The sequence below is a fragment of the Arthrobacter sp. B1I2 genome (assembly GCF_030816485.1).
Lineage (GTDB): Bacteria > Actinomycetota > Actinomycetes > Actinomycetales > Micrococcaceae > Arthrobacter.
This window is the reverse complement of record NZ_JAUSYC010000004.1, coordinates 1-55001: the sequence shown is the minus strand read 5'-3', so window position 1 is coordinate 55001 and position 55001 is coordinate 1. Positions and strand designations below refer to the sequence as shown.

General features: G+C 60.8%; 52 protein-coding genes. 26 read left to right on the top strand and 26 right to left on the bottom strand.

Annotation, left to right across the window (positions count from 1 at the left end; all coding sequences use genetic code 11):
* From QFZ57_RS21580 to QFZ57_RS21570, 3 genes are all read right to left on the bottom strand, one after another.
* On the bottom strand, window positions 1-298 hold a 298-nt coding region (locus tag QFZ57_RS21580), incomplete at its 3' end, for a hypothetical protein (protein ID WP_306901989.1).
* 517 nt (window positions 299-815) lie between these two features.
* On the bottom strand, window positions 816-965 hold the full coding sequence (locus QFZ57_RS21575; protein ID WP_306901988.1) for a hypothetical protein: 150 nt from the start codon (window positions 963-965) through the stop codon (window positions 816-818).
* A 181-nt stretch (window positions 966-1146) separates the two neighbouring features.
* Entirely contained in the window at window positions 1147-2082 is a 936-nt protein-coding gene (locus tag QFZ57_RS21570) for a DUF4192 family protein (RefSeq protein ID WP_373461336.1), read from the bottom strand.
* Between the two features lie 1667 nt (window positions 2083-3749).
* On the opposite strand from QFZ57_RS21570, the gene QFZ57_RS21565 reads away from it, so the two are divergent.
* The 6 genes from QFZ57_RS21565 to QFZ57_RS21540 all read left to right on the top strand — a co-directional run bounded on the left by QFZ57_RS21565 (window position 3750) and on the right by QFZ57_RS21540 (window position 10529).
* Entirely contained in the window at window positions 3750-4082 is a 333-nt protein-coding gene (locus tag QFZ57_RS21565) for a hypothetical protein (protein ID WP_306901986.1), read from the top strand.
* A 1-nt stretch (window position 4083) separates the two neighbouring features.
* On the top strand, window positions 4084-4389 hold the full coding sequence (locus QFZ57_RS21560) for a hypothetical protein (RefSeq protein WP_306901990.1): 306 nt from the start codon (window positions 4084-4086) through the stop codon (window positions 4387-4389).
* Between the two features lie 265 nt (window positions 4390-4654).
* Window positions 4655-5902 carry a DNA (cytosine-5-)-methyltransferase gene (gene dcm / locus QFZ57_RS21555; protein ID WP_306901984.1) on the top strand — a complete coding sequence of 416 codons (1248 nt, stop codon included), beginning with the start codon at window positions 4655-4657 and terminating at the stop codon, window positions 5900-5902.
* Between the two features lie 100 nt (window positions 5903-6002).
* On the top strand, window positions 6003-7253 hold the full coding sequence (locus tag QFZ57_RS21550; RefSeq protein ID WP_306901982.1) for a type II restriction endonuclease: 1251 nt from the start codon (window positions 6003-6005) through the stop codon (window positions 7251-7253).
* 209 nt (window positions 7254-7462) lie between these two features.
* Window positions 7463-9166, top strand: a complete 1704-nt coding sequence (locus QFZ57_RS21545) for an ATP-dependent nuclease (protein ID WP_306901981.1) — start codon at window positions 7463-7465, stop codon at window positions 9164-9166.
* A complete protein-coding gene (locus QFZ57_RS21540; protein ID WP_306901980.1) occupies window positions 9159-10529 on the top strand; it encodes a UvrD-helicase domain-containing protein in 1371 nt (456 codons plus the stop codon). Before QFZ57_RS21545 ends, QFZ57_RS21540 begins: the two co-directional genes overlap by 8 nt.
* A gap of 195 nt (window positions 10530-10724) precedes the next feature.
* Here QFZ57_RS21540 and QFZ57_RS21535 read toward each other — a convergent pair whose 3' ends face one another.
* A complete protein-coding gene (locus tag QFZ57_RS21535; protein ID WP_306901978.1) occupies window positions 10725-11072 on the bottom strand; it encodes a hypothetical protein in 348 nt (115 codons plus the stop codon).
* A 605-nt stretch (window positions 11073-11677) separates the two neighbouring features.
* Window positions 11678-12886, bottom strand: coding sequence for an IS30 family transposase (locus tag QFZ57_RS21530; protein WP_306901976.1), 1209 nt, complete (start codon window positions 12884-12886; stop codon window positions 11678-11680).
* A 379-nt stretch (window positions 12887-13265) separates the two neighbouring features.
* On the opposite strand from QFZ57_RS21530, the gene QFZ57_RS21525 reads away from it, so the two are divergent.
* From QFZ57_RS21525 to QFZ57_RS21515, 3 genes are all read left to right on the top strand, one after another.
* Entirely contained in the window at window positions 13266-13889 is a 624-nt protein-coding gene (locus QFZ57_RS21525) for a hypothetical protein (protein ID WP_306901975.1), read from the top strand.
* A gap of 56 nt (window positions 13890-13945) precedes the next feature.
* Window positions 13946-14476, top strand: a complete 531-nt coding sequence (locus QFZ57_RS21520) for a hypothetical protein (RefSeq protein ID WP_306901974.1) — start codon at window positions 13946-13948, stop codon at window positions 14474-14476.
* Between the two features lie 419 nt (window positions 14477-14895).
* Complete coding sequence (locus QFZ57_RS21515; protein WP_306901972.1) at window positions 14896-15747, top strand: hypothetical protein; 852 nt, start codon at window positions 14896-14898, stop codon at window positions 15745-15747.
* Window positions 15748-15755: 8 nt separating this feature from the next.
* Here QFZ57_RS21515 and QFZ57_RS21510 read toward each other — a convergent pair whose 3' ends face one another.
* The 10 genes from QFZ57_RS21510 to QFZ57_RS21465 form a co-directional block, all read right to left on the bottom strand.
* Window positions 15756-16532, bottom strand: coding sequence for a hypothetical protein (locus QFZ57_RS21510; protein ID WP_306901971.1), 777 nt, complete (start codon window positions 16530-16532; stop codon window positions 15756-15758).
* 113 nt (window positions 16533-16645) lie between these two features.
* On the bottom strand, window positions 16646-17263 hold the full coding sequence (locus QFZ57_RS21505) for a hypothetical protein (RefSeq protein ID WP_306901969.1): 618 nt from the start codon (window positions 17261-17263) through the stop codon (window positions 16646-16648).
* Window positions 17264-17356: 93 nt separating this feature from the next.
* Window positions 17357-17614: a DUF2188 domain-containing protein gene (locus tag QFZ57_RS21500; RefSeq protein WP_306901967.1), complete on the bottom strand. Its 258-nt coding sequence runs from the start codon at window positions 17612-17614 to the stop codon at window positions 17357-17359.
* Between the two features lie 135 nt (window positions 17615-17749).
* The gene (locus QFZ57_RS21495) at window positions 17750-18574 is read right to left on the bottom strand and encodes a hypothetical protein (RefSeq protein ID WP_306901966.1); all 825 of its coding nucleotides are present in this window, start codon (window positions 18572-18574) and stop codon (window positions 17750-17752) included.
* A gap of 490 nt (window positions 18575-19064) precedes the next feature.
* A complete protein-coding gene (locus QFZ57_RS21490; RefSeq protein WP_306901965.1) occupies window positions 19065-19646 on the bottom strand; it encodes a recombinase family protein in 582 nt (193 codons plus the stop codon).
* A 375-nt stretch (window positions 19647-20021) separates the two neighbouring features.
* Window positions 20022-20390: a ParB family protein gene (locus QFZ57_RS21485; RefSeq protein WP_306901964.1), complete on the bottom strand. Its 369-nt coding sequence runs from the start codon at window positions 20388-20390 to the stop codon at window positions 20022-20024.
* Window positions 20387-21301 carry a ParA family protein gene (locus QFZ57_RS21480; protein WP_306901963.1) on the bottom strand — a complete coding sequence of 305 codons (915 nt, stop codon included), beginning with the start codon at window positions 21299-21301 and terminating at the stop codon, window positions 20387-20389. The genes QFZ57_RS21485 and QFZ57_RS21480 overlap by 4 nt, the downstream gene beginning before the upstream one ends.
* A 311-nt stretch (window positions 21302-21612) precedes the next feature.
* Window positions 21613-23112 (bottom strand): hypothetical protein, encoded by a 1500-nt coding sequence (locus QFZ57_RS21475; RefSeq protein ID WP_306901962.1) that lies wholly within the window; start codon window positions 23110-23112, stop codon window positions 21613-21615.
* 479 nt (window positions 23113-23591) lie between these two features.
* The gene (locus QFZ57_RS21470; protein ID WP_306901961.1) at window positions 23592-23798 is read right to left on the bottom strand and encodes a hypothetical protein; all 207 of its coding nucleotides are present in this window, start codon (window positions 23796-23798) and stop codon (window positions 23592-23594) included.
* Window positions 23799-23904: 106 nt separating this feature from the next.
* A complete protein-coding gene (locus QFZ57_RS21465) occupies window positions 23905-24177 on the bottom strand; it encodes a helix-turn-helix domain-containing protein (RefSeq protein WP_306901959.1) in 273 nt (90 codons plus the stop codon).
* 361 nt (window positions 24178-24538) lie between these two features.
* Here QFZ57_RS21465 and QFZ57_RS21460 point away from each other — a divergent pair, with 361 nt between their 5' ends.
* From QFZ57_RS21460 to QFZ57_RS21410, 11 genes are read left to right on the top strand one after another with little or no spacing between them, the layout of a single operon-like run.
* Entirely contained in the window at window positions 24539-25624 is a 1086-nt protein-coding gene (locus tag QFZ57_RS21460; protein WP_306901958.1) for a M23 family metallopeptidase, read from the top strand.
* Window positions 25624-26115, top strand: a complete 492-nt coding sequence (locus tag QFZ57_RS21455) for a hypothetical protein (RefSeq protein ID WP_306901957.1) — start codon at window positions 25624-25626, stop codon at window positions 26113-26115. Before QFZ57_RS21460 ends, QFZ57_RS21455 begins: the two co-directional genes overlap by 1 nt.
* 36 nt (window positions 26116-26151) lie before the next feature.
* Window positions 26152-27486, top strand: coding sequence for a MinD/ParA family ATP-binding protein (locus QFZ57_RS21450; RefSeq protein ID WP_306901956.1), 1335 nt, complete (start codon window positions 26152-26154; stop codon window positions 27484-27486).
* 2 nt (window positions 27487-27488) lie between these two features.
* Window positions 27489-28007, top strand: coding sequence for a hypothetical protein (locus QFZ57_RS21445; RefSeq protein ID WP_306901955.1), 519 nt, complete (start codon window positions 27489-27491; stop codon window positions 28005-28007).
* The gene (locus QFZ57_RS21440; protein ID WP_306901954.1) at window positions 28004-28285 is read left to right on the top strand and encodes a hypothetical protein; all 282 of its coding nucleotides are present in this window, start codon (window positions 28004-28006) and stop codon (window positions 28283-28285) included. The genes QFZ57_RS21445 and QFZ57_RS21440 overlap by 4 nt, the downstream gene beginning before the upstream one ends.
* A 10-nt stretch (window positions 28286-28295) precedes the next feature.
* Window positions 28296-28991, top strand: coding sequence for a hypothetical protein (locus tag QFZ57_RS21435; RefSeq protein WP_306901953.1), 696 nt, complete (start codon window positions 28296-28298; stop codon window positions 28989-28991).
* Window positions 28984-30324: a hypothetical protein gene (locus tag QFZ57_RS21430; protein WP_306901952.1), complete on the top strand. Its 1341-nt coding sequence runs from the start codon at window positions 28984-28986 to the stop codon at window positions 30322-30324. The genes QFZ57_RS21435 and QFZ57_RS21430 overlap by 8 nt, the downstream gene beginning before the upstream one ends.
* Window positions 30321-31826 carry an SCO6880 family protein gene (locus tag QFZ57_RS21425; RefSeq protein WP_306901951.1) on the top strand — a complete coding sequence of 502 codons (1506 nt, stop codon included), beginning with the start codon at window positions 30321-30323 and terminating at the stop codon, window positions 31824-31826. Before QFZ57_RS21430 ends, QFZ57_RS21425 begins: the two co-directional genes overlap by 4 nt.
* Window positions 31827-33368 carry an ATP-binding protein gene (locus QFZ57_RS21420; RefSeq protein ID WP_306901950.1) on the top strand — a complete coding sequence of 514 codons (1542 nt, stop codon included), beginning with the start codon at window positions 31827-31829 and terminating at the stop codon, window positions 33366-33368.
* Window positions 33369-35165, top strand: a complete 1797-nt coding sequence (locus QFZ57_RS21415; RefSeq protein ID WP_306901949.1) for a type IV secretory system conjugative DNA transfer family protein — start codon at window positions 33369-33371, stop codon at window positions 35163-35165.
* Window positions 35158-35598: a DUF4913 domain-containing protein gene (locus QFZ57_RS21410; RefSeq protein ID WP_306901948.1), complete on the top strand. Its 441-nt coding sequence runs from the start codon at window positions 35158-35160 to the stop codon at window positions 35596-35598. The genes QFZ57_RS21415 and QFZ57_RS21410 overlap by 8 nt, the downstream gene beginning before the upstream one ends.
* Window positions 35599-35804: 206 nt before the next feature.
* Here QFZ57_RS21410 and QFZ57_RS21405 read toward each other — a convergent pair whose 3' ends face one another.
* Genes QFZ57_RS21405 through QFZ57_RS21380 form a run of 6 tightly spaced genes read right to left on the bottom strand, consistent with a single transcriptional unit; the run spans window position 35805 to window position 42042 of the window.
* On the bottom strand, window positions 35805-36926 hold the full coding sequence (locus QFZ57_RS21405) for an aminotransferase class I/II-fold pyridoxal phosphate-dependent enzyme (RefSeq protein ID WP_306901947.1): 1122 nt from the start codon (window positions 36924-36926) through the stop codon (window positions 35805-35807).
* The gene (locus QFZ57_RS21400) at window positions 36859-38589 is read right to left on the bottom strand and encodes an ATP-binding protein (protein WP_306901946.1); all 1731 of its coding nucleotides are present in this window, start codon (window positions 38587-38589) and stop codon (window positions 36859-36861) included. Before QFZ57_RS21400 ends, QFZ57_RS21405 begins: the two co-directional genes overlap by 68 nt.
* Window positions 38586-39338 (bottom strand): hypothetical protein, encoded by a 753-nt coding sequence (locus QFZ57_RS21395; protein WP_306901945.1) that lies wholly within the window; start codon window positions 39336-39338, stop codon window positions 38586-38588. The genes QFZ57_RS21400 and QFZ57_RS21395 overlap by 4 nt, the downstream gene beginning before the upstream one ends.
* 23 nt (window positions 39339-39361) lie before the next feature.
* Window positions 39362-40624: a hypothetical protein gene (locus QFZ57_RS21390; RefSeq protein ID WP_306901944.1), complete on the bottom strand. Its 1263-nt coding sequence runs from the start codon at window positions 40622-40624 to the stop codon at window positions 39362-39364.
* A 2-nt stretch (window positions 40625-40626) separates the two neighbouring features.
* Complete coding sequence (locus QFZ57_RS21385) at window positions 40627-41487, bottom strand: hypothetical protein (protein WP_306901942.1); 861 nt, start codon at window positions 41485-41487, stop codon at window positions 40627-40629.
* Between the two features lie 18 nt (window positions 41488-41505).
* Window positions 41506-42042 (bottom strand): NYN domain-containing protein, encoded by a 537-nt coding sequence (locus QFZ57_RS21380; protein ID WP_306901941.1) that lies wholly within the window; start codon window positions 42040-42042, stop codon window positions 41506-41508.
* 834 nt (window positions 42043-42876) lie between these two features.
* Here QFZ57_RS21380 and QFZ57_RS21375 point away from each other — a divergent pair.
* From QFZ57_RS21375 to QFZ57_RS21360, 4 genes are read left to right on the top strand one after another with little or no spacing between them, the layout of a single operon-like run.
* Window positions 42877-43824 carry a helix-turn-helix domain-containing protein gene (locus tag QFZ57_RS21375; RefSeq protein ID WP_306901940.1) on the top strand — a complete coding sequence of 316 codons (948 nt, stop codon included), beginning with the start codon at window positions 42877-42879 and terminating at the stop codon, window positions 43822-43824.
* Window positions 43821-44441 (top strand): hypothetical protein, encoded by a 621-nt coding sequence (locus QFZ57_RS21370; protein WP_306901939.1) that lies wholly within the window; start codon window positions 43821-43823, stop codon window positions 44439-44441. Before QFZ57_RS21375 ends, QFZ57_RS21370 begins: the two co-directional genes overlap by 4 nt.
* A complete protein-coding gene (locus tag QFZ57_RS21365) occupies window positions 44441-45373 on the top strand; it encodes an NAD(P)-dependent oxidoreductase (protein WP_306901938.1) in 933 nt (310 codons plus the stop codon). The genes QFZ57_RS21370 and QFZ57_RS21365 overlap by 1 nt, the downstream gene beginning before the upstream one ends.
* Before the next feature lie 48 nt (window positions 45374-45421).
* Complete coding sequence (locus QFZ57_RS21360; protein ID WP_306901936.1) at window positions 45422-46450, top strand: FAD-dependent oxidoreductase; 1029 nt, start codon at window positions 45422-45424, stop codon at window positions 46448-46450.
* Between the two features lie 619 nt (window positions 46451-47069).
* Here QFZ57_RS21360 and QFZ57_RS21355 read toward each other — a convergent pair.
* Window positions 47070-49493, bottom strand: a complete 2424-nt coding sequence (locus QFZ57_RS21355) for a hypothetical protein (protein ID WP_306901935.1) — start codon at window positions 49491-49493, stop codon at window positions 47070-47072.
* Window positions 49494-49793: 300 nt separating this feature from the next.
* Here QFZ57_RS21355 and QFZ57_RS21350 point away from each other — a divergent pair, with 300 nt between their 5' ends.
* Window positions 49794-50471: an 8-oxoguanine DNA glycosylase OGG fold protein gene (locus tag QFZ57_RS21350; RefSeq protein WP_306901934.1), complete on the top strand. Its 678-nt coding sequence runs from the start codon at window positions 49794-49796 to the stop codon at window positions 50469-50471.
* Window positions 50472-50577: 106 nt separating this feature from the next.
* Here QFZ57_RS21350 and QFZ57_RS21345 read toward each other — a convergent pair whose 3' ends face one another.
* The 3 genes from QFZ57_RS21345 to mobC are packed head-to-tail and all read right to left on the bottom strand — an operon-like array spanning window position 50578 to window position 53365.
* Window positions 50578-51354 carry a hypothetical protein gene (locus QFZ57_RS21345; protein WP_306901932.1) on the bottom strand — a complete coding sequence of 259 codons (777 nt, stop codon included), beginning with the start codon at window positions 51352-51354 and terminating at the stop codon, window positions 50578-50580.
* A 17-nt stretch (window positions 51355-51371) separates the two neighbouring features.
* A complete protein-coding gene (locus tag QFZ57_RS21340; protein WP_306901931.1) occupies window positions 51372-52973 on the bottom strand; it encodes a relaxase/mobilization nuclease domain-containing protein in 1602 nt (533 codons plus the stop codon).
* Entirely contained in the window at window positions 52973-53365 is a 393-nt protein-coding gene (mobC, locus tag QFZ57_RS21335; RefSeq protein ID WP_306901929.1) for a plasmid mobilization relaxosome protein MobC, read from the bottom strand. Before mobC ends, QFZ57_RS21340 begins: the two co-directional genes overlap by 1 nt.
* A gap of 219 nt (window positions 53366-53584) precedes the next feature.
* Here mobC and QFZ57_RS21330 point away from each other — a divergent pair, with 219 nt between their 5' ends.
* Window positions 53585-53908 (top strand): hypothetical protein, encoded by a 324-nt coding sequence (locus tag QFZ57_RS21330; protein WP_306901928.1) that lies wholly within the window; start codon window positions 53585-53587, stop codon window positions 53906-53908.
* A gap of 521 nt (window positions 53909-54429) precedes the next feature.
* Here the strand turns inward: QFZ57_RS21330 and QFZ57_RS21325 are convergent.
* Window positions 54430-54783: a DUF3846 domain-containing protein gene (locus QFZ57_RS21325; protein WP_306901927.1), complete on the bottom strand. Its 354-nt coding sequence runs from the start codon at window positions 54781-54783 to the stop codon at window positions 54430-54432.
* Window positions 54784-55001: the final 218 nt, after the last annotated feature.

The window sequence follows — 55001 nt, the reverse complement described above, 5'->3', positions numbered from 1 at the left end:
ATTGCGCCCGCTGGCTGCGGTAGTAGGTCGTTTTCACGTCCCCCTCGCAGTAGGAGGCGACTCCAAACAGGCCACCGATAGTGTCAGCTGTCCGCGTGACGGCGATCATGACGTAAGGCCATTGGCCTAAGTCCCAGCCGTCGCAGCCCCACACTCCAAGGACTGCCCAGCCTTCTGCTTCAATCAGCTCCATCCAGTCGTAACCGCCGTTTTCGTGGTAGTCACGAAGGACGGAAACCTTCTCAATTGCTTCGTTGGTGTCGGCCGTAGTCACGGTTTCGGTAGTGATGGCGTTCATGGTTTTTGCATCCTTTGCGGGGAATGGTGGCGGGTGGGGCGATCAAGGTGACCGGCCAGCTCCCCTCTCCCCCCGTTGTTTTTGGCTGCTGGCGAAGCTTGCGGAGCTGTGGCCGACGGAGGCCTGTCTACCCGCAGGGCAAGGGGTAGGAAATTCCCGGAGGAAATCAGCGACGAAGGAGCGCCGGAGGGAAATTCCTGCACCGCAGGCCCCCGACGGAGGAGGGGCTAGACGGGCCGGAGCGGACACGTACAATCCGTCAGGACAGCAGCCAAAAAGCGTCGCAGACACAAAAGGGCCAGGGCAGGCCGGAGCTCTGCGACGGACAGCACTGGCCCCCACAGCCGGCCGCGCCAGCGGACGCCCGATCCATTGGTGAGCCCTGCGAACCAGCCCGTCCGCACGCGGTTTTGTACGGAGGCTAGCTGCCAGTTAGCGAGGTGTAGCCGGCCCCCGTTATGGTGCCAGCTTCTGTTTCCTCAGCAGAGATTAGAGGCAGCGTGATCGCTGCCGGATGTCAGTAGTCCAGCGGTGATTTGTCCCAGGAGATGTCGACAGCTGAGGAGCGCGTGGGCATGGTCAGCATTGACAGCTCCAGAATGTCCTGGGCGTGAGTTGCACCTTCGGGTGCAACGTCGTCGGCGGTGAGCATGAAATCGTGGCCCACGATGCGGCCCCCCTTGGTGTTGAGCGATGGCTTTAGCCTCTCACTGTAGCCCGGCTGCAGTCTCTGGCGTTCGTCTTGGGGCAGCGCCCGCGCCAGCGTCTACCGCGGCCGGAGGAGCCCTGGCGGGGGAGGCCGCCCGCCAGCATGAGGGGCCGGACGCCTCGCCCGGCCCCTCATGGTCTTAGCGGTGCCGCTTGTATGCGGTGGCCGCGTCCTGCGCGACAGGGGCGATGGTTCCGCGCTTCACCAGCTCCTCCATCATCTCGGCAAGCCGGTAACCGGGGGTGTCCTCGATCGCGAGGTTGAAGTGTTCAACGGCGATGGTGGCTTGTCCCTTGAGGTATGCCAGCCACCCAATCAGTGTCAGCAGCGGGGCACGGTAACCCTCCGGGGTTGCTGCAATAAGGGTCCGGGCCACGTCCTGCGCCCGGTCCACTTCGTTCCAGTCCGGCGCGATGCCCTCACCGATCAGCAGATTTCCGCAGTCCTCTGCGTTGGGCCGCTGGGGATCAATGACGTTCACGAACATTGCGTCCCGCAGGTCCGGGCGCTGGAAGCATGCCAGCAGCTCGGCTGCCTTTTCCGGGTCCGGGCAATCTCCCCGGCCCAACACTTCGGCCCACAGGGCCCGGCCGGTGTGCAGCTCTGCTGCGAACATGGCGGGCATTGCCTCCCTGATTAGCTCGGCTGTTTCTGCCGGGCCGGTAAACGGTGCATAGGATGTCCCGGGCGTCTTTTGATAGCTGCTCCCGCGAAAAACCAGTTCCGCGTTCAAATGGCCGTCCGTGATGGAGTCCAGCGGTTCGGGCGGGCAGCAGCCGGCTTCACTGTCGCACAGCAGATTCCGCCAGTGCTCAGCGGTAACCAGCCACGCATCCTTCAGCGGGGTTCCTGCTGCCTCAAATTCCTGAATTACAGCCTCGATGTACGAATGGAACGGCCGCGGGGCGGCACCGGCCGGACTATTCGTGTAGACGGCCAGCAGAACGGACGTGGCCTGATTGTCAGCCGCGAGATAGGACACCATCGCCCGCGCGAAAACACTAGGGTCTCCCGCGGCCGGGGCATCCACCCTGAGGGTGGCGCCCAGTGCTTTGTTCCGCAACGTCAGGAACACGAAAGACTCCTGCGGGACAAAGCCCAGTGCGTGCGGGACGAAGCCGAGGATATCGGACGGACGGGAAATGCGAATTGCATCATTCATGGTTTTTGCATCCTTTGCGGGGAATGGTGGCGGGTGGGGCGATCAAGGTGACCGGCCAGCTCCCCTCTCCCCCCGTTGTTTTTGGCTGCTGGCGAAGCTTGCGGAGCTGTGGCCGACGGAGGCCTGTCTACCCGCAGGGCAAGGGGTAGGAAATTCCCGGAGGAAATCAGCGACGAAGGAGCGCCGGAGGGAAATTCCTGCACCGCAGGCCCCCGACGGAGGAGGGGCTAGACGGGCCGGAGCGGACACGTACAATCCGTCAGGACAGCAGCCAAAAAGCGTCGCAGACACAAAAGGGCCAGGGCAGGCCGGAGCTCTGCGACGGACAGCACTGGCCCCCACAGCCGGCCGCGCAAGCGGACGCCCATCAACTGGTTGAAGCGCAGCGAAAACCAGGCTTGGCGAGCGTAAAATGAGAGCGTCCTCCGTCACCGGCCGTTTCCCCCAGTTGGCCGGTGACGGCAGGGCCTAAAACTCCACGGCAACCTCCTTGTGTGGGATGCTCGAAGGCGTAAGCAGCAGGATGTTTGCAAAAAGCAGCGGGCTCGCATTCCTTGGAATGCGAGCCCGCTGCATTCTTTCCCAAGGGATCCTGTCCGCGTTGGTAGCGTAGGAGCGTCTCGCCAGTTGCAGCGGAACTCGGGGGAGTTCTCCTCCTGGCGGGACATCTATTTCAGAGGGGCAGGGGTATGGGACTGGGAAGCTTTTTCAGGAGAGGCCGGACAGCGGCGGGCGACGCGGCTGTTTCAAGAGCCGTCGTTGAGCCGCAGGCGGAGGAACCTTTGACGCCCGCAGAGCTGGCGGACCTCCAGGAGGCATGGGCAGAATTCGCCGAAGCGGCTAAATGTTCAGGGGTGAACGGTGTCCACGCCTGTACGCGTAACGGCAAGCCCTGGCAGGAGGACCCAGCGAGCGTGCGGAGCATGGCCGCCATGCTCCGCAGCTTTCCGGCAGAGGACTCCTCGGCGGACACAAAGCCGGCGGGCTAAGACCGGGCCAGCAGCTCGGGAGCGTTTGCTCGTTAAGAGCGCGTTCCGCGTGGAAAGCAGAGCGATGACCGCTGTCAGCAGGCTCACGACCGAAGTCGTGAGCTTGATCAGTTCGTCGATGCTCATGTAGCCACCTCCCTCCTGCCCCGCCGCCCGAGGCCCCCACTGTCGCAGCCGGTCGAGGGTGGGCCGTCAACCCCGAAGAGTGCACGGGCAGGGCCGCGAAATAAGGGAGCCCTGGCGACCGCGTGGCCCTGGACGGGAGCGTGGGTTGACGGGTCGGGCCCCCGGACGGCTACGATCAGTGGCCTTGTACGGAGAACAACCCAGCCACATGTAAGGCAAAACAACGCTTTTACAGGCCGGAGCGATGCGCAGGACCTTCTCTTGGGTGGAGCGCAGCGGAGCCCATGGCATGAGGGACCGGGTTGTGCCCACTGGGGTCGGGTGGAGCCCTCCGCACAGCTCAGGCTGTCCCCATTGGCGTGCAACCCGGCCTTTGTCGTACCCCTCCCCCACAATGAAACCTGCGGCTTAGACGGCCGCTTTTTGTTGGCGTGTCTATTCGAATATATGTTCTAAGGTTGTGTTATGGGACCGGAGCAAGCTGCCGCGCTGCAAGCGCAGTACGCGCGACGGGCCGGCCCGATTGGGCTGACCGTGGAAGAGCTCGATTTTGAGCACTTCCCGGCCAAGAACGGGTATCCGGGGATCCCTGTGAAGGCGTGGATCCGGTTCCCGAACTGCGCAGAACTGGTAGACGGGGAGGTATTCGCGTGGACGGCAAAAGCGGCGGAAGTGACGTGGAAGGACGGGCCGGTCACGTACCGGACTTGGGTATGGAGTTCGGCGGTCACCCGCCGGGAAGAAATGATGAACAGGAATTTGGGAGAACGGACCAGCCGTGACAACAACAGCAAGTGAAATGACCCTCGACGCTCCCGTCGACATCCGGTTCACCCCCGCCGGCACTCCCCTCGCGGTCCGGTACGACGGCCGAATATGGGTCGTCGCTGCAGAGCCTGTGCGCTGGTTCAGCCGTTCGGACTGGTGGAACACTGCCAAACGCGCGCCGGTTGGAGTCGGGAACCTGGTGGACATCGAGCACTTACAAGTCCAAGTGCGCTTGACTGCAACATCGGCGCTTCGAACCTTCGAACTGCGCCGCGATCCACTATCAGAGCAGTGGCTGCTCGCCGGCATCACCGACACCGGAGCGGCCGCGGCCTAGACCCATTCAGCCGAAGGCATGAGGACCGGCGAAGCGGGTGGCAAAAAAGAACCCCACGCGAATCCAAAGGACTCAAGCATGGGGTTCTTCGCTGCTTTACAAATGGGGGGATGCAAAGAAGCTCTCGCAATTTTACCCGCCCATTGCTGAGGCCGCGAACTGGACCTAGCAGCGGCCAAAGTCACGCCACCCAGCCCGGCGCGCCGCCCCGGCTCTGGGTCAGATATACGACAGAATGTCGGGTGAACAACCCAGATAGGACATGATGGACAACGCAAATACACTCCTTGCCCAGGCCCGTGCACGGTACACCCAACGTCAGCTCGCGGAGCAGCTCAACGTCTCAGATCGCACTGTAGCGCGCTGGGAAAGCGGCGAGACCGCCTGCCCCACAATGCTCGCGCCTGCGCTCAAGGAACTGCTGGGCCTGCGGACAGCTGCGGGTGCGGATGATTTCAAGTTCATTGATCTCTTTGCCGGTATCGGCGGCATCCGGAAGGGCTTCGAGGCCCACGGCGGCCGCTGCGTCTTCACCAGTGAGTGGAACAAGTACGCCGAAAAGACCTATCTGACCAACTTCCCGGACGACCAGGAAGACTCCCACACCTTCGTCGGGGATATCCAGCCTTTCCCCGCGGAAGAAGTCCCGGACCACGACGTTTTGCTCGGTGGTTTCCCCTGCCAGCCCTTTTCCATCGCGGGGGTAAGCAAGAAGAACTCCCTCGGCCGCCTGCACGGGTTCGAGGATGCCACCCAGGGCACCCTGTTTTTCGACGTGGCCCGCATTATCAATGAAAAGCGCCCGGCGGCGTTCATGCTCGAAAATGTCAAAAATCTCCGATCCCATGACAAGGGACGCACCTTTGCCGTGATCATGCAGACTCTTGAGGAGGAACTCGGGTACGAGGTCCACACGAAGGTCATCGACGCGATCAACTTCACGCCCCAGCACCGGGAGCGAATCATCATCGTCGGCTTCCGCGAACCCACTGACTTCAGCTGGGACGATCTGGAAATCCCGCCGGTGGGCCCGAAGCTTCACACCATCCTGCACAAGACCGACGGGACCGAACCATTCCTCGAATGGGACGGAGACCGGTTCTTTGACCACGAGAATGATGAAGTGCAGGCCAAGTTCACGCTGACGGCCAACTTGTGGGCTTATCTGCAGGCGTACGCTGCCAAGCACAAGGCCGCCGGCAATGGCTTTGGCTTCGGACTGGTTCACCCGATGGGAACCTCACGGACCCTCTCCGCGCGGTACTACAAGGACGGCTCAGAAATCCTCGTCTCACAGGACGGGCTTCGTCCTCGCAGGCTCACGCCCCGTGAGTGCGCGCGCCTGATGGGATATGAGGACACCTTCAGGATCCCGGTGAGTGACACCCAGGCCTACAAGCAGTTCGGGAACAGCGTCGTCACGCCCGTGATGAGTGAGATTGCCCGGATCATGACCCCGCACGTACTCAAAATCGTGAACCAGCCGGCCACAGTCGAGCCCCTTTCTGCCTGACCTGCCTCACGTCCGCGGCCGTGTCGCGGTGACTGTCGGAGACGCCACCGCGATACGGTCAATTTCGGCGTGCATGTCTGGTTTTTAGCGTGGGGGAAGTATGGATTTCGGTGACCTGGCTGACCATTTCGACGGAGTAGCTGCCAAGATCCTCAGCACCGTCGAAACGGTCGGGAGGAGTTCAAATCAGCATGAACTCGACGGCGTTAAAGCCCTCCAAGGGCTCTTTGGGCGCCCCACGGAAAGGCTGGTCATTCCGACGCGCTTCCTGCTCGTATCTGACGAGACCGATGAGCCGGTCGCAGAAGATGGAACGCTGACCTTCTACGATGCCCGGCTGAACACCCCCAACCGGTCCGAATACCGCCTGTACTACCCGGCATCGGTAGACGCGATGAAAATGGCGCAGCCTGGTGACATCGTGTTCATTGCAAAGCAAAAAGCCGGGGGCGCCCTGTTTATCGTGGCCCCGTCCGGGTCCAGCATCGCCGCCCAGCTGGACTGGCTCTTCGGCACAGATGTACTGGAGCGCCATGGCTTTTCCGTCCGCGCCGGGCTAGAGGCTGGGCACGACAGCCTGGGCCTGACCGCCATGTACCTCCTGGACATGCTCGGCATCGCCATTGAACCAGCCAACGACGCATGGCTCGACCGGATCTTGGCCAAATTCGGACCCCGATTCCCGACCTCAGCCGAATTTGGTGCTTTCGCCCGTTCCACTCTCCCTGACCTTCGTCCGGCCGACGACCCCGATATGGTGCTGATGGCGTGGATGGAGCAGGAAGAAATACTCTTCAGAACCTTGGAACGCCATCTCGCCACTGACACTCTGGATGCCCTCTACAGCGACGGGCACGTGGACGTGGACCGGTTCATTGAGGTGTCCCTCTCCCTGCATAACCGACGTAAAAGCCGCGCCGGGAAGGGACTGGAGAACCAACTCATCGCCCTCTTCGATGCTTTGGATGTCCGCCACACCTTCAATCCGGTGACGGAAAACCGGGCACGCCCGGACTTTATCTTCCCCAGTATCAACGAATACCGGGACCCGAATTTTCCGGCCCTCGATCTGACCATGTTGGGAGTCAAGACCACGTGCAAAGACCGATGGCGGCAGGTCCTCAGCGAAGCAAAACGCATTGAGGACAAGCATTTGCTGACATTGGAGAGCCCTATTAGCCCGGCGCAGACCGATGAAATGAAGGACCACAGGATCCAGCTCGTCATCCCCCGTGCTCTGCACGAACCGTATAAGCAGGAGCAACGGCAATGGCTGATGAGCGTTGAGGACTTTGTTGTCATGGCTAGGGAACGCGATCGGCAAGGGCCGGCGCAGTCAGCTCTCCTCTGAAGGCCCCATTACTGCAGCTGGCAGAACAGGTAGTTTGCTCGACTCAAAGAAGTGCTCCCAGTTCCGTCTTGCTTTTTCATCTCCACATCCACAGGCAGAGTTGCATTTAGTGTGAAACTCAACGGCGAAACAGAATCGCCCCTCATTCCCATAGATTGAACAGAGCAAAGTGGTGGGCACTCACGCCCTAATTGAAAAGGGCAGAAAGCGTGCAAATACACGACGTTCTCATCGAGAACTTCCGAGGGATCCGGCAAATGGAATGGCAGCCGGGCACCGGCATCACGGCCTTGGTTGGGCCCGGCGACTCCGGCAAGACGACCATTCTGGATGCTCTCGGCCTGCTCTTTTCGCCCCGATGGAGCCATACCTTTACGGACAATGACTTCCACGGTCCTTCTACTGCAAATGCAGGTCTTCTTATCCGGGCAACCGTAATTGACCCCCCAGCCGAACTTCTCGGACTCGACGCTTTCATGAACTACGTACGCGGCGTGGATCCAACTACCGGTGCATTGGTCGACGAGCCAGATACTGAAACACCGGCCCTGACAGTCGAGCTTCGGGTTGACCGTTACCTCGAACCGGTTTGGCAGGTAATCGCTGATCGACAGAACACGCCAGGTGTCCTTCGGGCGTCCCACAGAGCAGCGTTCGGGGTGGTCAGGGTGGGCAGCGATAACATCACTGACCTGCGCTGGTCGCGGACCTCCGCGCTCCTCCGAATGACAGGGGCGGAGGATCAGCGTCCCACTGGTCAAACGCTGATTGAAGCATCAAGGGCGGCGAAGAGCGCCACGATCAATGCTTTCCATGAACTCACGGGTATTGCCGAGAAAGTAAAGACGCAGGCTCGCCTGCTGCGCGGTATACGGGCTGAAGCGACTCTTTCGGCAGCGCTCAATGCAGACTCTTTTCAGCTCGGAGAAGGCGCAGTTTCTCTTCACAGCGGTGATGTCCCATTGGAACGTCATGGACTCGGATCCCGGCGCCTCACCGGCATCGCGGTGCAGCTGGCAAACTCCGAAGATGCACGTGTCCTCCTCGTTGATGAGTTGGAGTCCGGCTTGGAGCCATTCCGGATTCGGCATCTGCTTCGCACACTCGCGCTCCGCACCTCCGATAAATCCCCTCTTACGCAGGTCTTCGTGACCACCCATTCCCCTGTCGTACTTCGTGAGTTGAAGCATTCAGACCTGGCCGTCGTCCGAAGCGAACCACTGCATAGGACCACTGCAGTCGTCCCCGGTGTAACCTTTCAAGGCGCTCTTCGGAAAAATGCCGAGGCGTTCCTCGCGCCCTGCGTCCTGATTTGTGAGGGTGCCACCGAAGCCGGATTTGCCCGGGGTGTCTACGCTCACGCTGAGGGAAACGATCTGCATCTAATAACAGCGGTGGCCACCGCAGATGCCGGCGGGGACGGAAACTTGGTCTCTTATGCGACTGCATTCGCCGATCTCGGCTACCGCACAGCGGTCTTCTGTGACAATGACACGAAAACCGACCTGTCGACTTTGCCTTCAACTACAACCCTGATCAGGTGCGACGAGTCAAAATGTACGGAACAGCAGATCATCGAGTCCCTCTCTGCAGAAGGGCTGCGTCAGGTTCTGGTACACGGGATGGGGAACTCCTCACGCCAATCCGTCACTGCTGCCCTCGCCTCCAGAGAATGTCCGACATCTGTCACCGACAGAATTGTGGCAGCTGAAGCCGTTCCGGATACTCAGCTAGCTGCTCTCCAAAACGCCCTATGGCGCCTCGCGAAGAAGGAAGGGCCCAATTGGTTCAAGTCGACAAGCGGCGGTGAATTGCTTGCGGAGATCGCGCTGAGCGACAGCCAAGCAAAGACTGTTGACTCTCCTGCCGCCCGAATCGTCCATGAGCTCCTCGCATGGGGGGCCAGTGTCTGAGGCAGTGGACCTGGCCACTCTTGGCACAGGAGCCGTGGTGGCGCCTGCCGGCCACGGCAAGACCTATTCCATCGGTCGTACCATCGAGAACCACCCTGAGCTCCGCATCCTGGTTCTTACACACACGAACGCCGGGATCGCAGCACTCAGGCGCAGCGTTGCATCTCAGGGCCGTAACCGGCCGCGCATAGAAACGATCTCCGCATTCAGTCTCAGGCTCGTACGCGCCTTTCCCGCCCGCGCCGAGTGGAAAGAGGGCGATAGACCCGATCTTGCATGCATCCAATCAGCCGCTCTACGGGCGCTAAAAAGTAAGACAGTTGTCGATGTAGTGGCAATGGGGTTTGATCTCCTAATTGTCGATGAGTTTCAGGACTGTAGTGTCGAACAGGCACAGACCGTGGAAGTCCTGTCCGGTGTCATTCCGACCGTCGTTCTCGGGGATCCGCTGCAGGCAATCTTCGATTTCGGCGCCGCCCCTTCCGCGGCGTGGAACGGTTCCACCGAAGTCCTCCCCCTCCTGACCACATTGACAACGCCCCATAGGTGGAAAAATACGAACCCAAGTCTTGGTGAATGGCTTGCACTGGCTCGGGCCGACCTGCTGGCCGGGCGGAGACCCACCGCCAGCCCTCATCCTCTGGAGTTTGTGTCATTGGCGCGTGATGCTTCGCAGGGCGGCTTGTCCTCGCTGATCCCCCGACACGGGACTACCGCGATAATCTCCCCGGACCATGCGAACATCAACGCATTGTCCGGAATTGCGCGTTCGTATAAAGGGCGGGTTCGTGTCGCGGAAAAAACGGATCTGTCTGAGGTCCGGAAAATTGCGCGGACCTTGGATAGCTCATCAGACCGAGCCGCGGTCCTTGTCGCACTCATCGCGTTCGCGGCACAGACCAGGACAGGCGTCTCCACAGCCGTTGTCCAGACCCTCAAGAAGAATCTAACGACAAAAGGGACAATCAGCCGGTCAAAACAACCCATCGTTCTCGCAGCTGCTCGATACCTCGCCAACGGAAGCGCAGCTGCTGCGCTCAGCTACTTCCGTCACCTTATAAACGGCCCCGGCGGATACAACTACAGACCACAGCTCCAAAAACTCTTCATTAGCGCGCTATCCATGAACCAAGCGAGCCAGGAATCGACCGTGGAAGAGTGCGCTGCGCAGTTGATCGAGCGGCTGAATCACCGCTCATCTTGGCAACCATATGGGACAGTTGTCGGCACCACACTCCGGCTAAAGGGCTTGGAGTTCGACAACGTAATTGTTCTCAACCCGAAGACGATCACGGCACCCAATCACCTCTACGTAGCATTGAGCCGGCCGACCAAAAGGCTGATCGTAGCTACGACTGACTGATCACGCAGCGAGGAAACGGTTGTCACCAGACAGATTCACCCTCACTCCGGCGATGCTGATCGTATCTGTACGTGACCGCTGCTCGCTGCAACGCGGTGGACTCGCAGGACATTCGGACGCTAGGTGCACCTCTCTCCCTCCCGCCGTTGGCAGGCTGTGGGTGCAGAGCTGCAGAGCAAACGTTCCCCGCCTAGTTCAAACTTGACGCTGCGCTGCCTCGGGAACCGTCCTTTCGAACTCCACCCAGATTTGGGTGATCTGGTCCAGCATTTGAGGGGGAAACCAAACCGCCGCACGATGGGTTTGTTCGTCCAGACGATCCATTGTCGATATGTCGATTCCTCCCTCGCTGTAGGCGGCGCTGTCCAACAGTTCCATCGTCTTCCGAACGAACTTGCAGGCGTGGTCGAAGTCGGCGAAAACTATTTGCGCGCGGCTGTAATGGAGCAGCGGCTCATGGGGAAGGTAGTTGTCGGCGTCACCTTGGCACGAGAACTGGGTCTCGAGGCCCAAGTCCCACAGAGCGCGAAGCAACGGCGCCATCAGTTGGTCTACTTCGATTCCTCGTATCGTGGTCTGGGGATGCCCGGCCAAACCTTTGCGGGAAGGCTGGGGCAACGATCGTTCAGTGTGGTCACGGCCCACTGAGTACCAGCGTCAAAGCCTTCGCGGTACCGCCGTAGCCCGCAGCCGGATAGCCGAAGTTTCGCAAGTTGGAGGTTCATCGACACTGTGAAGGACAGTTCATCAGCAAGTTTTCGAAGCATCAGACAATACTTGCAGCCAGCTCCGACATTCTCCGGACTGGAAAATAGAACGGGCCAAGTTACGCCGCTGGCAGTCCGAAAACCACGACCGCCGGCGCAATGCGCTCAGCGGCGAGGTTGGATGGCACCGATCACCGCCCTGCCCGGGCCCCGATAAATGATCTAGTCGTCTTGTCGTTGGGCCGCGATCGACCAGCAAAGACGGAGCCACCTGTCCTCACGCTTTCGTTTGCAGCCCAAGCTCCACGGTCAGAACGGCTGGGACAGGTCGGGATACTAATCCGCTGATGCCTCTGCAAGGGGATGGGTGAAGTGGTCCGCTCGGACCGCCAAAGATGCACAGAGCGGGGGGGCGGATTCAAGTGGTCGTTGCAACACGTCCTAGGCTGCTGATTCTTCCAGTATTTGCTGGAGGGCTTGTGCGGGTGTTTTCCAGCCGAGGGTTTTGCGTAGCCGCCCGTTGAGTCCTGCCGCGGCGTAGTCGAGGTCCTCGGGGGTGACTTTGCTCAGGTCCATGCCCTTGGGGAAATACTGGCGCAGGAGCCCGTTGGTATTCTCGTTCGTGCCGCGTTGCCAGGGTGAGTGAGGGTCGCAGAAGTAAACGTCCGCGCCGGTGGCTATCTTGACGCGTTCGTGAATACCGACCATCTCCGCGCCCTGGTCCCAGGTCAGGGACCGGCGCAGCTGAGCCGGGAGGGTGGGCAGGGTTTCCTCGATGGCGGCCAATACCTGCTCGCCCGTGTGGCCGTTGGGCAGGTGCAGGAGCATCACGAAGCGGCTGCTGCGTTCGACGAGCGTTCCGATTGCCCCGGTGCCCGGAGTACCAATGATCAGATCGCCCTCCCAGTGTCCGGGCACTGCCCGGTCATCGGCCTCGGCGGGGCGTTCGCTGATCAGCAACTCCTTCGGGACCCGCGGCTTCCGCATCCCCGCGCGCCGGTTCGGTTGCCTCACTGCACGGCCGGTGCGAAGGGCCGCGGTGAGCTCTGCTCTCAGCCCGCCGCGGCCCTGGATGAAAATGCACTGATAGATCGTTTCGGGGCTGATGCGCATGCTCTCATCATCGGGGAAATCGATCCGCAACCGGGCACTGATCTGCTCCGGTGACAACCGCTCCCGGGCCGTCAACATCCCGGCGACGTAGAGTGCCAGGGCCTCGTTAACAGCCAGTTTCCGGGCCTTCGGCCGGCGGGCCAGCTTCTGCGCCCGGTTCTGCGCCGAGGACGCCAGATAAGGACGGTGGCCCCCGTTGCGGATGTTCCGGCCCAACTCCCGGCTGATCGTGGACGGACTCCGGTCCAAACGCCGGCTGATCTCACGTATCCCGCACCCGGCCGCCCGCCACACAGCGATCAACTCACGCTCACTGACGGACAAGAACCGTCCGCACGGAGGCTTCTTCGAAGGATCCACCCCACCATGCTGACGGACGATCACCCGGGCCGCTGACGGGGAGATCCCCGCCGCCTCCGCCGCCAACTCATCAGACGCTCCAGAAGACCTCGCCTCCCAGAAAACCCGAACCACCTCACGCAAGATCTCAGGCCTGCCAAAACCCACAACAACACCCCAATCACTCAGGTGTTGCAACGACCCCTAGAACCAGCCGGGGACGGACACGCATAAACTGTCGCTGAACAGGCAACCGGTTCTGGAGCTCACAGGTACTCGCAATGGGCATCACAGTTGGATATTGCACGGTTATCTCAAGTCACCCGCTGTAGCGGTAAGGAACGCCGGATTGATGCGTTTGAGACCACCGTAGTGGTCTGTCAGAGTTAGCGGCATGAAACGTTCACACGTCCCGGCAGGCACGTCAATTGACGAAGATATTTCGCCGCCAACACCGGATGAGACACGCACCGCCCTGGTGGAGCGCTCTGGCCGTTCAGCTGCTCCGCTTCTGAAGGACTTTGTACAAAACCCCGATCGGCGACTGAAGGTCCGATCAGGGCCATTGAGTGTTTTCGTGCGGAACGGCGACCTCCGGGGTCTGCGGGCATTCCTGCTGCTTCACGCGATCATCAGCAGTGGGGGCAAGGACCATGATTGGAGCACCTCGCTGCCTGTCGGCGCGTGGGCGCGTGCGTTCGATACAACAGTCAACGCAGAGGACGCCTCCGCCCGGGCCGCGGTTAGCAAGGCCCTCCGCCGCTTGGAGGGGAGAAAGCTCATTACCCGCTCCCGCGCAGGAAAGAAGCGTCTCGTAAAAGTGACAATTCTTCGCCCAGACGGCGAGGGGGGACCCTATACACGGCCGGGCAACGACAACGCTGACCGATTCCTGAAACTGGACAACAAGTTCTGGACCGAACGCTGGTACGACAAACTGGACATGCCCGGGACAGCGATGCTGCTCGTCGCCTTGCATGAGAAGCCAGGATTCGAAGTGCCGGCGGAAAAGTTCCCGGAGTGGTACGGGTGGTCGGCTGACACGGCCGAACGAGGTTTTGGGAAGCTGGCTGACCTCGGGCTCCTGCACATCGATAAGAAGAAGCGGAAGTCGGCTCTTTCCGACACCGGAATCACCGACGTAAACGTCTACACGCTTACCGGGGCCTTCGCGCCCGAGCAGACCTCGGAGGGAAAATGACCGGGCGGAAGGAGCAAGGCTCCACGTTCGAACTTCACGCGTGGGTAGATGAGAGCATGCGCACCGTGAACGTCGAGGAGCCCCTTTACATGCTTGGCGCAGCAGTTGCCGATCCCTCTTTCTGCCAGCCAGTCCGGGAAGAACTTCGCTCGATGCTGAGGCAAGGACCGAAGCTGCACTGGCGGGATATGGACGATAGGTCCAAGAAGCTGTCCATGAACCTTCTGCGTCCTGTAGATGCCGCGCACGTCGTTGTCGTTGCTGCACCACTGGATCCGCGGCGCCAGGAACGTGCACGAGCAAAATGCATGGAGCGTCTCTTTGCCGAGCTTGGGGACCTCGGCGTGAGCTCTGTGTTCCTTGAATCCCGTACAAAGTCCCTGAACGAACGAGACATGCGCCTGGTGGATAAATTTCGCGGTAGCAGGGCTATGCCCCCAACCCTACGCGTAGAAGTTCAGCTCCCTTCGCTAGAACCGATGCTGTGGATCCCGGACCAGATACTCGGAGCCATAGGAGACGCCGAAGCAGGCGATGATCAATGGCTTGGCATCTTCTCAAGCCACATCAGTCGGCACGATATCTAAAGAAGAGGGCATTAAGCGCGAAAGCCAGGTCCCGTCATCCGGCGGGGATCCTGGCTTTTACTTCCCTACCCCCCGGCAGGAGGTGGGCTAGTCCCATAGAACCGCACCCATCTTCGGGTGTCAAGACGGCGTCCTCGGAATCAGCCGGTCGGCGGCGCCCGGCCAGCAGATCCATACCGGAGCAACAATCCTGCCAGCGCCTGTCGTCATGAACGTCCCACTTCGTTGGATGCGGGACGCCGAGTTGCAGCGAATCTGCCAATCCCAGCCCTCGGCGCTTGGTCCCGTCCAGAAAACGATGCGCAGATGGATAATAAACGCCTATGGATTCGGAAACAGAAGATCTTCCCAGCCCCACGCCAGGGCAGGAATGGGCATACCGACTGCGTGACGACTCGCCTTCCGAAAAGGTGCAAATCGTGGCGTTGCACCAAGAGGCTCGTAGGTTTCGGGTTGAGATTCGTCATTTGGAGGGGACCGCATCCGGCAGGGAAGAAAATGTCCCTCGTGGAAGGCTCAAGGTGCCGTGGGAGGAGGCGGCTCAGTACGACACCACCATGGATGGCTGGAGACGTCTGAGAACAGAGTCCATCGACAAAAACGAGTCTTCGGCTATGTGGGCAGCTCTTGAGCTGGTCATACCTTCGGGGGTTGCCGAGCTATTTATCACTCCAGTTGACGATGCCTTGGTTATCCACGATCAATCAGCGCTTGAAACACTTACGGGGCAGCCTCTGTCCGCTTTTCAAACCGGGTTTGCCTGGATCCTTCACGACGGGAAGCCGTGCCTTTCGCCACTCGCGTCCATGTCTGTCGTGGAAATAGCTTGTCGCAAGAATCCAACCCCAGTTCTCGATTTGGTAATGGCAGAGGAGGCAGAGGCTCGAGAAAAATCCAAGAGAGGCGGCACTGTGGAGGACTGGGAAACCCGAAAACTCGTAGACACCTCCCCTCAGGACGAATACCAGTACTACCTCCGGCGGCAGAAACCCATTCATGAGCTTCTACGTCAGTGGTGCGGGTATCGCTCCGTAACCGTCCACGAGCGGCTCTTAGCTGCGGAGGCGGAGGTCAAGCGTCTGGATGTCCTCCTGGCTTGGTCCGTGGACTGTCTGCGCAGGGTCAACGAGAGCACTGCAGCAGCAATTGAGGAAGAGCACGAGAAAGACCGCATCACCCCTTACAACATCCGACCGGTTCCAGAACGCCCACTGGAGCCGCATGAAATCCCGGTCATTGAGGTTTCCCGCCGCCGGCGCTGGCCGCGCTGAGGTCAGTTCTATCGGGCCGTTTCCTCTTGGACGTGGCTCCGGAGTTCGTCCAAATGCTTGGCCGTGAGTCGGAAGTCATGGAGCTGGTCCGGCAGGATCGCCCGGTTGAAGTACCAAAGCCACGTCAGCTTCCTTGCGTGGTTGTAGACCTTCCCCACGCCTGGTATTCCGCGCATCGCATCCTTGAAGACCACGCGGGAGTACCCGAGGTCGGAATCGTGATGCCGGGCAATCGCAAGGGAAACGTCTCTCACCGATGGAGAATCGTAGGTCAGTTTGGAAACGTAGTCGACAACCTGATCGCGGGTGAGCGCCGAGCCGGCGGCCGCATACTTTGGCGGCTCAGCCTGCCATTTCCGCTTCCAAGCTACAAGGACCGTCGTTCGAGGAGAGTCCCGGGACAGGTGATCCCTAACCTGCGCGGCAGTGAGATGAAAAAGACCACGCTGCCTTTGGAATCTCTTCGCCCAACTCATATCAATGGAGCTGTTGGTGAGGAGGTAGCCGGCATTAGACAGATTCGTGATGAGGTCCTGTTCGGCGGCGTCGGCCCGGGCCGCCTTCACCTCCCCCGCGATCCAGATCTTGGGGGGAGCGTCGAACTTGGCAAGGTGCCACATGATCATGGGGTGGCCGCCGAAGCGTGCGGTAAGCCCCGAAGTTTGACCCACGTAGTACGGCAGAGTTTTCATGTCTGCGATGTTGAACATCAGTACGTAGATGAACTTTCCGTGCCGGGATTTCTTGGTGAATGCAGGAGGGTTAAGGATCTCGTACGTGGTCATGGTCCATTTTCATCCTGCGCTCAGAGCGGTAGCAGCGCCGTAACGTTGTCGTCTGTGCCTGAATTAATCATCGGCAAGAAGAACTCCGCTTTCGTGCCGGTAACAGCCGATACCTAGCTTCCCTGAGCCTGAGGATCTTCAAGATAGGCATCAATGCATGACTGAAGCAGCATCAAGGACGAAGGAGTGACCTCATCTAGGGAGATATCTCCTAGGTGCTCGAACATGCCGATATCCCTCTCCACGCTCACCCAAAAACGATGGACATCGCGAAGGATTGCAACGGCGTCGACGAACATTTGGGCATCGAGGTTTCGATCAGGATCGACTATGAAGCTCGCCAGTTCATGCGTCAGTTCATGGCGGTGGCCATAAATGTCCTTTAGGCGTTTAGCTTGTTCTGTTGAGATGGCCTCCATCCGGACGAGCCACGCCGCTGAGGCGGCAAAAACTTGCTTGTTGTTCTTGATCCACCCTTCACTGCGTGCCGCGTCAATGACGTTTCCCTGGTAGGAGATCTCATCGAAAATGAACCCATTTGCGTTGAAGCCAGTGCAGTAGAAGTCGCGGACTCCATCAAGGACGGTTTGTTTTAGCATTTCGTGCGTCATTTGGTATAGCCCAGCAAACGACAGTGTCGAGCGAATCACCGCAGGCTGCAGCTTCGCCAACAGAAGCTGCTCATATTCCTCTCGGGGACGACCTCCGAATGGTTCTGGTAATTCCGCCATTTTCCGCATCCCCTAGCTGCTGTTTGTGGCAGGCGTTTTGCGGTCAAGTTCATAGCCGCGCACTGGCCTCAGTCCCTTCGAACTGAGACGGCCCTAGTGCTTCCTGTCCTTGGCGGGTGACTCGTTTTTCGAACCGGAATCGCTGTCACCCCATTGGCCGTTTAGCTTCTGGGATCGAACCTCCCCGCGTCCTCCGCCTGTGTTCTCGACGATTTCCTTGGCCCGCTTTTCTGCTGCCCTCTTTGTCGGTTCATGTGCGGAGACTCGTTTGGCGTCTTCCTTCTTCACGTCCCAGCCACCACGATCCTTGTTAGGAACCACGTAGCGATCGTTATCGTTTCCTTTAGCCATTCGAATCCACTCCCCTATTACGATGTGAGGTCATCCTAGTAGCCAAGCCCAGCGCCCCGACGTCGGCTCGGCGGCGCCTCACCGATGTGGCTAGACTCCCGTTCCCTGGTGGGCACTCCCCTTCGTGGTGGCCGCCTATTGCTCTTCCTGGGCTCGTGGCCGGCGTTCCTTGGTCTTCGCCTCGCGGGCTTGGTTCAGTTCAGCGCGCAGCTGGTCGATCTGGCGGCTGTAGGTCTCGTGAAGGTCCTTGACGCGTTGTTCACCATGGGCGCGTTCACGCTCGACGTCGGCTTTGGCGGCCTCACGCTCCGCCGTCAGGGTCGCCACGGTGCTGCGCATATCGGCTGCAGCTTCGCGGGTGGCCTCAAGGTCGGCGCGGACTGCCGCCAGCTGGCGCCGCGCCTCTTCGGCTGCAGATTCCTCGCGGTCAGCGCGTGCCCGCTCCGCCTCGGTGCGGCTCTCGGCCATTCCGGTACGTTGCTCTGCCTCAATCCGGGCCCGTTCCTCTGTCGCGGCCCGTTCCGCGGCTGCGTCACGTGCCTGTTCAGCCAAAGTCAATTGCCCACGGAGTGCTTCCAGGTCCGCCCGCAGCCCGGCATTCTCGGCTTGCGCCAGTTCCCGATCGTTGGCGGCAGAGGCATTGGCCTGCGCGATTTCATCGGTGAGTTGCTGAGCCTGGGACAGGGCGGCGTCCAGGTCCTGCTGGCGTCCTGACAGCTCCTGGGCCAGGTCCTCGCTCGTTCGCGTTGCTTCTTCAGCTGCCGCATCGGCTTCGGCTTTCTCTGCCTCGGCGCGGCGCTGAGCCTGTTCAGCACGGGTAGCTCTCGCGTTCGCGGCCGCAACCCGCTCGGCGGCTTCGCTGGCTACTGACTCAATCTGAGCTTCTGCCGCCTCGGGATCCCCCACGGTGCGAAGTTCCTCAAGAAGTGTCGCGAGCTGCTCGCCCAAGTGCTCGATCATCCCGCTAACCTGGCCCGTGATCTCACTGGCACGCTGACGCGCAGAGTCAACAGGGCGAGCCTCTGCGCCCCGGGAAGCGTCCCCGTTAGGGCGCTGCCGTGCGCGCCAGGCGGAAGCGCGGTTATGCGCGGGGTCATCACAGTACTCCGGGGGCCGGCCCGTGCCGGCCTCCGCTGCCATGGCGGGCCGCCGGCAGCCCGGGTAGCGGCAAGTGCGTGCGTCCATTTCAACAATGCTGTCGCTCATAGCGTCATCATATCGTGTTTCGTTTTCTAACGAAATACGTAACGAAACACAAAATGTAATTAAAGACGGAACAAATTGCACGCTTATGAGACTCGGCGTTCTCCCTTGGAGGCCCTTAGCGCCCGGGGTAGCGTGGAGCCACCTTGTCCTGTGAGCGGTGGAGGACGAGTGTTGACAACGGAAATGTCAGACGTGCCCTGCACGGACCCCATTCCGCTCCATAGTCCTCTGCATCAACGGGGAACTACTGCTTTGAAGCCCCGGCAGTGCCTGCGGCCGGGACCCACCGGTAGAGCGTCGGCACGGAGACGCCGAGGCTGCTGGCCACTTCCCGGGGCGGTGTTCCCTGCTTGAGTAATTTGCGAGCTGATCGGATCTTGGCTTCGGTCATGATGCGTTTGCGGCCGCCTACTCGTCCCTGGTCGCGCGCTGCCTGCAGGCCTGCCTGGGTGCGTTCGACCATGAGCTCCCGTTCCATCTGGGCCAGGGATGCCATCACGTTGAAGAAGAAGCGCCCGGAGACAGTAGTGGTATCGATCGCGTCGGTGAGGCTGACGAAGCCCACGCCGCGGTCATTCAGGCCGCCGGCGAAGTCCAGGAGGTCTTTCACGTTGCGGCCCAAGCGGTCTAGCTTCCAAACCACCAGGGTGTCACCGTCACGCAGGGTGTGCAGCGCCTGGTCCAGGCCGGGACGTTGGGTCTTGGTGCCGCTGATCTGGTCTTCGTAGATTTTGTCGCATCCGGCCTTCTTCAGTGCGCTGATCTGCAGCTCCAGGTTCTGGTCCCGGGTGGAGACCCGGGCGTAGCCGATGCGGTGTGTGGTCATGGAGTGTTCTCTTCTCAAAACTCAATCCGGGGCGTTGGTTCGACTGTACCGTTTCGAGAACTATTTGTGAGAAGGACGGGCCCTGAGCCCGGCTTTTCGTCTGAATGGCGGTTTCCGCAGAAAGACGCCCCTTCGCAGCCGCTCGCCGCGAACACTTCGATTCTCAAATCAACCTGTTCTTGAAATCCTTCGTTATCGAGAACGACAGTGTTCGGCATAGCCGAACGATCGGGCCACACAGTTTGAAATCGCTCGTGCACCGCACCTAGCCATGCCCACGGCCCTCGTAAAGGGACTGCCCACAGGCACTGATTCAGGCGAGCCAATGCCGTTCGGCTCACACGTCCGCCTTTCTCGGGAACCCTGCCGCGCCGTTCAACTGTCCTTGAGTCGGCGTCCGCCCGGGAGTTTCTCTCCCCAGGACGGGTACTCCTCGCCCTCGTTATGCTCGGCTTCGCGTCGGGCGGTTTCTGCTTCGATGGCCTTCGCCACGAAATGGCTCCAAGTGTTATCCCCTTCGGCATAGCTGGTCGCCCTGTACGCGGCCCGTGCCCGGTTGCGGAGCGCCGCCGGGATACTCACCGTCATGTTCGCTGTTTCGATGTCTTTGGGATCGGCCTTCTTCGCCGACTCGGGTCGGTGCCCGGGAAGCATCCGTGCCAGGGGTGCATTTGCGGCGGGTGCGGTACCGCGTTTCGGGGGCAGGCCGAGTGCAGGTCGGGCGGGTGTGGCTTCGGCGCTCACGCGTTGACCTCCTGGGATTCTGCGGCGGCGATGCGTCGTGTTACTTCCATAGCGACTGCATGGAGGTCTTCGGCGACGCTGGATGCCGACTTCGGTCCCGCGTTTCCGGCTTTCGCTTCGCCACGGAGGACTTCCCACCATTTCGGTCCTTTGCTGAGTTCCCGTTCCAGCTCGTGGGCCAGCAATCCACGCTCCCGGCACGCCTGTGCAGTTGCCTCTGCGTGGCGAATAGACATCGGGAACAGCACTTCGTCTGTACCAAAGTCCGCCGTGAGATGGTCTCGGGTGACCTTGTGAACCTGCTTTGAATTCGTGCCAGTCCCAACCAGGACGACGCCCAAAAGGTCCAGCGTAGGGTTGAGTCCAACAACGCTGTCCATGCGTGCTGCGACTGCCGCAACGCCCTTACGACTCGACATGTCAGTCTTCAGCGGCACCACTGCATACCGGGCGGCCGCCACGGCTGCGGCCTGCAATGGCTCGTTCCCCGGCGGACAATCCAGCAGGACCAGATCGTACTCCCCCGCTACGCTGGCAAGTAGTTTAGCCAAAGCTAGCTGTGCAGCATCACGGTCCTTCTGAGCTTTGGCTCCAAGGAATGCGGCAGCATCGTCAAGTTGAGGACCGCCGGCGATCACGTCCAAATTGGGCCGAACACTCAAGAGCAGGTCAGGTTCTCCCCCGAAGCACAGCGAGGCTGCAAGGCTTCTACCACCGTCGCCTTGGTCGGCATAGCCCAAGTCCTCGGCAAGGTTGCCCTGAGGATCAAGGTCTACGAGGAGTACTCGTGATCCGCCCTCGGCTAGGAGTCCGCCAACGTTGGCAACCAGGCTGGTCTTGAAGACCCCGCCCTTCCCGTTGATTACCGCTATAACGCGGCTTAGGACGCTGCGGTCCAGATCGACTTTCACCAAATTCCCCTTCCAAGTTTTTCCCAGCGTAACCAGCAAAAGTTTCTTCACTTGGGAAGCTGGGTTCCGTGTCTTCACTTTTTTTACAAGTGAAAAAAGTGATAGCAGCAAAAAAAGCTAAAACGAGAACACTTGTCACGGAAGTGTTTACGGGTTCACTGCATCTACTGGTTTTCATGGGTTCGGTTGATTCACTTGTGAAACCGGAACCAGCTGTCCGGCCTTAGGAAGTACATGCCCACCGGTGCAGAGCTTGGGAAGACGTGGGGGCCGCAGCGAGCCCGAGCTCGACCAGGGGCCAAGTCCATTGCCTAAGCTGCCTGCCAAAGAGCCGCGTCGTCCGGCGGTATCCAGTGTTCTTCCCGCTCGGAATCGCAGAGGTCGGATTCGATTACCCGAACCTCCAGGAATCGGTCTAAGTAAGCGTGCCAGACAGCACGTTCGCGTCGATTCCGGCTGATCTGTGCCTGGTAGTCCTCCATTACACCCAAACGTTCCGCGAGGACGCGAAGATTCGCTGTCGCCATGATCTTCCAATACCTGCCGTCCCGATGAATCATGCCCAGACCTTCCATTGAGACAAGGGCCTTCTCGACGGTTGAACGACTAATGCCGCTGTTTCGGATGAGCTCTGCGCTGGTGGGGGAATGCCGGCCACGCTCAATTGCCTCGTATACAAGAGCTGCTGCGTCGCCAAGGGCCCGGAATACGGGCCGTATCGAGTGAATTTTGCCTCTTCGCCAAGTCAGTTCACGGGCCAACTGCTGATACTGCTCCGGTAGCTGGATGAGATAAACGTCTGCTGCTTTGTGACGAGCATCAGCGACTTTGGTGAGGATGCCGTCGGAGGCTTGAACGAGGACTGGCAGGAGTCTGGCAATAGTGACGTGGTGCTTCCCCATAGCTGCAGCCAGGGTGCGGCATCCGACATCGAGAAGATCTGTTTCTTTCGTCCTCATGTAGCCAAGCAGTGCGCGGATAAGGAGGCGGAGGCTAAGGCCTTCGCGGCCGCGATCTTTAAGTCGGTGGTCAAGGACCGCGTAGAGCACATTTTCCAGATCGTTCACGAGCTGGTGGATTGCAGCTGCACTGGCGCTAGGTGCCCCCCCTGTGGGTTTAGTGGGGCTTGTGTTGTTAATAAACGCGTTCTTTTCCCCCCTTTGACGGGGACGGCCTTTTTGGGTCCAAGCCTCGGCTTTGGCCCATTCCTGCCTCATGAGCCGGTCCTGCTTCTCGGCCGAGCCGTACAGTGCGGCGAGGCCGGGGAACTGTCCGGTCAGTTCGTTCTGCACCTGGTCCAGGGTCCAGCCGCAGGCGCTGAAGTGGTTGAGGACGGCCATGCGGGCCTCGGACGGGCTCTTGTAGCGTGCCGTGTCGTACAGGCCGGTTCGCGCGGTCCGGCGCAATGCGGTTTCACTGCCGGCGCTGACCTGCAGCAGCTGAGCACCCGCCGTCCGCTGCGCGGCCGCTGTTTTGGCCCGACGCGCTTTCAGGGCGCGGTTGCGGGTCAGTTCTGGAGCTAGCGCGGTACGGAGGGCAGCAATGGCTGCAGCCGGGTTTCTGCGTCGCAGGACGTCGTATGCCTGGGACAGGGGAGTGATGAGTACTTGGTGGCCGCCACTTTTGTGAGCCGAACCTGGGACGCGAATACAGCCGTCCGTAACGTTCTGATGTGGGCTGGGGTCAAGACTCGCCGCCGTGAGAGCCAGGGCTTCTACGAGTTCACGAGCCTCGGAGGCATCCAGCCGTTCCTGCAAGGGGATATAGAGGTGGCGGCCGCCGCTGGGGGAGAAGTCCTCTACAAAGGTCACGCCACACTCGTTGAACCTGCTCCGCAGGTTTGCGGCGTCCGAGTCAACGACAGCCTTGAGCGCCTTGGTAGTGTCCAGGTCCAGGCACAGCGTGGCAACACCCCCGTCTGCCCCATGGACCATCACAGCGGCCGGCCGTTCCGGCAGCTTGGGCGTGATGCTCAGTGCAGAGTAGGGGCGGGGGTACTGGAATCTGGAGCCGATCCAGCGGCCCGTCCTGTAAACAGGCTGCCCAGCGAGCAGAGGAGCGAGAATCCAGGCTTGTTCCGGCGTGGCAGGACGGGCGACACCCCGCGGGGCAGCCGTTGACGCGGAACCGGGTTCCGGTACCATAGGGGACAAGACCTTTCCTGTGAAGGGTGTGAAAAAGGAAGCCTCCTCGCATGAGGGAGCTTGAATAGTTCAGATCGCGTCCCGCCAAGAACTGGGATCTGAACAAATACTTAGAAGAAGGCCCGCCTAGTGCGGGCCTTCAACTTTTAACTGGCCCGTGCCATAGGCAATGTCTCCGGTAGTTGGGAACGGTCAAACCACGAGGGCAAACCGTCCGCTTTCATTTCTGTACGCAGGTGAGCGATCAACTGCTCCATGGCTTCGCCGGTTGATACGCCCATGCGGTCCGCGACGGAAAAGAAGAAGTCCTTGTCCTCTTGGGGCACCAGCGTATTCAGCTGGACATTGTCCATTGCTGTTCCGCGATGCCTTCGCCGTCTCGTAGCCATAGCTCGAAAATAGCCTTAAGAATATGGTTTGTGCGGTATTCGATCCGCGTGTCTCGCAAGGGAAGAACATTTAACGCCCTCGTAGGAAGTCCTTTAGCCCGTCCAGCAATTGCTCCAGGCGCTCCGGCCGCACTGTAAAGGTCACGGTCCGCCCTCGTCGTTGACCAGCGGGGACATCGGCTTCCACCAAGCCTGCATCTTCGAGTCCTTGGAGCGTCCGTCGGGCGGTGTTGGGATCGGTTCCAAGCGCGCGGGCCAGTTCCGCTGCCCCGGTGGGGCCGTGGATGGAGAGGTGGCGCAATATGGCCCGCGAGAATATTGTCCCAAATGACTCGATGGCCATTTCTACGTCCCGGGGCAGGGAGCTCGGGGGACGAATATATCGGGGCACCCAGTCATTTTGTCACTTCCTTTGTTCCCGGCCGGCACGACTGCTAAAAGACTACATTAAATGTCGTCTTAGGGTAATGTCTTAACTGTCGCACAGACAAGAGTGCCGAAGGAGAGTGACTGCTGACACAGACCCAGTGTTTGACAAGCATTTTCGGCTGAACATGTGGACAATACCTGCTGGTCCAACGAATGGAATTCGTCCGCGCAGGTCAAGTGGAAAAAAGTCCGAACCAGCTGGTAGTTGTGGACACGATGTTTTTTGGGGGAGTAGCAGTGATTGTGTGCAAGCGCTCTGCCGTCGAGGCAGGGCTGTGAGGAAAGGAAGCGGCGCTGCTGCCGGCGCTTTGGCCGTGACAGCCTTTCTCTTCGCACCTGTTCTCATCGTCGTGCTGTTCCTGGGGGCCGGCGGGGCCAGGGCCGCTGAGTCCTGTGGCGTCGCCGGAAGCAGTGTCTCGGTTGGCAGCGTGCCTGCCCGTGTGGGTTCCTTTTCAGGTAAGCAGCTGGCGAACGCTGCGGCCATCATGAAAGCGGCCAAGGACCTGGGACTGCCTGCGGCTGCGCAGATCCTTGGGGTACAGGCTGCTATCGGTGAGTCCACGCTGAACGTGATCGACTACGGCGATGCTGCGGGCCCTGACTCGCGGGGGTTGTTTCAGCAGCGGGCGAACGGTGCCTGGGGTAGCTACTCAGACCGGATGGACCCCTACATCAGTGCTACCAATTTCTTCAGGGCTCTGAGCCGCGTTCCTGGCTGGGACCAGCTGGAACCCAGCACCGCGATCCACCGGGTGCAGCGCAACGCGGTGGAGAACCATTACGCGCAGTTCCGCGCCCCTGCAGCCGAAGTTGTAAAGGCGCTCGGTGGTGAGGCCACCACCGGGCTGGACGCGAGCGGCGCGTGCCCGAGCGCCGGGGGAGCGGTCCTGGGGGAGCTGTCGGGCAAATGGGTTCACCCGCTGGCCGGTGCCAGCATGACCAGTGGCTACGGGCCCCGTGCCGCACCTGCCGGAACCGCCGGGGGAGTCCTGGCGAACTTCCACTACGGAATCGACTTCGCAACCCCGGGCAGGGCCGGCACCATCGTCGCTGTGACGGACATGAAGATCGTCAAGATCCGACACCTTGACGGGACGTTCGGCAGTGGCGTTACGGGCCAGACGACGGACGGGAAGCTCACCATTGGCTACTACCACATGGAAGCCCGGTCCTTGAAGGTCAAAGAAGGCGACGTCGTGGCCGCCGGTACCCCGCTAGGGACCGAGGGAGCCACCGGCAACGTGACCGGCCGGCACCTCCACATGGAATTCTTTCCGGGCGCACTGCCCAACCCCATGGTCCCGATCAACCAGACCACCGACCCGGCCCCGATCCTCAAAGCACAGGGAGTGAGCTTCTAATGCGCATCATCAAATTCGGTCTTGTCCTGGCCGTAGCCACCGTAGCCGTATCGGGCTGCGCCGCCCCCGCGTCAAACAACACTCCACAGCCCGAGGTCACGGCCAGCAACTCCGCTGAAATGCACGACCATGACGAGGACCACGGCGTTCCCGCCGTAACCTGGGGGCCGTCCACCGACACCGAGGTTAAGGCCCTTGCCGCTGACCTGATGCTCAAATTTGCCCGTCCTGACGTGACGGAACGGGCATGGTTTGACGCACTCCAACCTCACATGAGCGCCGATTACCAGGAGTCCGCCCAGTACATCGACCCTGGCCGCATCCCCGTACGGGAGATTCACTCTCCCCCTGTTTTGGTCAGGGAGCAGGGGAACCCGATGTCCGTCATGGCCGAGTTTCCCACCAACGATGGCCTCTGGGTGATGTCCCTGCACCGCTCCGGGCAGGACGAACCCTGGCTGATCACCAACATCGCACCTAAAGATTCCTAAGCAGCATCACCACTCCGAAAAGAAAGAGGTAGGCCCATGGCCATCGAAAAATCGCTGATCCAGCCGGAACCGGTGATCAGCGCCATCATCAACGGTGACAACACCGGCATCCTGAAAATCAACGGCGAAGAACATCCCTATGAAGCCCCGGACGTAAACGACCTTCGCCAGGCGCTCATGAAGCGTGTAATCGGAGAAGCAGCCACCTTGAACCGCCCGGTCCGTGTGACCTCGATGGATGACTCGGGGGTTTCCTACCTGGTTGTCTCACCGACCGGCGAGGTTGAGGAAGAGCAGCCCACAACCGTCCCAGAGGATGCCAGCACAATCATCGAGCGCATCCCGGCCACCCGTGCAGCCACAACCACTGTTGCAGCAGCTAAAGCGGGTACAACCGTCGTTAAGGAAGCCGCCCCGGCGGGGCCCTCATCAGTGGCCGACGGGACGACCCGCCGTTCAATCAGGGAGGCCGAGAGCTTCCTCGCGGCCCCGAGCACTGTTGAGCCGGCCACCCAGGGTATCCGGGGAATGCTGAACAGTCTGGGACTTTCGCTTGCTCCTTCTGAGGACGAACTGAGCGAGCGGGTTGATATCCGGCTGGCATCCAAGCACTTTGCCGGCACCCGCACCATTGCGGTGGTGAACCAGAAGGGCGGGTCAAACAAGACGCCCACCGTTGCCGACCTGGCTGCCGTTTTTGGCCGGAACGGCGGCAGCGTCGTGGCGTGGGATAACAACCCCACCACAGGGACTTTGGGATGGCGCACCGAACAGGGCGATCATTCCCGGAGCGCGTTGGACGTCATTGCCAACGCTGACGCCCTGCTCTCTCCCACGGCACAGTCCGCGGATATCAACGCATTCGTCCACCATCAGAGCACCGACAAGTACGACGTGCTGCGCTCTGATTCGGATGTGGACGGCACCCATGAAGTAACCGCTGAAGAGGTCGACATCCTGCACCGGGTTGTCTCCAAGTACTACCGGCTGATCCTGATGGATTCAGGCAACAACCACCGCAGCGCCGAGTGGATCCGCATGATTGACCATGCGGACCAGTTGGTGGTTCCCACCACCAACGAAGAGGACCGGGTGGAGGCCGCCCTCCTGACGTTGCAGGGACTGGACCTGAAGAGCGAACGCTCTGCCGGGCTGGCTGCCAATGCCGTCGTTGTCGTCTCGGAACGGCAGGAAGGCGAAGCCAGGCTCTCCCAGGAGACGGCCGAGAAGTTCCGGCCCTATGTTCGCGACGTTGTCGTCGTTCCGTTTGACCCGGCCTTGAAGTCCGGTCAGATCCGCTTCGGTGCCCTTAGACGCCCAACCCGCAGGGCGTGGTTGCGGGCGGCAGCTGCGGTGGCACGTGGGCTATGAACGTGACCGAAAAGACCGAGAGCGTCAGCCGATGGGTGATGGCCGCGCAGAGCATCGCACCGGAAGTCCGGGCCTCCGCGCCTGTTGAGGACCCGGCCCCGGCCGCTGAGGAACAGCCGATCGGTTTCGTAGCCGCGCACGGCGGCGCGGGTGCCACTGCTTGGGCGGCGATCCTGGACGGGGCAGACCACGGCCCGCAACTGCCCGCCGCCGGAGCACCGGTGGTGCTTGTCGCCCGCGCCAGCCTGCACGGCATCGATGCTGCCAAGGCAGCCATCGCCGCCCACGGCCCGGCTTCATTCAGCGCGGTCCTGATCGTCCCGGCTGCACCGGGACGTGCCTCGCGGATGATTCAGAACGAACTCAAAGTCTTAGCCGGCGCAGTGCCCCTGATCCCCGTCCCGTGGGTTTCAGGCCTGCTGATCAAGCGCTCTGCGCTGGCTGATTTCACTGATGTACCGGCCAAGGACCTGGCAAAAGTCCGTGCCGCGCTTTCCACGACTAAAGGAGAAATGAAATGACCATCTTCAGCAAACTCACTGACGTAGCGACCGTTGTCGTCACGGAAGCCAAGCCCCTGCCCCAGGAAGTCCAGGACGGCCTGGACACCGTGATCCTGTGGGCACGCATCATTGGCGGTTCCCTGGCTGTTCTGGGCCTCATGATCCTCTTCATCGGTCTGTTCTTCGCCCACCAGCGCGGCCGCGGCGAAGAGTTCATGTCCAAAGCCGGCTGGTGGCTCACCGGTGCCATCGGGCTCGGCACCTCGGGTGTCCTTGCAACGCTCTTCGTCAGCTAAGGACAAGCCCGTGAGCCAAGTTCAGAAACCTCAAACCCTCAGAGGCAAAACCGCGTGGTGGGCCGCCGTCACCGTCGTGTTTATCGTCGCTGTCCTAGCGTTCCTCATCCTCGTCAAGCCCGCACCGCAGAACACACCGCAGGCAGGGGAGGGCACCACTCAACCGACGGAGGGCTGCAACGTTCCCGAGGGGGACACCTCCTCCAAACCGGCCATGCCCGTTGATCTCCGCTGGGAAGCTGACAAGGGCTGGACGTGGCCGGTCTCTGACACTTATGGGCCCACCGACACAAAGGACGGCTTTCCTGTCTGCTTCGCCCGTTCACCGCTGGGAGCAGCACTCACCGCCGTCTCGATGAACGCTTCAGCAAACGTGATCAGTGCCCGGAAAGCCGTGGAGCTCTACACCATGGAATCAAAGGGCAAAGACGTACTCCTCGGGAAGACCCCGGATGAACCCGCCGCCACCAGCCCGGCCTCTTTCGCCGGGTTCATTGTGGACAGCTTCACCGGCGATGAAGCTGCGATCACTTTGGTGATGGCTACGCCGATTAGTAGCACTGGATACACCGGCCTGCCTGGCACTTTCAAGTGGGTCGATGGGGACTGGAAATTGAAGATCCTCGATGATGGCTCGTCCTTCGTTGGACAGCCGCCCGTACCGGTAAAGGGCGGCTTTGTGGAGTGGGTTGGTTCCAATGGCTGATTGCGGATTCTTCGGTGGCCCGGTGTGTGCCGCGGCCAACGTGATCGGCGGCGTACAGGACGCCACCAAAGGAGCGGTGAATACTGCCGTTAATTCGGGCGCCAATAGCCTCGGGGAGGCGATGATGGGTGCCTGGGACTCCATCATGAAGGGCTTCCTCACCTCGTGGCTGGATGCGGGAATGATGGTCAGCCTGGAGGGCGAGTCCATGGCATGGCTGACGGATCAACTGCAGGTCCTCAGTATCTTCATGTCAACCTTGGGCATCATGGTGGCCTGTGTGTGGACGATGATGCACGCCCGTGGGGACCGGGCGGTAAAGGCGGCTAAGTCCCTTCTCATGGTTTTTCTCGTGACCACCGCGGGAACAACGTTGATGCAGGTCGCCATCCCCGCCGGTGACGCGTTCTCGAAATACATCCTTGACGAAGCGGGCGTCACCGTTCAGGGCTATGAGCAGCTCGGACCTGCCGCCGCTGCGGTGGGCCAGATTGGACCGGGCCTGGCGATCGTGGCCGGGATCTTCGGCGTCATTGCCACCCTGCTGCAGTGGGTCATCATGATTGTCCGCGCCACGGTGCTGCCCTTGCTGGTCGCCATCTGGCCTGTCGCTGCCGCTGCGGCCATGATCCGTGGTGCTGAACAAAGCTTTTCCAGGGTCACGATGTGGCTTGTCGCGTTCCTGCTCTACAAGCCGATCGCGGCGATTATCTACGCCTTTGCCTGGAAATTGAAGTCCGGTGGTGACGGCATTGGAGGAGTCATCAACGGAATGCTGCTGCTGGTCCTGGCAGTTGCTGCTCTCCCTGCACTGATGAAGCTGCTGAGCCCTGCTACCGCTGCCATGGGTTCGGCCGCAGGTGGAACGATGGCACTGGGGGCAGGCGCCGCGGTCGTGACCGCTGGTGTCGCTGCCGGCGCTGCCGTCGCCACCGGTGGCGCCAGCGCCGGAGCCAAGGGCGCCGCAGGCTTCGCTGGCACAGCCGGCCCGTCCGGAGGAGCCACGGCCCAGGGAACTACGTCCATGGCCGCTCCTGAAAGTTCCAGCGGTACAGCGCCCGGCGGTGCCCCAGCAGGCCCCTCCGGAAGCCCTGCTTCTTCAAACCCGGCTGGTTCCAATACTGGCGGCTCAGTCGCCCCGGGTGGCTCGGGCAGCAGCAATGCCGGCACCGGTTCCGGGGGTGCCTCGACAGGCGGGTCGTCAGCAGGCGGAGCGGTCGCCAAGGGAGCCTCTGGCGGCAACGGTGGGTTGCAGGCCGCGACCCAGTCCTTGGGCGGTTCTGTTGCCCAGGGTGCAAAGAATACTGACGGAAAGGATGTGCTCGGATCATGAGTGAGAACGCTGCACAGGAAAAATTCGGCAACTGGCTTCAGCCGGCCTCTCCGGGTCTCTTTGGCTTGAGCCTGGGCGGGGTGGTTATCTCGGCTGCCGGCCTGGTCTTCGGGCTGCTGTCCCTGATGCGCGGACTGTTCCTCCTTGCTTTGGCCGTCCTTACGATCACGGCTTTGATTGTCCTGCTGGGCTTGGTGAAGTTTGGTGGGCGCACGGTTGTGGGCAAGTTGACTGACGCCTTGTCGTTGGTGTCCCGGAAGTCCACCGGTTCGGCGTTCTACGTCACCGGGGCCTTGTCCACGCTTCCACCCGAAGACGCGGAGCGCCTGCCTGGTGCCCTGCTGGATGTGGAGACGATTTCCGGCACGGATGGCCTTGGACGCCCGTACTCGTTGCTGCACCATAAGGCGGTCCGGCAGCTGGCGGCCGTCTTCGGCTGCTCTCCGGACGGGGCGGCCATGCAGGAGCAATCTGTCGTCAACGCCCAGGTCGCCAACTTCGGAGCTTGGGTGTCCTCACTGAGCGTCGAAGATGGACTAACCGGAGCGACGATCGTTGTTGATTCGGCCTCCGAATCCTCCGCTGCGACGTGCGCTGCCATCCGTGACGATGTGGCACCGAACGCCCCGGCCTTCGCCAGAGAAGTCCTTGACCATGCTGTTGGCACCCTGCCTGCCCGCTCAGCGGTGATGAACGTTTACGCCACGATGGTCTGGGACGCTCCCGCCCTGGGAGCCTCGGAGAAGGACGTGTCCTCCGCTGTTGCCGAGGTCGCTGCCCGCCTTCCCGGCCAAACCCAAATGCTCGCGGCCGCCGGAGCCGGTTCACCGACTCCTCTCGTGGAAGAGGATCTGGCACATGTCGCCCAGCTGTCCTATCAGCCGATGCGGGATCAGGAAATGGCACTGGACGCCCTGCACGGCCGACGCGCTGTCCAGGACTGGGAACACGCCGGACCCGGCTTCTTCGATGACTCCCAGGGCCGTGTGGTGTTCCACGACGGCGTAGCGTCCATGACCCTGATGATGACCGTCCCTCCCGGAGCCCACATCACTTCCCGCAGCTTCGACCGGGTGTTCGGTCCGAACGCGAAGTTCCTCCGCAAACGCGTCGCGTTGTTCTACCGGCCGGTGGATCCCGGCACAGGAGCCAAGACAGTGGACCGCCTGGTGAAAACCGCGGACTGGAAGATGAGCACCCGCAAGGGCCGGCCAACGTCATTTGACCGGGCCACCAAGGCTGTCGCGGAAAAGACTGAAGAAGAGCTGACCCAGGGTGCGCGGCTATCACTGTTCTCGATGATGGTCACCGTCACCTTCGCACCCGATGAAAAGTCATACCGGGACGCCCTGAACCAAGTGAAGTCGATCATGAACCAGCTCATCATGCCCTACCGCTTCGTGGAGCACGCCGGGTCCGCGGCGTTCCACACCACGCTTCCATTCGGGATCCTCCCGTGGAAGTACAGCAGCACCCCGCTCTGGATGGAAGGCGTCCTGTAGATGAAAGACAGCACTTCAGGCCGCCCCGGCAACGGTAAAGCCATCATGGCCAAGCGGTTGCTCGCGGAGAAAATGCGGCACATCAAAACCTCCAAAGGTTTTACGGGTTTTGGCGGCGGGCGCTGGGGCAAGATGCCCCAGCCGCCGCAGTGGTACTCCTCCTCGACGCAGTTGTGCGGGATCTACCCCTTCTCGGCCGGGACCTCCCGGCCGAACACGGGCACCCCGCTGGGCCGGGACATGAACGTTGATACCGCGGTCTGCGGGGACATGAAGACCTGGTACGACGCGGGCCTGATTTCCTCGTCCTCGATGATGCTCTTTGGCCTGAACGGCAACGGCAAGTCCTCGGTCGCGCAACGGTTCATCTACTCGATGGCCGCCCGTGGAATCGTCCCGATGGTCTTTGACCCGCTCAAGGACGAGTACGGCGAGATGGTCGAAGCGATGGGCGGCAGAGTCTTGCGCGTCGGTCCCCGCGGCCGCGACAAAATCAACCTCCTGCACCTGGGCGCTCTGGGGGAGGCCGCCGCCAAGATCGGCGGCACGACAGGCGAGGACATGCGCCGCCAGGCGGTCAGCCAGGCAGTGGACATGGTCGCCCTCGTCGTCCAGATCAACCGCGGCAGCCCGCTCTCCGACAGCGAAGACGCAGTCCTGGCCCTGATGGTCCGATCGGTCATCTCCCGCGTCCGCCGCCCCTCAATGCACGACCTGGTGGACGCGTTCCTTGCCCCGCCCCCGGAAGTCCTCTCCGCCGTGGCCTGCAACGACGCCGCCCAGTTCCTGGGCGAGTACCGGGCCCTGCACCTGTCCGTACTGGCCCTGCTCTCCGGTGAAATGGGTGCGCTGATCGGCGGCAGCGAATCCATGTCCATCCCCGTGGGAAACCCCGGAGGATTCTGCTTCGACACCTCCTCCATCCCGGCGTCGAACACCAAACTGCTCTCCGCCGCGATGCTGGCAACCTGGAACATCGGCTTCTCCGCCATCGACGCCCACTGGGAGCTGTCCCGGCACGACCCGAGCGTGCACTGGGGCGGCTACCTCGCCGTGCAGGACGAGTTCTGGTACCCGATGCGGGCCTGTGAAGGCATCATCGACCGGGCAGACCGGATCGGACGGACCAACCGCGGACTGGGCGTCAGCGAACTGAAAATCACCCACAGCCCCAAAGACTTTCTCTCCCTCCCCAACGCCAAAGACAGGGAAACCGCCAAGGGCTTCGCCCAGCGCTGCGGCGTCCTGGGTCTCATGGCCCTGTCCCTGGATGACCTGCACGCCCTCTCCGCGGTCCAACCGCTCAACGGCAAGGAGATCGCCACAGTCGCCGGCTTCAACACGCCCCCGGACTGGAAACCCAACATGAACGCCGACGGCACCCCCGCCCCGCCTCCCGGGGCAGGGAAGATCCTGCTCAAGATCCCCGGCCGGGTTGGCCTGCCGGTGCAGCTGACCCTTACTGCCATTGAAAAGGCCAAACACATCACGGACGAGCGCAGCAACCGCATCGCCTTCGCCCACGAAATGGAGACTGTCTAAATGGGCGCACCGAACAAGAAGGCCTCAAGCCTCAGCGGCGAAACCATCGCCCTCTGGGTAGTCCTCGCCGTGATTCTGGTCGGCGCCGGCGCAGCCACCGGAGCGGTCCACCTCGGCTCGATGGTGGCAGGAGACGGCCAGCAGCTGCCCAAGAACCCGGCCGAACTCCTGGTGGGCCTGATCAAAGGCACCGTCACATGGCCCGCCCCGGCTACCTGGGTGCTGGTCAGCTTCGGTGTCATCTTGGTGGCCTTGGCTGTCCTGATCACCCGGGCGGTTCTGAAAGGCACGTCCAAACGCTCCCGCGTTGATGCAGCAGCCCGCTACATGGCCACGCCCAAAGACCTGAAAGCTCAGACCCTGCGCGGCGCAACGGAAAAGGCCAAAAGCCTGGGCGTGGAAGGTTCACCGGGCATCCCCGTGGGCAAGACCGTGATCGGCAAGCAGATGGTCTTCGGGTCCTGGGAAGACATGCACATCGACATCTGGGGACCCCGAACAGGCAAAACCACCTCCCGTGCGATCCCAGCCATCCTCTCCGCACCCGGCGCTGCCCTGGTCACCTCGAACAAGCGCGACATCGTGGACGGCACCCGCGACGTCCGCGCCGTTGATGGCCCGGTGTGGGTCTTTGACCCCCAGGCCGTCGCCCTGGAAGAACCTTCTTGGTGGTGGAACCCGCTGTCCTACGTCACCGACGAAGTCCGCGCCGCCCGCCTCGCCGACCACTTCGCCTCCGGATCCCGCGGGCCAGGAGCCCAAACAGACGCATACTTCGACCCTGCCGGGCAGGACCTGCTCGCCGGCCTGCTGCTCGCGGCCGCCCTGGCTGACCTTCCCATCACACAGGTGCACACCTGGCTGACCGACCCGACCGACGACGCGGCCGTGCCGATCCTGATGGAGGCCGGCTTCACCCAGACCGGCAACGCCGTCCAGGGCGTAATCAACCTCCACGACAAACAGCGCGGCGGCATCTACGGCACCGCCCTGCAAATGGCCTCCTGCCTGACCAACCGGCAAGTCTCCCGCTGGGTAACGCCTCTTGGCCCGGCTGATAACCGGCCGCAGTTCGACCCAGCCGCCTTCGTCCGCTCCAAGGGGACGCTGTACAGCTTGTCCAAGGAAGGCAAAGGCACTGCCGGCCCCCTGGTCACAGCCCTGACGGTAGCGACAGTGGAAGCGGCTGAAGAACTCGCCGTCCACTCACGCGGGGGACGTTTGGAGATACCGATGATTGGCGTCCTGGATGAGGCAGCGAACGTCTGCCGATGGCGGGAACTCCCGAACCTGTACAGCCACTACGGCTCCCGCGGCATCGTCCTGATGACCATCCTCCAGTCCTGGTCCCAAGGCGTGGAAGTCTGGGGCCGGGAAGGCATGCGGAAACTCTGGTCCGCCTCCAACATCAAGGTCTACGGCGGCGGCGTTGCCGAAGCCGAGTTCCTGAACGAAGTCGCGCAGCTCGTCGGCGAATACCGGTACTCCAACATGACCAAAAGCCGGTCCAAGCAAGGGGTCTCCTACAACTACGACAACGACCGCAAAGAACGCACCCTCGACGTCTCCGACCTCGCATCATTTCCCCGCGGCCGCGCCATCATGTTTGCCTCCGGCGCCCCCGCAGCGCTGCTCGAAACAGTGCCCTGGATGGGCGGCAAAAATGACGCCGAGATCAGGGCCTCCATCGCCGCCCACGACCCCTCCAAGCGTCCAGCTGCGGGTGCGGTGGCCGGTCAAACGGTGAATCCGTGGGTTACGGCAGCAGCATCCAGCAGGGGCCCTGCCGATGAGTGACTTGGGCGAATGGGACGACGAGCCCGACGTGTCCGACCAACCTCCAGTGCCCGAGGAAGCTGGGGAGCCTGAAGCAGAAGAAGCCGCTGAACCAGAGTTGTTCTACAAGGACCTGGTCAGCTTCGTGCAGGAACGCCTCTCCCCGTCCTACCGGCGCAGCCTCAGCGGAACAGACAGAACATGGTGCCCCTCCTGGTGGAAACACGAAGAAGCCATCAGTCGACTGGAAGCATTATGGCGGTCTTGGGAATTCCTCCGCCTCGACGGCTCAACGGGCATGAGCGTCTGGTGGCGCGACCACGCAGACCATCACATGGGAGTCCTGCTCTCCGCGGACGGTCCATTCAAGGGATGCAAACCTGTTGCCGGCGGCCACGCAACAAATAAGCTCAAAGCTCTCCCATGCGAACCCCCGCCAGCAGGGCTTTTTTAGGCGATGCTCCTCTTAGTGACTTGGCAGTTCGGCCGAACGCGCGCAGCCGCTCGAAATTTCAAGCGGCTGCGCCCACGATTAGCCCCACTTTATGCCGCAAACAGGACATTTGCGGAAATTGCCCGGATAAGACGTTTCATAACCACAGCTACGACATACGTAACCGGCCATGCGATAGGACAGAGCCACAAAACTATTCATAGTAATCACCTCCAACCCACTCTAGAAAGAGGGGTAGCCGCTTCAGACGTTCCTACGTCTAAGCGCTGGTCTTCGGAAGTACCGGCAGTGCAGAATGCGAACGTATGTGACGCTGCGGTGCCCTTAATAAGAGCGCCGACATCAATGACCTCTCCATAGCGAAGATCAATCCCAGGCTGGCCGAGTGGTTCGAATTCGTCCGCTGCAACCGCGACGACTTCTGTGGCAACCTCACGTCGTTTGTCATTTCCGAGCGGGTGCATGCCACTCTTGACTAGGCGGGCCACGAGCCGTTGACGCTGACGGACCTTTGTTTGAACGTCGATTCCGTCAAGCGCTATTCCCAGGAGCACAGCTGCAAGCGGGTGGATGCGAATGTTCAGAACTGATCTTTCGACGTTGTGAATACCTGCATGAATCTGGCGCACAGGGTGAGCTGCGGCCCTCAGAAGGGAGTCGCGGAGGTTAGAGTCGGCGACAACTACCGCTCCTCCTTCACCGACATCAATAAATTTTCCGGGTCCGAAGCTATAAACTGCTGCCTCTCCCAGCGTGCCCACGAGGTGTCCGTCAATCGCGGATCCGATTGCTGCTTGAGCGCAGTCCTCAATGATGGGAATGTGGGGAATTGCTGCCCGAAGTGCGGGTACGTCTGCAGGCACCCCCAGCAAGTGACACGCTACGACCGCACGTGTCCTGTTAGAGACGCGGCTGGCCGCCGCAGCTGGATCGATGGTCCATGTGTCGGAGGACACTGGGACGGGTACGGGGATTGCGCCTAAGGTGCGAACAACCGCCAATGTTGACGGCCAGTCAAGTGTGGGGATGAGGACCTCGTCGCCGGGCCCCACGCCGAGGGAAGTAAGTACGGTGAGCATCCCGTACGTCGCGCTTGGCATTAGTAGTACGGACCGGTTCGCATGCATAGCACTGAGGCGAGACTCGACCAGGCCCACGGCACCACCGCCCGTAAGCTGGCTCGTGGGTGACGCGACGGGAACTTCGAGCCATTGCTGGAGGGCCGATATCGTGCCCTCGATCCAGTCGCGGTCTGGGTGCTTATTGACCACGGTGACTCTCCACCTCGAAGAGGCGCCCGTCAAGCGCGCTTCGGTCAACCGTGCCATCAGCACGTACGTAGGGCTCCAGGTAGGCCGGGACCGCGGCGGACTCGTCGCCGAGATACCTAGCTGCGAGCCAGGGAAGATGTCCTGCCCAAGAGCAGAACCTGATGGCTAGAAGTGCTTGGCGTTCCTCCTCTGCCCCGATGTGCTGCATGGATTCTGCGATGGCAGATGCAACGTGCCGGCCCTCAATCTGATCATTCTTTTGTTCCAGCGCGTGCACTTGGGCGCGGCCGAGCAGACGAACAGCTTGCCGTCCAGAAAACGCAGTGTCCGCTTCCAGCAAAGCGAGGGCAGCGCCGTCGACGTCAAAATTCATATGCTCCCGGCGTGCTTGAATCTGCATAATCTGAGCTGCATCCCAAGGGGTCGGATGAAGAACGGGAATAAGCGTGAACCGGTCGACCGCTGCATCATCAAGGAGGTCAGGACGGTTAGTGAGTCCAATGACCGAAATTCCACGTTGTGATCCAACATCGCCTAACCATGAAAACAGCGCTGCGCGGAGGTTAGCCGTGACCTGCCCGCCCTCAGATGCGGCAGATTCTCCGCGGCGTCCGAGGAATGTTTGATCCACCTCGTCAAGGATGACGAGGCAGGGGGCATTTGCTTCGATTGCTTCAAGGGCGAGACTTAGGTTAGCTTCGCTATCACCTACGTAGCGGTTAAGAATATGCCCCAGTTCAATTGCGGGCACGCCTAAAAATGCCGCGATAGCGGTCGCGACTCTGGTCTTCCCATTGCCAGGTGGACCCGCGAGGATCAGCCGCAATGTGTGATTCCCTCGGCTGAGTTCTTCCTGCAGGAATCGGCGGACCTGAGAGAGTCCAGCAACGTCGCCGTCAAGACTCAGCAGATCGTCGTGAACGATGAGCGTGTCTCCGGCCATTTGCCGGATAGCGGCAAGTTTGCGCTTGAGAATGTCCTCGACAGAAAGCGGGTGCTCCGCCGACGTGTGATGGCGCATAGCGCTCAAGGTTTGAACTGACATTCCACCTGTGAGGCGAGCGGCACGGTCGAGGTTAAGATCCGGCGCGAGCACCAGCTTGTGTCGGGAACTCTGTGTCATCAGTTCAAGGGCTCGTCTGCGTTCCTCAAGTCGAGGTAAACCTAATTCCAGAACCTGCATGCCGGGGAGCCGGGTCAACCGGTGGTCGATTCGGGCCGTTCTTCCGATGATGACGATGCGGTGCCCCGCCTTTGTCCAGGCAGTATCCGTGGCGAGCCTCGCTAGTTGTTCCACAATGCGTGCGGTATCCCCACTGGCCGACTGCATCTGATCGTTCGGGAGAATGTGCTCAGCGAAGTCAATCACGACAACGTGCGGCACCTGAGCGCTCAGGCACGACTCTCGAATGATGTCGATTGCTACCGTCGGTGGGGTGCGATCCCCAATGTCCGACGGGACGCGCGCTTTTGGCCCACCAGGTGCGTTTATCGCCTCGATCAAAGCTGCGACTGTATACCGAAGCGTCGGCATGCCGAGGTTCGCCGCGTGGACGCTGAGCACTCGGGGGAGGTCACGGATGCTGTGATCATCGACGAGGACATCGCCGATCACCTGATTAAGCACGATAGTGCTGCCATCCACAAGCGCATGCCCGAGGGCATCAGACACGGTACCTGCCCTGAACTCCGACGTGTTTGAGCCATTCTTGGCGTTCATCGAATGCCCCCCTCGGTGAGCCGCTGTGAATTGCGTTTACCTCGCTTGGAGAGGGAGGTCGTGAGAGAGCCGTTCCGGCCATCGCCCTCGATTACTGCTCCTGCTGCAAGGCTTGGCCCGCCATGGCGGGCCGCATTCGCAATCGGTGAACCACCGCGCGGGTCGTGATGCTGCACGGTGATCTCATCGTCGAAGAGCACGCCACGTTGCCGCATGGCCTCCACGTAGTCGTTCTGCCGGCTGGAGCATGTGTTGTCTGCGAGGCCAGCGTGGTCCGTGGTGATTCGCCCTTGGTCTTCGACTGCAACAAGGAGGGTCTCGTGGCCACGTCGCGCCTCGATCGCGCTGGTGCGTTGACCGTCAACACGTTGCAGTGCATAGCCCAGGGTTGCGAGCACGTCGCTGGACACATCTGCAATGGCAAGACGCTCGAGGCTAGCGAGACTATGCGCAACGAAGCCGAGTGCCGTAGGCAAAGGCTGGGAGCCAGTTCGTGCCGACTTTAGAGCAACAATAGCTGGAGTAGGCAGGTCCACCTGCCAATTGGGTAGGACTTGGTCGATGCGTTCCCACGCGGACTGGGCGGCAGCAACGGTGGTGAGCGGCGTGGTGGCGATTTCTGCGGCCAAATTTGCTGCATCAACGGAACACATGCCTTGCAGCAGGGCATCGTACTCGGCGCTGACATTGCCGGCGAGGTTTACGACAGACGCGTTAAGGCTGGCGGTGGAGGAGCGGTATGTGGACATGGCATTGCCTTTCGTGAAAGTGATTAGCTCAGGTCAAAGCTGTCGTCGAGTACATCGTGTGCGCGCTCGGCCGGAGTGGCGGGCGTCGTGCTGGGAGGATTCTGTGGGAAAGCCTGAGACGGACGCGCCGCGGACGTGGGCGTAGGAGCTTCCGGTGACGCCGACGGGTGCGGCGTCGCCGAAGGCAGGGGCCCTGTGGGCTTGGGCTCCGTGCCGGTCGTATCTGGGATTGGGTCTGCTGCCACTCGATTGCCCGTTTCCAGCGGCAGAGGCCCAGCCGTGTTCTCATTCGCCATTGTTGCCACTGCCCCCTGCAGGTCAGCCTGAGTGACACCGGCGTCCTGAAAGGTTGTGGACAACTCCTGATACTCACTTGCACGCTGCAGAGCGACGGCATTTTCCGCCTCTATAACAGAGGACTGCGCCGCTGCCTTCTCACGGCGTATTCGCCGTAATTGAACTAGCGGTATCGCCACCGGCAGAGAGAACCCGCTGGCAAACTCCGCCATGGCGGCGATCGGAACGAGGGCCTGGTTCCATTCCGCCGATCGGATTTGCTGCCTGCGCAGCTCTTCCAGGTTCCGTTGAGCAAAGAGCAGTGCGTTGTCGTCGCCGTCCTCTGTGTACTGTGCAATCTGCTGCTCAACCGTGCGGATCTTGTCCTGGTATTCGACCTCGGCGCGGATGGGCGCAAGCGCGGTAAGCAAGACGACAACCGCGATGAAGGCGGTAAGTATGCCGGCCATTGCAAGGCTGAACGGCAGCGGCTCAATCTTGCGTTGGCGGCGTTGACGGACCAGACGGGTGACCTGCAAGGATGCAATTACCGGGATGCTGAGTGCGAGCAGCGTGCCGAGAAAGCCGAACAGGAGATCTCCGCCGGAGACTGCAGTGATGATGGGCAGCTCAATCAAGGCGTGGGCGACCACGCTGACCACCCAAATGCCGAACATGATGAACGTGACAACCACGCTCCGATGATTAGGCTCTATCCCGCCCGTGAAACCCGACAGCAGGCGGGCTTCACGCTTCTCGGCCGATGCCAGCGCATCCTGCGCTGCTTTGACGGCTTGTTCGAGCTTCAGCCGGGTGGGCGCAATCCGAGAGAAGAAGGCCCGCACGTAGTCGAGCGGATTCCGGCGTACGAGTTCGCGGCCGGCTTCAACATGCTCGTGCTTGGCTTGCTGCTTTGCTGCGATGCGAGGGCGAAGCAGCATCGGCGCAGCGTACGCGGCCCAGCCAAGGACGCCGACGGCACCAACAATAAGAAGAATCGGTAGCAGCATGATCAGGCTCCTTTGACGAAGGCGCGAATGGTGGTGTCCGAGGCCTCGGGCCTGACACGTGTGATATCGCCGCTTCCGTTGGACGCGGACCAGGAACTGAAGCTATTGAAGAGCGAGTCCCATCGGCTCACGTCGCCGACCGGGTCAGGCTGCACCACCACCAACGGGTGCCCGTTGAAGGCCGCGGGTTGCTGCGGTTGATTCTCGTCGAGGTCCGACATCACGAGGAAGGCGACATCACCGTCCGCAGGTGCAAGCAGCGCAAGCGACACGACCCCGGCGGTCACTGCGGACCACCCGTCTACGTTGAGCTCTACGCCTTGGAGGGTAGCAGTGGCTTGCTCCGCAGCGGCTGTCGCCGCGTTGTACTGCTCCGACCACGCATTCTGGGCGTGCTTCCACTGGTCATAATCCGATCTTGGGTCCAGGGCACCCGGTTTCGTCATGTCGGGACGAGCGGGTAACGCCGGGACACTGGGAATGTCGATGGTGTATTCAGGGGCGCCGTACTGAAGGGGAAGAGTGCCGACCATCCGCAGCACCATGTGGATGCCGACCAGCTCCTCCACGCCATTTTTCGTGTCCTTTGGCTTATCAGGCACATAGTTTCTAACTGAGGCCGCCAACTTGGACTTCATCGATTCACGAAATGACTCGTCCGTTGACGTGGTCGGGTCGAGGAGCGCGTACCGGTATCTGGGGTTAGGTGCGGAAGCGAGCGTCACCGTCCCTGGCTGACTCGTAGTCCCGGCGCTCTGCTGAACGCCGGCGAGGGGGCTGATCACGAATGCAATGCGTTCCCAGTTCAACCAACCGAGAAAGCCGATTACGACGATGACAAGGATGGCAAGGAGCTTCTTCATTTTTCTCTGCCTTCTGAATCAGGCCGCAACTGCGGCGGCGTGGACAGTACGAATGGCGGCGAGCGTCCGACGCTGAGCCTCACGAGAACTAGAGCGAATTCTTGTCTGAATGGTTGCGGCCTCTTTGAGGTCCCGAGAGACCCGTCCCTTGCCCAGAACGACCTGCACGCTCATTCCGAGCACCCGTGCCTCTTGGGCGAGAGGGGCGAAAATGTGATCTCCACTCGCGACGACGAGCCTTGAGTAGCGACGGGAAATCCGTGAGACATTGACTGCATTAAGGAGAGCGAGGTCGGCGCCATCGGGGCCATCACTGCCGATGCGCCACTTGACGTTTTCGCCGCGCATCCCGTTCCGGACCTTTCGTGCGGCGCGTTCAGCCACACCCACAATGACCAAGTCGCCCAACGTGATCCCGACTGCCTGCTGGCGGTAAATTTGCCACCAGAGTTCGACGTCACCGGCAGTCCAATATCCGCCGCCCATCTCATTCTCGATGTCGATAAGGTGGCAGGTTAGAGGCCTGGTATACGTAATGGCAGACGCTTCAGGCATGACGAGGGGATTGGATTTCCTCTCCTCGGTCCCTTCGGGCACGGACGTCAGATGAAAGCCACCGTTGCACCCCCGCTCCGGGCAGCGGTAGATCCGTATGTCATCGTTGGGACTGCTTCCGTATGCGTTTAAGCCACGTGCACGCTCGCGACGCACTGAGCTCATAGCTTGGCCTGCCTGGTCACGATCCCGGAAGCGGATGTGTCCGGTCACGGAGCAGATGGACTTTGAGCGGTCCGTGATTGTAAATTCTGCGCGGCGGACGCGAGGACGCCGGGGGCCAGGGGACGGAAAGTATTTCCAGGTATCAGTAGAGATGGTGCGAGTCTTCACTTTGTCCTCCCTTATGGGTGTACGGCGAGAACTACTTTTGAATTCCGTTTGACCTCTCGGTCGTACAGAGCAGTGGTGCGAAACCAAGCGCCGCAGGATGAGCGTCTTGCACTCCTGCGCCCGCGGGAATCGCGCTTTACGGTTGTTGCAACACGGCATCAGGCGCGTCAGCTAGGACGCGCACGCGGCACCGCCCAGCTAGGAGAAGCGACGCAGTCCTTTCAGCCGCGATGGGCCCCGGGGCGATGATCTTTCCTCCCCCAACGACAAGTCCGGCATGATCCAAAAGCTCAAAGATGAACCAGGAACCGAAGGGCCGTTCTCTCCGCGGAGACACGTCGTTTTCGACCAGTACTTCCATTGCCATCACCTCACGAGTCGGTATGTGTCACTTACTATCCCAGTATGTGCACATACCGTCAACACATTTTTGGTAAGTTGCACGTATAAGATTTGTGAAAAAACTATTGCGACAGTAAGTCGAAGTAAGGCAGAGTATTTATGGAGAAGAGGGGGAGGTGTGGAGTGTCTGACACTCAGGAGAACAGGGTCTTGCTAGGTGTCCAGTTGGCTGCAGCTCGGCGGGAGGCCGGATTGTCTGTAAGCGAGCTCGCCGAGCTAGCTGGCTGCAGCGACGGATATGTCCGCACGATTGAGGCTGGTGTGAATCCAAAGACCGGAAAGGCTTCCCGCCCTTCAGAGGCCAAAATTTTGGGCTTCGCGAAAGCGGTTGGTCATGACGCTCGGTCTTGGCTCGAATTAGTGGGATACGATGCCGACGTTACCGAGGCCGGCTCGCAACCGGCAAAGGGCGGCGTCGACTACTACCTCCGCGGCCTCCGCGACGCAGCGAAACTTCTGCCTCAGCGGAGTCCGTTCATGCATACCCAAGCAATCAACGTCCTTAAGAGACTTTCAAACGAGTTCGAGAGAGCAGCCCGGGGGTCTATCGAGGTCGCGCCGCTGGAAGAACCGGAGCTTACTCAGCAAGCTGTCGAATCCTGCAACTCCCACCTGCGCGCCGTGAGTTACCAGGATGAGGCTTGGTGGAGCAGCGCCGGAGGCGATACCTATCTTGAACACCATGAGAAGCTGCTCAACCGGAAAGTCGACATCACTCGAATTTTTCTGGTGCCAAAAAGCGGAATTGAAGCACTCCTGCCTACGCTCGAACGGCATATTCAGCTGGAAATACAGGCCTATGTTCTGGAGCCCGACAGTGTTGAACCGGCCTCGCGACGGGACTTTGTTATTTACGACGACACCCTCCTGCGAGAAGCGAGCTCCGTTGACGACGGAGATGAAGATTTAAAGGAGGCGGAGTTCACAGACGACCCCATTCGGATCCAAGGAGCACTATTGAAGTTTGAAAGGATGCGCACAGCCGCCATCGCCTTGGGGGGAGATGCTCAACGCATCGTTCGCCGCCATAAAGAGGGCCTGTCATGAAGGTGTCCCTTGAATTTGCTCACTCTAGTCTTGCAACAATTGACCAACAAGAAATTTCTCGCAGTGTAGAGGCCGCGTTAACTGTGCAGGAGTGGCTCGAAACGAATGGTCATGAAGTCACAACTGTCATCCTCCTTGATGACAAAAAAGTTTCCCCCGCCAGCGCAGAAGAACGCGGAAGGGAACTACTTGACCTCGTCGCAACCCTCGGCTGCCCGGCTGACAGCTGGTTCTTTGAGACAAGGCTGCGCCGATGGCTACCTCAGCTGGGTCAGTTACTGCCGCCCCAGCAAGTGCGGAAGCTGGACCGCGACGCCAACAGGTACCTTCGTCAGTACGGCTGCTTACCTTGCTCGGTAGATATTGCCCTCTGGCACTCCCTGCGGTTGGGATATCTAGGGGAAAGCGATATTGAGCCAAATGAGATCGCCATATCAGTGCTGGGTGACGGCAATGCTGAGTTTGAAGAATTGGCGCGCCGAAACTTCCTTAACCACCTCGAAGGCGGCCCCAGCAACAGGATCATTACTCTTTACTATCCGGAATCTCCGTTAACGACCACTAATGCGCACGAAATGCTAAACCAACTCTCATTAGCTATAAAGGAGGCTTCATAATGCCCAGAATCCTGATTACCGACTCCCTTTTTCTGCCCATAGGCGGTCCTGACGAGGAACGACTCAAGGCTGAGGGATATGAGATTGACCGCCTCGATGTGCCAAGAGCCGACGAGGAGACGCTTATCCAGCACATCTCGGGAGCTGACGGGTATATTCTCGGCGGCATCGAATCTGTTACTGACAAGGTAATTCATGCCGCAGATACTCTGAAGGCGATAGCCTTCACAGGCTCGGGATACGCAGAGTTCATCCCGGGGTGGAGGCTAGCAACTTCAAAAGGCATTGCCATCTCAGCTGCACGTGGTGAGAACGCCGATGCCGTTGCGGAGTGGAGCCTTGTCAGTGCTCTGATGTTGGTCCGCAATATCCCGGCGCTTACAGCACCAGGAGGCCCAGATTTCTCGATCACTCGTGACTTCAACTCGCTGACGCTCGGAATTGTTGGGTACGGAGCCATCGGTCAAGCGCTTGCGCGCAAGGCGAAAGCGCTTGGCATACATGTGATCGCTACGGAGGGCAAACCCTCGGACGAGGTCACGTCCGTCTCCCTTAACGAACTGGTGGAGCAGTCGGACATTATTTCAGTTCACGTAAGCCGTCACCGTGGCAAAACCGCGCTTGACGCAACAGCCATCAAGTCGATAAAGCCTGGAAGCGTTTTGGTTAACGCTGCTTTTGAGGAAGCGATTGACAATGATGCCCTTCTGCAACGGGTAGCAGACGGCGAACTCCGAGCCGCTGTTGACTACCCTCTGCAGGCCGATGACCTGCCGCTTGGCGCTTTGCTCGCGTCGAATGCTCAGACAGCTTTCAACACCGCAGAGACAAATGCCCGAGTTGGTGCTAGGGCAACAACTTCGCTCCTGAACCTGCTCAATTCCGGAGATGATGCTGACCTCGTCAACCCGGAATATCGCAACAACCGCTAGCAGCAGGCCCGCCGTCCCACCACCTAAAGTTTTGAGGAAAGGAACATGATGAGCAAAGTCACCGTCATCGGAGGCGGAGTTACTGGGCTCACCACGGCCATTAGGTTGAGGGAAGCCGGCCACGAAGTCACTGTCGCCGCAAAAGACTACTTGGCGGGTACAACTTCCTGGGTGGCAACAGCGATTTGGCACCTGTTCTGGGTGGAAGTTGATGAACGAGTCGAACGGTGGTCCGTTACCGCACTCGACGAGCTCATCAGGTTGTCTCGTATCGAAGAGACGGGCGTGACACTAGTGCGAGGCATAGAGTGCGTGCGGGAAACGAGTCCAGATGCTGAAGACTTCGTACAAGGACGAACGGGTGCCGCGTGGCAGCACATAGTGCCTTCCTATGAGGCGTTGACGCTTGAGGAGCTTAAAGGACGCCTACCCTGGGACTATCCCCTTGAAACCATGCTTGGTGGCTACATCATTGAGGTCCCCATCGCCGACATGTCTGTATACCTGCCTTACTTGATGAAGCGCCTAGAACATCTGGGTGTGAGACTAGAATCCGACACCTTCGAAAACTTCAGTGAGGTGGAGGAGCGGTTCCCCGCAGATTGGTATATCAACTGCACGGGCCTCGGGTCCGCCACGCTGGCCGGGGATTCTACGCTCCGGGGAATTAAGGGGCAGATAGTGAGGGTGACCCACGATGGATCGATTACCGAGTACATCGCCGATGATTTCTCCCCCCGTGGCATGACATACATCCTCCCGCGAGGACAAGACATAGTGCTTGGAGGATCTGAGGACACTGACTGCGACGATTCGAATATCGATGATCAGTTGGCCGCTTCAATCTTGGCTAGATGTGCTGCTTTGGTACCAGACATAGCGAACGCTACTGTCTTGGAACATTTGGCGGGACTTAGGCCATACAGGCCCTCAATCCGGTTGGAGTTCGACCCCGACGTCAGCAACCTCATTCATAACTATGGCCACGGTGGCTCGGGGGTGAGTCTCTCCTGGGGGTGCTCAGCGGAAGTGGTAGAGATGGTTGGCAAGGCTGAGAACGGGCAAAGCACGCATTAGACAATTGGGTTTGGCAATGCGTCCGTCTCTTGGTTTTGCTTTGGCAGCCTGATTACCGGCCAAGGCCCTTGTGTGCCTGTTTCTTTGGCCCGGATGCTGTCCGGGTTTTGCGTGCTTGGGGGGCCTTGGTGTGGATTGGCGCTACGGCTGCTGTAGGAGGGGTGGCTTAGCTGCGGTCCGCTGTGAGTCTGGCTTCCACTGCTTCCCTGTCTCCGATGTGGTCGAGGCTCTTTGCAAGGGCTTCTTGCTTTCGGCTGAGTCGTAAGTTGCAACGGCCTCGATGGTCAGCTGTTCGGGGTGGGCGTTGTCGGCTTCGACGTTTTTGCGCTGGGTTTTGTCTGCTCGTTCTGCTTCTGCGAGAAGCTGGGCGGCGTGGGCGCTGGCCCCCGTTGACGCTGTCCATTCTTCCTGAGCCAGGGCCTTTACCCCTGCCGCTGCATTCAGTGCAGCCACAACGTCCCCACCCGTTCCCAGGGAGTCGGTGTTGATGCCGTAGCGTTGCTGTACCTGTTCGCGGATGGAACTGGACCAGTTCGGCGGCCCGTTCCGTCTTCAACACGGGCGTTCGTAACTGGGATTCCATCGTTGCCGCTCTACGTGTAGCCCTTCATCCAGCTTGTCAGCGACGCTTGCGCTTCTTTATCCGCTTCGTTGCCCGACGCGCCGAAGGCGGAATAGGCGGAATTCTCCGACCTACTGGCTGGAGCTTCATTTCCGCGATATGCCCGTCGAGCTCGGAATCACTCTGTGGGACCGAGTTGAGATAGAAGGTGTCCTCCAGGGAGCCGTTCTCGTCGAAAATCCAGCCGTAGGCGCGATCTGCTTGCAACTGGTACTGCTTGACCTTCGCGTAGAGCTGCAGCCGTTCCGTGACCTCGATGATCGGGGTACCAGAGGGTCCTGTGGCCATAAACACCGTCGAGAAACCCCACATGCCCGCATTTGCGGTCATGGCGTCGTGGTACATGCCGTCCTTGCGAGTAGCTTTGGCGCAAGTCTTGATCATCGACAAGAGGCGCATCTGCCCTTCGCCGGATAAGGCGAGAAGGTCCGCTCCGCAGCGGAACCAGCCGGGTTTGCCTGCCGCGTTAAGTTGGTCGATCAGTTCGAGCATCTCGGCTGGCGCGTTCATGGAGGGCTTGGCGGGGTGCTCATCCTGCGGGAGCTTGTCGCGGTTCATCCAGGCTGTCAGCTCAACACAATTGTCGCTGACCATAGTGCCCACGGCTGAGCGTTGGTAACGACGGCGTTCCGTCTTCGTGACCGGTGGCAACGTCGGATGCATGGTCTTGACCTCATCGGGGTCCTCTTCGACATAGAGATCGGCAGCGAGGAACAGCATGTAGAGATCGAGCTCGTCGAGAGCGCGGTAGTAGGTGGTCACGGGGCTGTCGGTGCGCCGCCTCAGGTAGAGCAAAAACTCTGACGGACGTTCGCCGATCTCTGCTATGACAGCGAGATCGTGCAGCGATAGAACCAGCGGCGGGCGGTCTTTGGGTAGGATCCCCGCGTGCTGGAGATCAGCGAGGTTAGTGCCGAGCGGACCGATGTCGTCGAGCACCACGACAAGAGTCCGTACCTCACGAATGCTCGATAGGTCCAGCCAGGTGGTGGGGCTCTCCCAGATGCCGTGATTGGTTTCGATGAGCTCGCGAATGCGGGTGGCTTGGCGCGCGCCGTCCCCTAGGGTCGCCTTGAGGTCGTTCGTCAGGCGTCGCACATCGCCGCGTCGAGCCTGGTCGGCGATCGACTTCCCCTTCACTTCTACGACGACCGCGACATCATCAATTACGAAGAGCGCGTCGCCTTCAACATCGTCGGCGGATTGACGATGGGTCGTACAGTCGGGCCCGAGCTCGTCTGCGGAGACACCCGCCTTGGGAGCAAGGTAGTGGTAACTCTCGCGAAAGGTCCTGGCCCCGAGAACAGTCTCCAGATAGCTCTTGGCGAGTTCCTCACTGACCGGCTGCCTGGCCTTCTGGTCATACCTGCGCACATCGGGGGAATTGGGAGGAAGTGCGCGCTCGAAGATCCGCCGGAGCACGTCCAGGCCGATCTCATTGGATGTCAGAGCAAAATTGTCGTCTCCGTCGGACATCAACGGTCGCGCTAGGAACGGATTATTGCCCATCAGTAGATCGAAGACTCGCTCGCCCGGGCTTGCCGAGTCGTCGAACTGCTGCGCGAACGAGGTGAGGACCCTCCTCGCTGTTGCGACGTCCAATCCCGACGCGATTGCGACGTCGGACGACGTGATGATGGACCGGTCGGCGGGGAGGAACATGAACGGGATCATCCCGGACATGAACTGCTCCCTGACCTCGCGAGGAACGTCCTTGGGGTCGAGGTGCTGGTGCGCCATCAAAAGATCACCGGTCTCGTCGCGGAGGCGGGTCATCCGTTCAGCAGAGATTTCATTCATCGCCGATCGCACTGCCACTACGTCGGAGTACCCATAGCCGAGGTGCGTCCGCATGAGTTCGTTCGAGACTGCCGTCTCGAACAACCTGCCGTCGTGTCCGTCGCGGATGTGGTCGTATTGCAAATTCCGAATGTTCAGTACAGCGCCCTGGTACTCGCTAGCCAGCCGACCGAGCGGTTCACGGCGGAGTTGGCCCTCTGCCAGCTGACGGTAGCTAGCTATCCGGGCCAGCCTGACGCAGCGCTCGTGCAAGTCCGAGATCACCTCGTGCGGCCGCGTGTCCCCCCGTGGGATGGGATCGGGCTTGCGAGATGGCCTCGCCAGTAGGATGGCTGCGACGATCTCCACCGGCAGTGACGCGCCGCCAGGCGGTGCGAGCCGGGGGTCGGGGACGATGGAGAACTCCCGCATCCGCATCAACTCGATGACATCAAAGGCGTCGGCGTCTGCGACCAGCTCGAGGATTGCTGCGACATCCTTCTCGATGTTCTCGCGCAGGATCGCGCGTGCATCCGAAGGGGTCCTGCAGTTGCGGAAGGGTAGGAGTTCATTCAACGAGTCATCAAACGACTCTGGATCGAAATCACCCATTACCCTTCCCAGCGGGTGAAAGGTAGACATGCCACGCTCCTGATCTCGGGGGTTACGAGCATAAAACGCGCCGACGACAATCGAAGGGGCGCAGAGCTGGAGGTCTCTCCAGGGCGGAGGAGATCGGCGTGCCCGGGACACGGAAACTTCCTGACCGGCGACAGTATGACGGCCCTGCCGCACACGATGGAGCATGCATCTGATCCTGTCCAAGGGACAGGACGGCATCCATGCCAGCTTGAGGGAGAGAAAAGCGCGTGCAGCAGTTGATCCCTGACCCATGTCCTATGGGAAGGTAAGTGCACCATCTACCTGGGGGGAAATACCACCATGCCAGCCGTACCAGAAAATCTGAAGGCGAGATTCCGAAAGTGGGATGCGAAGGGACGTCCTCCGCAGGAGGCATTCAAGTGGAAGAAGAAAAACTGGCAAAACTATCTCGGCAGCTACAGCATTCTCGAAACACTTCCCAACCCCATTGACCGCGCTGCCGTATTGGAATCGTTCAAGCTTGTCCGTGACACGGACTCGGCACTCGACGCCTACATCGCCAGCTACCTTTGGGGTTACGCCAAGGCCAACTTCGGTCCCTATCGGGCCGATCGCGTCGTCCGGCTGAACACGGACCCCGAGAATGGGAAGGACTTCGCCGCCGAACTGCACACGCTCGCCGGGATCGCGATGAACGATGGCGGGACCGCAGCGTTTGAGCATGTTGTGAGCAAACGAAAAAACGACAGGAAGTTCTTCGATCAGTGGGGGCCTGCCTTCGCGACAAAGTTCATCAGCTTCGCTACTAAGGCCTCCAGCCAGGTGGCAACCACTCCGATCATGGATAGTATCGTCGCGGAATGGTTCAGTGAACACTGCAAGGAGATCGGTCCCCTGTGGCTAACCTGGTACAGCGCCAGTAGCTACCTCCGGTATACCGAGTGCACGGCCGAATGGGCAGAAGAACTCGACATCGAACCGGAGCAAGTCGAACAGCTCATCTTCGGGGGAGATTGAGCCTTTATGGGGGTTGAAGTCCATTCCCGCTTTGCAGCGGAAGTCGACCGGCGGGTTCGAGTCCCCCTCATTTCGTTGGTCGGGCGTTCTGCTTTGAGCCACCTACTTACCGGCTGAGACCCTTTTGGGCCTCCTTGGCTGGCTCAAATCTGCCGCTCATTTTGCGCGCTTGGGGCCCTTTCCCATGCTTTGATGCCACCGCTGCCCTCGGCGGTGTTGCTTGATCCCGGTCAGCGCCCAGCCGTGCCTGGACGGCTTCCCGGTCCGCTACGTGCTCAAGGTCCCTTGCCAGGGCTTCACGCCGCTCGGCTGCGTCGTAAGCTGCACCTGCTTGCGCAGTAAACTGCTCCGGGCGTGCGTTGTCCGCTTCGACGTTATGGTGCCGGTCCTTGTCCGAACGTTCGGCTTCTGCGAGAAGTTCGGCGGCCTTAGCATTTTCATCTGTTGCCCTTGTCTGTTCCTCCTGAGCCTGAGACGTTGCACGTGCCGCTTCATTGAGTGAGGCTGCACCCGTTGCGAGTGCGTTGACGTCGATCCCGTAGCGTTGCTGTACCTGCGCGCGGATGGCGTCCGCCGCTGACTGCGCCACGGAGTCTTGGCCCTTCCAAGCTGTGGCGGTCTGGTGGACCCGAACGATGTCTTCTGCTTTGGCGTTGTCCAACCAGCGGGCATCCAGCGCCGGTGCGAGCTGTGCCCGTGCGGCGGCACGTTCACCGTCGAGGCGGGCACGTAGTTCGCGGCCCTGTTGCTCCTCCGCAGCTTGGGCGACGCGGACGCGTTGCTCCCGGGCCCGGGCCAGCTCTTCACCGATTCGTCCAGCGGCGGTCAGGCCTGTGCGGAGCATCGTTTCTACAACCTCGTCCAGTCCGTCTGATTCGCTCATGCTCTACCTTCCTGGTGCTATCGCTCGATGTCCGGGCGGTCGTTTCCGGTCCGGGTCGTTGTCGGGGTTCTTGGGCGTTCGTACTTCGGTGGCAGGACGGATCCTGGCTTGTTCATCGGTTCCAGACCTTCGCGTGCACGGCGTACCGTTTCGGCCAGCTTGGCGTCCACAGCAGACACAGGGGTAACATTCGCTGATTCCTGCTTCACCGCGTTCGCCGATTGCTCCGCCTGCACCGGTGGTAGGGCGTTGGCTACGATGGCCAGTTGCGTGCGGACCATGGCGTTGATCTGCCGTGACCGGCGCAGGTCGTTGTTCGCCTTGTGCATGTCGTGGATGGCTTTGGAGACGTTGAGCAGCTGCCGCAGCATGATTGCCTGGGCGGCGGTGCCGGATCCGGCTGTGGCGGTCATAAGCAGTAGGGAAGCTCCGCGGGCTGATGGTCCTACGGTCCTGAGCGGCGTGACCGGGTACCGGCGCAGCTGGGCTGTCTTGGACAGCTCGGCCGCGGCCGCGGCCAGCGGGCCGGGTACAGTTTCGGTAGCTGTGGACCATGCGGCGAAAGCGCCGGCAGTTTCCCGTGCGACGTGCGCCCATGTGGCGTGATCGTCCAATGGTACGGAGCGCAAGTTTTCGCGCAGCTGGGCGACCTCGTTGCTGTACCGCTCCCACTGTTGCGGGTCCGGTTCGTGGGCTTCACGACCACTGGTGACGGGGCGGCGACCGCGGGCTGCTGCTGCCCATTCGGCTACGGCTTCGCCTGCAGACTGGGGGGTGTCCTGCCATTCACCGCGGAGCTTGGGCAGTGCCAGGTCCTTGGCAAGGTGACCGCCGCCAAACCACACAGGCCGGCCGCCTTTCGGCGGACGTTCCGCCACGCTGTATCCCACCACCACGTCATCACGGCCGGACGCGTACCGGGGACGGACCAGGGCACCGGTGCGTCGGATACGACGGACAAATTCTGCTTCGTCCTTGGCAGACGTTGCGCAGGCACGGACCTTTCGTTCCAGTGACCGACGTTCGGGTTCCGGTGCGCCGCGCCGCTCGGAAGCTTCGCGCTCACCAGGCCGCAAACCCCGGGTGGAATGCGTGGGGGAAAGCTCTTCCAGCCCGTACTTCTTCTCCAGTTCGCGTGCCACTTTCTGGGCCCTGGGGAAGTCCTTCCAACTGTCCCATTTGGTGCCGTCTTCACGAACCATAGATGCGGCGATGTGGATGTGGTCGTTTCCGGCTTTGCTATGGCCGTGGCGTATCGCTACCCACTGGACAGGTGCACGTCCGCTGGCTTCGGTGAACCCCATTTCATCCATGAAGTCCTGGGCGATCTCGCCCCACTTCTGATCGGTCAGATCCCCTTCTTCCGCACGCAAGGAAAGGGAGCAGTGCCAGACATGGCCGCCGGCGACTTCAATTCCGAGGACGTTCTTTGCCTGGTCCAGTTCACGGGCGATTGCCTGTGCCGCGGTGGCGTTGAGTTCGTCGTCGTTGTGCCACGCAATGATCGACGGCGAGCCGGCAACGAGGTGCGGGTCTGTGTGTTCATTGGCGCGCCCTGGGCCTGCAAGGTATGCGATGAGGCCCTGCATGCGGGTGCCCTTGGTGATGTTCGGAATCATCAGCGCACCATCGAATCGAGCATGCCATTGATGCGGTCAGCAATGGCCCGGACACGTGTCAGCACGACGCGCGCAGCTTCGGGAAACTCGTCGGTCGCGTTCGACTGCCGGGCCAGCTGGTTGACGTTGTTCGACAGCGCGGCGAGGTAGCGACGGGCGGCCATGAACTCCACCGCCATCGCGCGGCGCTCCGCAAGGGACTCGGAGTTCTCGGAGTACAGCGCTGCACTGACAAGGATCTCCGAAGGGCTGCGTCCGGTACGTTCTTCCAGGACGGCAAGCTGCGCCCGTTCCCGTTGCGACATGGACACCCGAACGTACTGCGTATCTCCGTCGATGTTCGCCCGGCGGCGGCGGGCGAAACGGCGGGGCGACTTCTGCTCCTCGCTCATCCGTTGCCCCTCCCCCATGCCCAGCGCAGCGCCCCGGAATCTCCGGGCCGACACTCCAGTGTCGCCGAACCCCGACCGCAGACCGGGGATCGACACGCGGTTATGGCACATAACCACATAGCTTGCTCCGGCCGGCTGCTTTCTGCAGCTTTCGGCACCCCGTGTCGACACTCCTTTAACCTCCAACAGCGCTTGTCGTCGGGCGGTTACGCTCGTGGCATGGACATCAACGAAATTGCCGCCCAAGCGGCCGCCAAAATCGACGCCGCCCGCGACCGGAAAGTAGACGCCGTAAGGACCGTTGCTGCCAGCGGCGTCGAGCTGCGCGAGGCAGCCGAACTGCTCGCCGCCGCTGAACAGAAATACGCCAAGGACTACGCCGCCGCGCTCCGCTCGGACTGGACCGAAACCGACCTTAAAGGGTTTGGTATCGATGCTCCGACCCGTAAGGCCGGCGGCCGCCCGCGCGGGAGCAGTAAGCCCCGCCGCTCAACATCTGCCCAGGCAGAAACCGTGGACGCAGAAAGCGTCCCGGTCGGGTAGCTTGCCCCTCGCCCACATGTGCACGGCAAAAGCCCAACCGCTCCGCTGCTTTTCCCGCACACATCTGGACGACGGGACCCCTCTGACCGGCTGCACACAATCGCCAGGCCACCGCGAGTGGGAATGTCACCGCCCGTACCCGGCGAGTGTGCACAGCCTCTTTTGCGATCGCCCACCAAGAGGCATCGCATCGCTCTATAGCAGGGATTTGTTTTGCAAGGCGGTCTGGTTCCTCGCTTGCGCAGCGGAGACAAAAGAGCCGGCACCTTGAAGGTGCCGGCTCTTTTGCTTTCCCCCGCAAAAGGAAAATGGTGGGACCTTTGCAGTCTAACCCGTTGTGTACTCTGACGTGGCGCGGCACATTGGCATCGGTCCGCACATGTCGCGTGATGGGCGGGACACCGCCGGTGACCAGCGACGTTTGCCGGGTACGGTTGCGGTGTCCCGCCCCGCACTTTCCCGGACCCGGGCATAGGGGGTGGGACCAGGAAAGGAACCCCGGGCCACCCCCTATGAGCTAGTTACTGGTTGACTGGCTGGTTCAGGCCGAAAAGTTGTTGTGCCAAATCGATCAGGTGTTCGGGTACATCGCCTTCGCTGCCGTCGGCCGTCTTCCCGAGAAACACCACGTTCCCGCAATAGACATCTGTCAGGATGCCGGTTGCCTCAAGGAGCAGAAGCGCGGCACGACGGTTGGGTTTGAGGCGCATTATTTTGCCTTCCTCGTTCAGGTAGAAGTGCCAGTCATCCCCGCTTACGGCTTCAATATTTCCTGCCACGATGGATTGCAGGTTTTGTAGCCCAGTATCGATGCTTTCGACTCGGGCGGGTTCGTTCATGTCGGCGGGGATGATCAGGGCGAGGCTTGTAGTCACGAGGTTGTCCTTTCACGCTATGGGCAGGCTGGGAAGGCGTTGCCCGCTAAACCCGGACGAGTCAGCGGGCAACGCTTTGCTATGTGGTTAGTTGACGGCGGGCCGGTATGGTTCGCGGTAGCGGGACGGCAGTTCAGCTGCAGCTTCGGGCAGGTTGTCAGGGCCTTGGGCTTGCCCGTTTTTCCACGAGAAGAAGGCGTGTTCAGTGATCGCTTCCC

Bases quoted from the DNA above. Each gene is read 5' to 3' on its own strand.
- QFZ57_RS21500 (WP_306901967.1), bottom strand. From the start codon at position 17,614: ATGGCTAAAGGAAACGATAACGATCGCTACGTGGTTCCTAACAAGGAT.
- QFZ57_RS21535 (WP_306901978.1), bottom strand. From the start codon at position 11,072: ATGGCGCCGTTGCTTCGCGCTCTGTGGGACTTGGGCCTCGAGACCCAG.
- QFZ57_RS21470 (WP_306901961.1), bottom strand. From the start codon at position 23,798: ATGGACAATGTCCAGCTGAATACGCTGGTGCCCCAAGAGGACAAGGAC.
- QFZ57_RS21395 (WP_306901945.1), bottom strand. From the start codon at position 39,338: ATGTCCACATACCGCTCCTCCACCGCCAGCCTTAACGCGTCTGTCGTA.
- QFZ57_RS21425 (WP_306901951.1), top strand. From the start codon at position 30,321: ATGAGTGAGAACGCTGCACAGGAAAAATTCGGCAACTGGCTTCAGCCG.
- QFZ57_RS21390 (WP_306901944.1), bottom strand. From the start codon at position 40,624: ATGCTGCTACCGATTCTTCTTATTGTTGGTGCCGTCGGCGTCCTTGGC.
- QFZ57_RS21430 (WP_306901952.1), top strand. From the start codon at position 28,984: ATGGCTGATTGCGGATTCTTCGGTGGCCCGGTGTGTGCCGCGGCCAAC.
- QFZ57_RS21375 (WP_306901940.1), top strand. From the start codon at position 42,877: ATGGAGAAGAGGGGGAGGTGTGGAGTGTCTGACACTCAGGAGAACAGG.
- QFZ57_RS21465 (WP_306901959.1), bottom strand. From the start codon at position 24,177: ATGGCCATCGAGTCATTTGGGACAATATTCTCGCGGGCCATATTGCGC.
- QFZ57_RS21520 (WP_306901974.1), top strand. From the start codon at position 13,946: ATGCGCACCGTGAACGTCGAGGAGCCCCTTTACATGCTTGGCGCAGCA.
- QFZ57_RS21495 (WP_306901966.1), bottom strand. From the start codon at position 18,574: ATGATCGAGCACTTGGGCGAGCAGCTCGCGACACTTCTTGAGGAACTT.
- QFZ57_RS21415 (WP_306901949.1), top strand. From the start codon at position 33,369: ATGGGCGCACCGAACAAGAAGGCCTCAAGCCTCAGCGGCGAAACCATC.
- QFZ57_RS21405 (WP_306901947.1), bottom strand. From the start codon at position 36,926: ATGGCACGGTTGACCGAAGCGCGCTTGACGGGCGCCTCTTCGAGGTGG.
- QFZ57_RS21330 (WP_306901928.1), top strand. From the start codon at position 53,585: ATGGACATCAACGAAATTGCCGCCCAAGCGGCCGCCAAAATCGACGCC.
- mobC (WP_306901929.1), bottom strand. From the start codon at position 53,365: ATGAGCGAGGAGCAGAAGTCGCCCCGCCGTTTCGCCCGCCGCCGCCGG.
- QFZ57_RS21365 (WP_306901938.1), top strand. From the start codon at position 44,441: ATGCCCAGAATCCTGATTACCGACTCCCTTTTTCTGCCCATAGGCGGT.
- QFZ57_RS21410 (WP_306901948.1), top strand. From the start codon at position 35,158: ATGAGTGACTTGGGCGAATGGGACGACGAGCCCGACGTGTCCGACCAA.
- QFZ57_RS21360 (WP_306901936.1), top strand. From the start codon at position 45,422: ATGAGCAAAGTCACCGTCATCGGAGGCGGAGTTACTGGGCTCACCACG.
- QFZ57_RS21355 (WP_306901935.1), bottom strand. From the start codon at position 49,493: ATGTCTACCTTTCACCCGCTGGGAAGGGTAATGGGTGATTTCGATCCA.
- QFZ57_RS21420 (WP_306901950.1), top strand. From the start codon at position 31,827: ATGAAAGACAGCACTTCAGGCCGCCCCGGCAACGGTAAAGCCATCATG.
- QFZ57_RS21550 (WP_306901982.1), top strand. From the start codon at position 6,003: ATGGATTTCGGTGACCTGGCTGACCATTTCGACGGAGTAGCTGCCAAG.
- QFZ57_RS21385 (WP_306901942.1), bottom strand. From the start codon at position 41,487: ATGAAGAAGCTCCTTGCCATCCTTGTCATCGTCGTAATCGGCTTTCTC.
- QFZ57_RS21510 (WP_306901971.1), bottom strand. From the start codon at position 16,532: ATGACCACGTACGAGATCCTTAACCCTCCTGCATTCACCAAGAAATCC.
- QFZ57_RS21400 (WP_306901946.1), bottom strand. From the start codon at position 38,589: ATGAACGCCAAGAATGGCTCAAACACGTCGGAGTTCAGGGCAGGTACC.
- QFZ57_RS21450 (WP_306901956.1), top strand. From the start codon at position 26,152: ATGGCCATCGAAAAATCGCTGATCCAGCCGGAACCGGTGATCAGCGCC.
- QFZ57_RS21490 (WP_306901965.1), bottom strand. From the start codon at position 19,646: ATGACCACACACCGCATCGGCTACGCCCGGGTCTCCACCCGGGACCAG.
- dcm (WP_306901984.1), top strand. From the start codon at position 4,655: ATGGACAACGCAAATACACTCCTTGCCCAGGCCCGTGCACGGTACACC.
- QFZ57_RS21345 (WP_306901932.1), bottom strand. From the start codon at position 51,354: ATGAGCGAATCAGACGGACTGGACGAGGTTGTAGAAACGATGCTCCGC.
- QFZ57_RS21560 (WP_306901990.1), top strand. From the start codon at position 4,084: ATGACCCTCGACGCTCCCGTCGACATCCGGTTCACCCCCGCCGGCACT.
- QFZ57_RS21565 (WP_306901986.1), top strand. From the start codon at position 3,750: ATGGGACCGGAGCAAGCTGCCGCGCTGCAAGCGCAGTACGCGCGACGG.
- QFZ57_RS21440 (WP_306901954.1), top strand. From the start codon at position 28,004: ATGACCATCTTCAGCAAACTCACTGACGTAGCGACCGTTGTCGTCACG.
- QFZ57_RS21380 (WP_306901941.1), bottom strand. From the start codon at position 42,042: ATGCCTGAAGCGTCTGCCATTACGTATACCAGGCCTCTAACCTGCCAC.
- QFZ57_RS21455 (WP_306901957.1), top strand. From the start codon at position 25,624: ATGCGCATCATCAAATTCGGTCTTGTCCTGGCCGTAGCCACCGTAGCC.
- QFZ57_RS21370 (WP_306901939.1), top strand. From the start codon at position 43,821: ATGAAGGTGTCCCTTGAATTTGCTCACTCTAGTCTTGCAACAATTGAC.
- QFZ57_RS21350 (WP_306901934.1), top strand. From the start codon at position 49,794: ATGCCAGCCGTACCAGAAAATCTGAAGGCGAGATTCCGAAAGTGGGAT.
- QFZ57_RS21340 (WP_306901931.1), bottom strand. From the start codon at position 52,973: ATGATTCCGAACATCACCAAGGGCACCCGCATGCAGGGCCTCATCGCA.
- QFZ57_RS21505 (WP_306901969.1), bottom strand. From the start codon at position 17,263: ATGGCGGAATTACCAGAACCATTCGGAGGTCGTCCCCGAGAGGAATAT.